The 57671-nt window shown below is 35.7% G+C and carries 55 protein-coding genes and 1 riboswitch (1 of these 56 running past the window's edge); of the genes, 20 read left to right on the top strand and 35 right to left on the bottom strand.

Going from position 1 to position 57671, the window contains the following annotated elements; translation table 11 throughout:
• The 6 genes from ACFE0M_RS17945 to ACFE0M_RS17920 all read right to left on the bottom strand — a co-directional run.
• Nucleotides 1-299, bottom strand: partial view of a homoserine O-acetyltransferase family protein gene (locus ACFE0M_RS17945; RefSeq protein ID WP_434547171.1) — the beginning only. The gene continues 730 nt to the left of window position 1, outside the view; 299 of the gene's 1029 nt are visible here — the first part of the coding sequence; its start codon is at nt 297-299; its stop codon lies beyond the left edge, outside the window.
• Nucleotides 274-1602 carry an O-acetylhomoserine aminocarboxypropyltransferase/cysteine synthase family protein gene (locus ACFE0M_RS17940; protein WP_434547170.1) on the bottom strand — a complete coding sequence of 443 codons (1329 nt, stop codon included), beginning with the start codon at nt 1600-1602 and terminating at the stop codon, nt 274-276. The genes ACFE0M_RS17945 and ACFE0M_RS17940 overlap by 26 nt, the downstream gene beginning before the upstream one ends.
• A gap of 354 nt (nt 1603-1956) precedes the next feature.
• A riboswitch (SAM riboswitch) is annotated at nt 1957-2049 on the bottom strand.
• Between the two features lie 127 nt (nt 2050-2176).
• The gene (locus ACFE0M_RS17935; RefSeq protein ID WP_434547169.1) at nt 2177-2866 is read right to left on the bottom strand and encodes a lysoplasmalogenase; all 690 of its coding nucleotides are present in this window, start codon (nt 2864-2866) and stop codon (nt 2177-2179) included.
• A 100-nt stretch (nt 2867-2966) separates the two neighbouring features.
• Nucleotides 2967-3332, bottom strand: coding sequence for a T9SS type A sorting domain-containing protein (locus ACFE0M_RS17930; protein ID WP_434547168.1), 366 nt, complete (start codon nt 3330-3332; stop codon nt 2967-2969).
• 44 nt (nt 3333-3376) lie between these two features.
• Nucleotides 3377-4867, bottom strand: a complete 1491-nt coding sequence (locus ACFE0M_RS17925; RefSeq protein ID WP_434547167.1) for an NAD(P)H-hydrate dehydratase — start codon at nt 4865-4867, stop codon at nt 3377-3379.
• 129 nt (nt 4868-4996) lie between these two features.
• Entirely contained in the window at nt 4997-5140 is a 144-nt protein-coding gene (locus tag ACFE0M_RS17920; RefSeq protein ID WP_434547166.1) for a DUF2256 domain-containing protein, read from the bottom strand.
• Between the two features lie 158 nt (nt 5141-5298).
• Between ACFE0M_RS17920 and sucD the strand changes: the two genes are divergently transcribed.
• Both sucD and ACFE0M_RS17910 read left to right on the top strand, forming a co-directional pair.
• Nucleotides 5299-6171, top strand: coding sequence for a succinate--CoA ligase subunit alpha (gene sucD / locus ACFE0M_RS17915; RefSeq protein ID WP_434547165.1), 873 nt, complete (start codon nt 5299-5301; stop codon nt 6169-6171).
• A 75-nt stretch (nt 6172-6246) separates the two neighbouring features.
• Nucleotides 6247-6711 carry a DUF1456 family protein gene (locus tag ACFE0M_RS17910; protein WP_434547164.1) on the top strand — a complete coding sequence of 155 codons (465 nt, stop codon included), beginning with the start codon at nt 6247-6249 and terminating at the stop codon, nt 6709-6711.
• A 2-nt stretch (nt 6712-6713) separates the two neighbouring features.
• Here ACFE0M_RS17910 and ACFE0M_RS17905 read toward each other — a convergent pair whose 3' ends face one another.
• The 3 genes from ACFE0M_RS17905 to ACFE0M_RS17895 all read right to left on the bottom strand — a co-directional run bounded on the left by ACFE0M_RS17905 (nt 6714) and on the right by ACFE0M_RS17895 (nt 7743).
• Nucleotides 6714-7193: an OsmC family protein gene (locus ACFE0M_RS17905; RefSeq protein ID WP_434547163.1), complete on the bottom strand. Its 480-nt coding sequence runs from the start codon at nt 7191-7193 to the stop codon at nt 6714-6716.
• A gap of 13 nt (nt 7194-7206) precedes the next feature.
• A complete protein-coding gene (locus ACFE0M_RS17900; RefSeq protein ID WP_375581040.1) occupies nt 7207-7377 on the bottom strand; it encodes a hypothetical protein in 171 nt (56 codons plus the stop codon).
• A gap of 84 nt (nt 7378-7461) precedes the next feature.
• Nucleotides 7462-7743, bottom strand: coding sequence for a YciI-like protein (locus tag ACFE0M_RS17895; RefSeq protein ID WP_434547162.1), 282 nt, complete (start codon nt 7741-7743; stop codon nt 7462-7464).
• A gap of 119 nt (nt 7744-7862) precedes the next feature.
• On the opposite strand from ACFE0M_RS17895, the gene ACFE0M_RS17890 reads away from it, so the two are divergent.
• The 4 genes from ACFE0M_RS17890 to ACFE0M_RS17875 all read left to right on the top strand — a co-directional run bounded on the left by ACFE0M_RS17890 (nt 7863) and on the right by ACFE0M_RS17875 (nt 16171).
• Complete coding sequence (locus ACFE0M_RS17890; protein ID WP_434547174.1) at nt 7863-8426, top strand: YdeI/OmpD-associated family protein; 564 nt, start codon at nt 7863-7865, stop codon at nt 8424-8426.
• Between the two features lie 425 nt (nt 8427-8851).
• Nucleotides 8852-9610: a Ser-Thr-rich GPI-anchored membrane family protein gene (locus tag ACFE0M_RS17885; protein WP_434547161.1), complete on the top strand. Its 759-nt coding sequence runs from the start codon at nt 8852-8854 to the stop codon at nt 9608-9610.
• An 11-nt stretch (nt 9611-9621) separates the two neighbouring features.
• Nucleotides 9622-14967, top strand: coding sequence for a cadherin domain-containing protein (locus tag ACFE0M_RS17880; RefSeq protein WP_434547160.1), 5346 nt, complete (start codon nt 9622-9624; stop codon nt 14965-14967).
• A gap of 4 nt (nt 14968-14971) precedes the next feature.
• A complete protein-coding gene (locus tag ACFE0M_RS17875; protein ID WP_434547159.1) occupies nt 14972-16171 on the top strand; it encodes a caspase family protein in 1200 nt (399 codons plus the stop codon).
• Nucleotides 16172-16364: 193 nt separating this feature from the next.
• Here the strand turns inward: ACFE0M_RS17875 and ACFE0M_RS17870 are convergent, their stop codons facing one another.
• Complete coding sequence (locus ACFE0M_RS17870; protein WP_434547158.1) at nt 16365-18605, bottom strand: FUSC family membrane protein; 2241 nt, start codon at nt 18603-18605, stop codon at nt 16365-16367.
• Between the two features lie 260 nt (nt 18606-18865).
• On the opposite strand from ACFE0M_RS17870, the gene ACFE0M_RS17865 reads away from it, so the two are divergent.
• The 5 genes from ACFE0M_RS17865 to ACFE0M_RS17845 all read left to right on the top strand — a co-directional run bounded on the left by ACFE0M_RS17865 (nt 18866) and on the right by ACFE0M_RS17845 (nt 23035).
• Nucleotides 18866-19783 (top strand): alpha/beta fold hydrolase, encoded by a 918-nt coding sequence (locus ACFE0M_RS17865; RefSeq protein WP_434547157.1) that lies wholly within the window; start codon nt 18866-18868, stop codon nt 19781-19783.
• 1 nt (nt 19784) lies between these two features.
• Nucleotides 19785-20786 carry a hypothetical protein gene (locus ACFE0M_RS17860; RefSeq protein WP_434547156.1) on the top strand — a complete coding sequence of 334 codons (1002 nt, stop codon included), beginning with the start codon at nt 19785-19787 and terminating at the stop codon, nt 20784-20786.
• Nucleotides 20787-20976: 190 nt separating this feature from the next.
• Nucleotides 20977-21456, top strand: a complete 480-nt coding sequence (locus ACFE0M_RS17855; protein ID WP_434547155.1) for a hypothetical protein — start codon at nt 20977-20979, stop codon at nt 21454-21456.
• Nucleotides 21457-21476: 20 nt separating this feature from the next.
• Nucleotides 21477-22613: a sensor histidine kinase gene (locus tag ACFE0M_RS17850; protein WP_434547154.1), complete on the top strand. Its 1137-nt coding sequence runs from the start codon at nt 21477-21479 to the stop codon at nt 22611-22613.
• Complete coding sequence (locus ACFE0M_RS17845; protein ID WP_434547153.1) at nt 22610-23035, top strand: response regulator; 426 nt, start codon at nt 22610-22612, stop codon at nt 23033-23035. The genes ACFE0M_RS17850 and ACFE0M_RS17845 overlap by 4 nt, the downstream gene beginning before the upstream one ends.
• Before the next feature lie 66 nt (nt 23036-23101).
• Here ACFE0M_RS17845 and ACFE0M_RS17840 read toward each other — a convergent pair whose 3' ends face one another.
• The 14 genes from ACFE0M_RS17840 to ACFE0M_RS17775 form a co-directional block, all read right to left on the bottom strand.
• A complete protein-coding gene (locus ACFE0M_RS17840; protein ID WP_434547152.1) occupies nt 23102-23263 on the bottom strand; it encodes an agmatine deiminase family protein in 162 nt (53 codons plus the stop codon).
• Nucleotides 23264-23373: 110 nt separating this feature from the next.
• Complete coding sequence (locus ACFE0M_RS17835; protein ID WP_434547151.1) at nt 23374-24558, bottom strand: DUF1624 domain-containing protein; 1185 nt, start codon at nt 24556-24558, stop codon at nt 23374-23376.
• Nucleotides 24555-25859 carry a DUF418 domain-containing protein gene (locus tag ACFE0M_RS17830; RefSeq protein WP_434547150.1) on the bottom strand — a complete coding sequence of 435 codons (1305 nt, stop codon included), beginning with the start codon at nt 25857-25859 and terminating at the stop codon, nt 24555-24557. The genes ACFE0M_RS17835 and ACFE0M_RS17830 overlap by 4 nt, the downstream gene beginning before the upstream one ends.
• 29 nt (nt 25860-25888) lie before the next feature.
• Entirely contained in the window at nt 25889-27304 is a 1416-nt protein-coding gene (locus tag ACFE0M_RS17825; RefSeq protein WP_434547149.1) for an MBOAT family O-acyltransferase, read from the bottom strand.
• A 2-nt stretch (nt 27305-27306) separates the two neighbouring features.
• Complete coding sequence (locus ACFE0M_RS17820; RefSeq protein ID WP_434547148.1) at nt 27307-28347, bottom strand: hypothetical protein; 1041 nt, start codon at nt 28345-28347, stop codon at nt 27307-27309.
• A gap of 154 nt (nt 28348-28501) precedes the next feature.
• On the bottom strand, nt 28502-29221 hold the full coding sequence (locus ACFE0M_RS17815) for a hypothetical protein (protein WP_434547147.1): 720 nt from the start codon (nt 29219-29221) through the stop codon (nt 28502-28504).
• A 212-nt stretch (nt 29222-29433) separates the two neighbouring features.
• Nucleotides 29434-30768, bottom strand: coding sequence for a YfcC family protein (locus ACFE0M_RS17810; protein WP_434547146.1), 1335 nt, complete (start codon nt 30766-30768; stop codon nt 29434-29436).
• Nucleotides 30769-30912: 144 nt separating this feature from the next.
• Entirely contained in the window at nt 30913-31560 is a 648-nt protein-coding gene (locus tag ACFE0M_RS17805) for a DinB family protein (protein ID WP_434547145.1), read from the bottom strand.
• A 55-nt stretch (nt 31561-31615) separates the two neighbouring features.
• Nucleotides 31616-32935, bottom strand: a complete 1320-nt coding sequence (locus ACFE0M_RS17800; protein WP_434547144.1) for an amidohydrolase — start codon at nt 32933-32935, stop codon at nt 31616-31618.
• Between the two features lie 44 nt (nt 32936-32979).
• Nucleotides 32980-33435: a VOC family protein gene (locus tag ACFE0M_RS17795; RefSeq protein WP_434547143.1), complete on the bottom strand. Its 456-nt coding sequence runs from the start codon at nt 33433-33435 to the stop codon at nt 32980-32982.
• A 155-nt stretch (nt 33436-33590) separates the two neighbouring features.
• On the bottom strand, nt 33591-34808 hold the full coding sequence (locus ACFE0M_RS17790; RefSeq protein ID WP_434547142.1) for an acyltransferase family protein: 1218 nt from the start codon (nt 34806-34808) through the stop codon (nt 33591-33593).
• Between the two features lie 131 nt (nt 34809-34939).
• The gene (locus ACFE0M_RS17785) at nt 34940-35683 is read right to left on the bottom strand and encodes a LytR/AlgR family response regulator transcription factor (RefSeq protein ID WP_434547141.1); all 744 of its coding nucleotides are present in this window, start codon (nt 35681-35683) and stop codon (nt 34940-34942) included.
• Nucleotides 35684-37840, bottom strand: a complete 2157-nt coding sequence (locus tag ACFE0M_RS17780) for a tetratricopeptide repeat-containing sensor histidine kinase (protein WP_434547140.1) — start codon at nt 37838-37840, stop codon at nt 35684-35686.
• 289 nt (nt 37841-38129) lie between these two features.
• Nucleotides 38130-38639, bottom strand: a complete 510-nt coding sequence (locus ACFE0M_RS17775; protein ID WP_434547139.1) for a hypothetical protein — start codon at nt 38637-38639, stop codon at nt 38130-38132.
• A 407-nt stretch (nt 38640-39046) separates the two neighbouring features.
• Here ACFE0M_RS17775 and ACFE0M_RS17770 point away from each other — a divergent pair, with 407 nt between their 5' ends.
• A complete protein-coding gene (locus ACFE0M_RS17770) occupies nt 39047-39397 on the top strand; it encodes a 4Fe-4S binding protein (RefSeq protein ID WP_434547138.1) in 351 nt (116 codons plus the stop codon).
• 61 nt (nt 39398-39458) lie between these two features.
• On the opposite strand, the gene ACFE0M_RS17765 is transcribed toward ACFE0M_RS17770, so the two are convergent.
• The 5 genes from ACFE0M_RS17765 to sppA form a co-directional block, all read right to left on the bottom strand.
• On the bottom strand, nt 39459-41123 hold the full coding sequence (locus ACFE0M_RS17765; RefSeq protein ID WP_434547137.1) for an alpha-amylase family glycosyl hydrolase: 1665 nt from the start codon (nt 41121-41123) through the stop codon (nt 39459-39461).
• A gap of 116 nt (nt 41124-41239) precedes the next feature.
• Complete coding sequence (locus tag ACFE0M_RS17760; protein WP_434547173.1) at nt 41240-42607, bottom strand: transposase; 1368 nt, start codon at nt 42605-42607, stop codon at nt 41240-41242.
• Between the two features lie 65 nt (nt 42608-42672).
• Nucleotides 42673-42867 (bottom strand): hypothetical protein, encoded by a 195-nt coding sequence (locus tag ACFE0M_RS17755; RefSeq protein WP_434547136.1) that lies wholly within the window; start codon nt 42865-42867, stop codon nt 42673-42675.
• A gap of 437 nt (nt 42868-43304) precedes the next feature.
• Nucleotides 43305-44303, bottom strand: a complete 999-nt coding sequence (bioB, locus tag ACFE0M_RS17750; RefSeq protein ID WP_434547135.1) for a biotin synthase BioB — start codon at nt 44301-44303, stop codon at nt 43305-43307.
• Nucleotides 44304-44368: 65 nt separating this feature from the next.
• Entirely contained in the window at nt 44369-46120 is a 1752-nt protein-coding gene (gene sppA / locus ACFE0M_RS17745; protein ID WP_434547134.1) for a signal peptide peptidase SppA, read from the bottom strand.
• Nucleotides 46121-46250: 130 nt separating this feature from the next.
• On the opposite strand from sppA, the gene folK reads away from it, so the two are divergent.
• The 4 genes from folK (at nt 46251) to ACFE0M_RS17725 (ending at nt 48356) form a co-directional block, all read left to right on the top strand.
• Nucleotides 46251-46733, top strand: a complete 483-nt coding sequence (folK, locus tag ACFE0M_RS17740) for a 2-amino-4-hydroxy-6-hydroxymethyldihydropteridine diphosphokinase (RefSeq protein WP_434547133.1) — start codon at nt 46251-46253, stop codon at nt 46731-46733.
• Nucleotides 46734-46808: 75 nt separating this feature from the next.
• The gene (locus tag ACFE0M_RS17735; RefSeq protein WP_434547132.1) at nt 46809-47015 is read left to right on the top strand and encodes a hypothetical protein; all 207 of its coding nucleotides are present in this window, start codon (nt 46809-46811) and stop codon (nt 47013-47015) included.
• A 10-nt stretch (nt 47016-47025) separates the two neighbouring features.
• Nucleotides 47026-47658 (top strand): hypothetical protein, encoded by a 633-nt coding sequence (locus ACFE0M_RS17730; protein WP_434547131.1) that lies wholly within the window; start codon nt 47026-47028, stop codon nt 47656-47658.
• A gap of 98 nt (nt 47659-47756) precedes the next feature.
• On the top strand, nt 47757-48356 hold the full coding sequence (locus tag ACFE0M_RS17725) for an MCP four helix bundle domain-containing protein (RefSeq protein WP_434547130.1): 600 nt from the start codon (nt 47757-47759) through the stop codon (nt 48354-48356).
• A gap of 7 nt (nt 48357-48363) precedes the next feature.
• Here the strand turns inward: ACFE0M_RS17725 and ACFE0M_RS17720 are convergent, their stop codons facing one another.
• The 6 genes from ACFE0M_RS17720 to ACFE0M_RS17695 all read right to left on the bottom strand — a co-directional run bounded on the left by ACFE0M_RS17720 (nt 48364) and on the right by ACFE0M_RS17695 (nt 53625).
• Nucleotides 48364-48837, bottom strand: a complete 474-nt coding sequence (locus ACFE0M_RS17720) for a hypothetical protein (protein WP_434547129.1) — start codon at nt 48835-48837, stop codon at nt 48364-48366.
• Nucleotides 48838-48880: 43 nt separating this feature from the next.
• Nucleotides 48881-49963 (bottom strand): aminotransferase class V-fold PLP-dependent enzyme, encoded by a 1083-nt coding sequence (locus tag ACFE0M_RS17715; RefSeq protein WP_434547128.1) that lies wholly within the window; start codon nt 49961-49963, stop codon nt 48881-48883.
• Nucleotides 49956-51143, bottom strand: coding sequence for an MFS transporter (locus ACFE0M_RS17710; RefSeq protein ID WP_434547127.1), 1188 nt, complete (start codon nt 51141-51143; stop codon nt 49956-49958). The genes ACFE0M_RS17715 and ACFE0M_RS17710 overlap by 8 nt, the downstream gene beginning before the upstream one ends.
• A 131-nt stretch (nt 51144-51274) precedes the next feature.
• Nucleotides 51275-51529 (bottom strand): (2Fe-2S) ferredoxin domain-containing protein, encoded by a 255-nt coding sequence (locus ACFE0M_RS17705; RefSeq protein ID WP_434547126.1) that lies wholly within the window; start codon nt 51527-51529, stop codon nt 51275-51277.
• Nucleotides 51530-51728: 199 nt separating this feature from the next.
• A complete protein-coding gene (locus tag ACFE0M_RS17700) occupies nt 51729-52523 on the bottom strand; it encodes a zinc ribbon domain-containing protein (protein ID WP_434547125.1) in 795 nt (264 codons plus the stop codon).
• A gap of 4 nt (nt 52524-52527) precedes the next feature.
• Complete coding sequence (locus ACFE0M_RS17695; protein WP_434547124.1) at nt 52528-53625, bottom strand: Nif3-like dinuclear metal center hexameric protein; 1098 nt, start codon at nt 53623-53625, stop codon at nt 52528-52530.
• An 83-nt stretch (nt 53626-53708) separates the two neighbouring features.
• Between ACFE0M_RS17695 and lpxK the strand changes: the two genes are divergently transcribed.
• The 4 genes from lpxK to ACFE0M_RS17675 form a co-directional block, all read left to right on the top strand.
• A complete protein-coding gene (gene lpxK / locus ACFE0M_RS17690) occupies nt 53709-54731 on the top strand; it encodes a tetraacyldisaccharide 4'-kinase (protein ID WP_434547123.1) in 1023 nt (340 codons plus the stop codon).
• Between the two features lie 4 nt (nt 54732-54735).
• On the top strand, nt 54736-56604 hold the full coding sequence (locus ACFE0M_RS17685; RefSeq protein ID WP_434547122.1) for a putative porin: 1869 nt from the start codon (nt 54736-54738) through the stop codon (nt 56602-56604).
• 181 nt (nt 56605-56785) lie between these two features.
• Nucleotides 56786-57385 (top strand): tRNA-(ms[2]io[6]A)-hydroxylase, encoded by a 600-nt coding sequence (locus tag ACFE0M_RS17680; protein ID WP_434547121.1) that lies wholly within the window; start codon nt 56786-56788, stop codon nt 57383-57385.
• Between the two features lie 66 nt (nt 57386-57451).
• Nucleotides 57452-57671: hypothetical protein (locus ACFE0M_RS17675; protein WP_434547120.1), on the top strand; the 220-nt coding region annotated here is incomplete at its 3' end.

Raw genomic sequence — 57671 nt, 5'->3', positions numbered from 1 at the left:
TCTCCTGTTTCGGGATTAACTGAATTGGGACCAGTGCTACCATAACAAGAGCCTAACATATTAGCACAAATAACAGAATGCTTTTCCAAATCAATAAAACCTCCATTTTCAACAAAAAGGGAAGCCCACCAGTCCTTAACTGATGCGCTTCCTGTAAAAGCATGGCAAACCCAAACCACCTCTTTATCTTTTGAAATTTCCCCTAAAACTTCATAATAAAGAGAGGCATCCTGCAAGTTTTGCCCACTTTCTAATTGAAAATAATAAGGTAATTTATGCTGTGGCATAGTTTTCTTCATGTATTTTTTGAAATGACTGTGTAAAATCTGCTATGATATCATCAATATGCTCTATGCCTACAGAAACCCTCAATAAGTTTGGAGATATGCCAGCTGACAATTGTTCTTCATCAGATAATTGCTGATGGGTTGTAGCGGATGGCTGAATAATCAAAGTCTTAGCATCTCCCACATTCGCCAAATGGCTGACCAACTTCAGATTGTCAACAAAAGCCTTAGTTTCCTCTTTATCTCCTTTAAGCGTAAAGGATAAAACACCCCCATAGCCATTGTGCAAATATTTTTTTGCTAGTTGGTAATATTTACTGCTTTCCAATCCCGGGTAATTCACTTTTTCAACCAATGGATGTTTCTCAAGCCAGAAAGCTAATTTCAGGGCATTGTCAACAGTTCTTTGGACTCTTAATGAGAGTGTTTCCAATCCTTGCAGCAGCAAGAAGCTATTGAACGGGCTTAAGGCTGGACCAAAATCTCTTAAGCCTTCTACTCTTGCCCTGATGGCATAAGCAATATTGGGCAGTCCCAATGGATTCCCTTCCCCAAAGGTTTCCCAGAAATTCAGTCCATGATAACCTTCAGATGGCTCAGAAAATTGCGGGAATTTTCCATTGCCCCAATTATAGTTACCGGCATCCACTAATACACCACCTACAGAAGTCCCATGTCCACCAATCCATTTAGTGGCAGATTCTACCACCACATTAGCTCCATGCTCAATGGGTCTGAATAAATAACCACCTGCGCCAAAAGTATTATCCACAATTAATGGTAAGTCATACTTTTTGGCTAAACCTGAAATGGCCTCAAAATCAGGGATATTGAAAGTTGGGTTACCAATGGTTTCCAAATAAATGGCTTTTGTATTTTCATCAATTAAAGCTTCGTATGATTCTACTTCCTCCTCAGGCGCAAACCGCGCTTCTATGCCCAATCGTTTGAAGGATACTTTGAATTGATTGTAGGTACCTCCGTATAAAAATTTGGTAGTGATGAAATTATCGCCAGCTTCCAAGATATTATTCAAGGCAATAAATTGTGCCGCTTGTCCTGATGCAACTGAAACCGCTGCAACCCCACCTTCTAAAGCAGCAATTCTTTTCTCAAAAACATCATTGGTTGGATTCATGATTCTTGAATAGATATTACCAAATTCCTTTAAACCAAATAAGTTTGCTCCATGCTCTGAGCTATTAAAAGCATAGCTAGTGGTTTGATATATTGGAACAGCTCTTGAGTTAGTGGTGGGGTCAATTTCCTGACCGGCATGTAATTGTAATGTTTCGAATTTTTGTGTAGTTGACATAATTTTAAAATTTAAGATGTATGATTTTATTAAATAACTATTTGCGTAATAAACCCCATCAACATGAAAGATGGGTGTAATTAAAATTTTAATTAATTGATTTTGAATGGATTGTATTTATTTCCGGATAAGTACTTAGATAGAAAAGTATAGAGCATTCCTATTCAGATTATCGGGAGAAATCCAAAAAGAGTTGGGTTGTTGATTAACAACAACAGCACATGCACATTCGCATGGGAGATAAAAAAATAAGTTTGTGATTAATTGAATTAGTAGCTTGAATTCTAGAATTGAATTCAGTTGACTTTTGATTAGCGATTTGTACGCTTCTACTTGAGTTGTGTGGTGTTTTCATATTTATATTTCCCTCATAGGGCAGGATTTGGCACCTTGAATCAGGTTGCCAGAGGATCATAGAGCCTGTCTCTTACCTCTTCGTTATAAATTGATTTAATATTTCAAATGTAGGAAAAGCTTTTTGAAATAAACAAACTTTGGACAAAATAAAAACGACTTATTTTGAAATTAATTTTTATACAGAATATTGTATGGGAAAAAATCAAAAAACAACTTATTATATTGTTTTATTGGGTGTAGTTTTTTTATGTTTAAGTAATCCATTTACAATAAGCCATTGCGCTATAATGTAAGTGGTCATCACTGCTACTCCAGCATAAGGGATAGTGTGAGAAAAGCGATTGATGGCTAAAACAGAATCGGAAATAGTAAATAAAGCCGCGCCTAATACTACCAACTGAAAACTTTCATCTGTGGTTTGGTTTTTACGAAACCATGCTATCACTATCATTAAGGCGAGGACGACAGCATATAAAGAAATCGGCACTTGGATTACACTATCGATGTAGGGCAAAATCAGATATGCCATAAGGGCTAAATAAGCTAAAACTATAAAAGGAAAAAAAGACCATTTAAAATTCAACTTATCTTTGAATGTAGCTTTCTTATATGCAATTATATAAACAATATGAGCCCCCAGAAAAGCGGAAATTCCAGCAAAAAAGAACATAAAATGCTTAAATGCGAAGAGCAACATGATGTCGCCAATCCAACTGAATGCAAGTGCCAAAGTAACAAAACTTACCCATTTCTCATCTTTTCTATTATCTGATTTGTCCCAAAAATAGATTAGAAGTGCAATCATCAATAGGGGCTTGCAGATTTGATGAAGTATGTCAATCTCAAAAGTCAGCGAGATTATTTCAAGTACTGCAACTATCCAATAAAAATATGCTTTAAAGTTCATCTAACAATGTTTATCGAAAAGTACTTATTATTAATCTATTATAAAAGAGATTTTAATGAAGAAATTAGGTGTAATAAATTACAAACTTGTTTGTAATACTTTATTTCTTTATAAATTTTTTCAGACTTTTCTCTGAATCAATGGTTAGCATCACATAATAGTGACCGCTAGGAATGTTTTGGATATTGATCTTATAGAGACCATCTTTAATTTTTTCATGGGTAATTTTCATTTTATTACCGATGATACTCATAACTTCAATTTTAATGTCTGAAGAAATGGAACGGTCATTTATTTTCAAATAAATGAAATCCTCTGCAGGATTTGGGTAAACCTCTGCTTCGCTTAATACATGTGTGATATTAAAATCTAATGCTTTATCATTAATAGGTTCTTTTCCAGCATTTGCTATGGTTAAGCTGAAACTGACTACTATAATTAGCAATATGTTTTTAAAGAATTTCATCACAATTTTTTTACGGTCATTACCGGTTATGGTTTAAAGTTTATTTAATTTTCAATTAATTTAAATGCATCCTTCAATTTCAAAATCATAGTGGAAGGAGTCATATAATTTTCCCCATCTTCCTTTAAGCTAAGGTCACCTGCAATTCCGTGCAAAAATACTGCCAATTTTGCTGTTTCGTATGAGTTTTTTATTCGTGGTGCTAAACCAGCCAAAATCCCACATAATACATCGCCACTTCCCCCTTTTGCCATTCCTGGGTTTCCAGTAGTGTTGAAACTTATCTTTCCTTGCTCATTACAAACCGCAGAATATTTGCCTTTTAATATTACTACAACTTGATGATGCATACAGAATGACTTTAGTTGCATCAATGCCTCAAAATTATTTGAATATTCTCCTACCAGCCGTTTGAATTCCCCATGATGTGGCGTTAAAATCGTACCTTTAGGTAGCAATTCCAATAATTCCCTGTTTTGTGCCATTATGCTTATTGCGTCAGCATCTAAGACCAGTTGACCATGATAGGATTTTAAAATTTCTCTAAGCAAAGCCACTGTTTTATTTGCGAAACCAACAGCTGGGCCAAAAATCAAGACATCTTGCGTTTCATAATTCAAGTAACTCCCTAATGCATATTCATTTTCATCCTCCAAGATCAAGGCTTCAGGAATTTGAATTTGTATGATTTCGATACAATGAGGACAGGATTGTACGGTAAGTAATCCAATACCCGAATGTAGAGCGCCTTTTGCGGCTAATATTGCAGCGCCCATTCTAGCGTGACCTCCTGCTAAAATACATGCTCTACCTCTATCTCCTTTATGGGCTATGGAATCTACCTTTATGGAGGATTTAATGGTATTTGTAAGCTCATAAATTGAATAATCGCTTATGCAATTGTTAATGAAATCACTAGATAAGCCTATATCCAGTATTTCAAAATGGCCAATATATTTCTGGTTTTCTGCCATCATAAAAGCTAGTTTTGGAACTTGAAAACTTAAAGTATGGTCAGCTTTGAAAATTGCTTCTCCAGGACTAGTTACATCAGCGAAAATTCCAGAGGGTATGTCAACCGCTATTTTAATACCCTCAATATCATTTACTTTAAAAATGTATTCAGCAATTTTTCCTTCAATAGGACGAGAGAGCCCTGAGCCAAAAATAGCATCTATAAAAATATTGTCTTTACCATCATCAAAGTTGAGGCCTGAAGTAATCTCAGCGGTATTATCTTTTTTTAATTTCGAAAGGTTTTTTTCGAAATCCTCTGATCCTTCTTTACCCATTACCAAAACCACTTTCACGGTAAAATTTTGTTCAGACATTAATCTGGCAATTGCTAATCCATCGCCACCATTATTACCTGAGCCTGCCAGAATTATAATTTGATATTGATTTGTAAAATTTTTAATTAGCCAGTTTACGATTTCCTGGCTGGCTCTTTCCATTAAATCTATACTGGTGATAGGTTCATTCTCAATGGTATATTGATCAGCTTCTCTAATTTGTTTTACATTCAAGATCTTCATAGCGCTTAAGATAAGAAATTTGTAAGCAATTTAATTAACCATTCTTTGTCATATTTTTAATTTAAATGAACCAGACAGGTATTATCTCCATCATTAACCGAACTAAGATGGATTAATATCAATTCAATTTTAATACCCTTGATTGGCAATAGTCCTACATTTTTTACTGCAATATTTAACCTGTTCCCAATCTTTCTCCCATTTTTTTCTCCAAAGAAACGGTCTTTTGCAAACAGGGCAAATCTTAGAAGGTAGTTCACCTTTTTTTCTCATTCTAGCCATACTCGATATTTCATTTTTATATTTTCAAAATCAATGTTTTAATAGATTGTTTGAAATACCGTTTGACAACTAATTCCGAAACAAGCATGAAATTACTTTGTGAATGAAGCCTTTTCTTCTATTTTTGCAAAAACTTTAAACAGAGCATAATGAGCGTTTTAGTCAATAAAGATTCTAAAGTAATTGTACAAGGTTTCACAGGTTCAGAAGGAACATTCCATGCTGAGCAAATGATAGAATACGGCACAAATGTAGTGGGGGGTGTAACCCCGGGAAAAGGAGGTCAAAAACATTTAGGTAAACCAGTTTTTAACACGGTTGAAGATGCCGTTAATAAAGCAGGCGCTAATGTGTCCATCATTTTTGTTCCACCGGCATTTGCTGCGGACGCTATTATGGAGGCTGCTGATGCGGGAATTAAAGTGATTATCACCATCACAGAAGGTATTCCTGTTAAAGACATGTTGAAAGCCAAAACTTATATTCAAGATAAAGATGTAACATTAATCGGCCCTAACTGTCCTGGTGTGATTACTCCAGGAGAGGCAAAGGTTGGTATCATGCCTGGATTCGTTTTCAAAAAAGGTAAAATAGGAATTGTTTCAAAATCAGGTACTTTGACTTATGAAGCTGCGGACCAAATTGTGAAAGCAGGTTTGGGAATTTCTACTGCTATCGGTATCGGTGGTGACCCAATCATTGGTACACCTACTAAAGAAGCAGTGAAAATGTTGATGGAAGATGATGAAACAGAGGCTATCGTAATGATAGGTGAGATTGGTGGAAATTATGAAGCTGAGGCTGCTCGTTGGATTAAAGAAAATGGCAATAAAAAACCAGTTGTTGGCTTTATTGCTGGTAAGACAGCTCCAGCAGGAAGAAGAATGGGACATGCTGGCGCCATTATTGGAGGAAAAGATGATACTGCCGAAGCAAAAATGAAAATTATGGATGAATGCGGAATCTTTGTGGTGCAGTCTCCAGCTGACATAGGAGAAACCATGAAAAAAGCATTATCATAATCACAGATATATTAAACTAATTCAAAGGCTGGTTTGGTAGTAAATACTAAGTCAGCCTTTTTTATTTTATATGATATGACTAATAATGATATCTTAAAAAGAATTCGGTATGTTTTTGATTATAGCGATGAAGAAATGATGGCTATTTTCGATAGTGCTGACTATAAAGTTAGCAGGTCATTGGTCACTGATTGGCTTAAAAATGATGATCATGATGAATTTAAAGAAATTTATGATGATCAATTGGCTACTTTCTTAAATGGACTAATTAATACCAAAAGAGGTAAAAGGGAAGGAGAACAACCTAAGCCCGAAAAATTGCTTGACAACAATACCATCTTAAAAAAGCTTAAAATAGCACTCAATTTGAAGACGGAGGATGTTTTGGAAGTTTTTAAGTTAGCTGGAAAACCCATTAGTCCGCATGAGGTTACTGCATTTTTAAGAAATCCCAAACAGCAACAATTCAGACCTTTTTTAGATCAATATTTAAGGAATTTTTTGAATGGTCTCCAATTGAAATATAGAAAAGATAGTTGATCTTATTTTGTTGTTTCTAGCGTTATAATTTTGGGTTTATGCTGAATAGGAAAATTACAGGAATTAGCTATAAAACAAAACTCATGGGCCTTATGATGCAAGGATTTAGCTAATTCAATTTTATCTTTCTCCAAAATTATCACTTTAGGATGTAAATTGACTTTAGTAAACTGGCCACTGCCTTCTGAGCTTAATTTCATCTCAGCTGAAGCTTTATCCTGATAATCAATAACTGTAATTTTGTTCACTGAACAGAAATGCAGATACCACAACATATGGCAAGAGGAGATAGAAGCTAAAAATAAATCTTCAGGATTATAGAGCTCTGCATTGCCTCTAAATGCTGGGTCGGCACTTCCTTTTAAAGTAGGCTTGCCATGAATCATAATATTATAAGACCTTTCGTAAGATGTATAGGATTTTGTTCCTTTTCCTGTGTTACCAGTCCATTTAATTTCGGATTTATAATGGTGGGATTTCATCTAAAAGTAATCTTTAATTCAGGGATTTAGCATTTTTGATACTGTTGAAAAAATCTAAAAGTTCCAGTGCTTTTTCCAAAGCTTCCTCATCCGTTAATCTCCTACTTTTTTTTGAAGTGGATTTTAACTCTTCGAAGCTGTTGTATTTCGTGATTTTAGGTTTATTTAATTTATCTGATTTCATTAACTTCTTGTTTGAAATAATCAATCAATATATATAACACTGAAACTCATAATTTCTATCACAAATATACAGATTATATAATTACTATAATTCTCCCACAACTACCGTCCAAGGTCTAACTTCCCAGCTTTTGATTAGGCCATTTTTAACATATGGATCATTTTTGGCAAAATCCTCCGCTATTTTAGGGCTTTCACCTTTAAAAATCAAAACTGCTCCATCTGCTGGTTCTGCCATTGCACCTGCCATAATTAAATCACCATTTTGATGGGCTGTTTCTGCCATTTTTAAATGCTCAGCACGATAGGGAGCTCTTTTTTCAACATAATTTTCAATGGTTTTATAGAAAAGTAGGTAGTATTTCATATAATAAATTTACTAGTTCAGGATTTCATAAATTTAACTAAAATCTAATCCTATTTTAAGTTTGAATCTTCATTTTTATAATTTTATTAAATTGAATTGCTTTTTAACCTAATTCACTCATTAACAAAAACGAAAAATGGCGAAATGAGCTAGAATTTTTAAGAGCCATCATCAATAAAACTGAGCTGGAGAAAACCAACAAATGGGGCGGGGAAGTATATACCTTGAATAATGGCAATGTATTAATGATAGGGGCATTTAAAAATTATGTAAGCCTATGGTTTTTTAACGGTGTTTTTTTAAATGATTCTTATAAATTTTTGAGTAACGCTCAAGAAGGAAAGACCAAGGCATTACGACACTGGCAATTTACTTCTGTCGATGAAATGGATGAAGAGAAAATCATGGAATACATTCAAGAAGCAATTGAAAATGAAAAGCAGGGGTTGAAATGGAAACCTGAGAAATCCAAACATTTAGAAATTCCGAAAATTTTAGAAATAGCTTTAAATGACGATAGAGAATTCGGAAGTGCTTTTCAGTCCTTGGCTCCATTCAAGCAAAGGGAGTATATTGAATATATCGCTACAGCAAAAAGGGAAGGAACAAAAGTAAGTAGGATAGCCAAAATCAAGTTGATGGTGCTGGCTGGCCTGGGCTTGAATGATAAGTACAGGAAATGACCATGTTATATATTGAGTGGTGTTGAAATTCCTATGTTGATCGGTTGAGGATAATATTGTCTATATGATTCCTTAATCAATATCTTTACCACATTTCTAACTGTTATCCTTAAAAGCCTGAAGCATTTGAAATTATTCTTTTCTCTTAATGTTTTCTACATAATATAGCGAATTCGGTGCGTTTAATAGAGAATTTTTACTTATACTCTTAATTCGATTTTGAAATTGTAGCAGTTTTTTTTAAAAATAAACTATTTTTTTGAACCATTTCGCCTATTAAAAGTGTAATAGCTAGTATACACTAGTATTCTAGATTAGAAAAAACAAAATTAATAATTGAATAATACTAAAAATGATCTAGTATATTTGAGACTTGGTTTAAGATTACTTATTTTTATCAATACTAAAAAGCTTAATTTATCGCGATGTCCACTGTTCCCATTTTGTATAAACGCCTGTTTTTGACTCTATTAGGTGTGGTGTTAGTATTTTCTTTGCAAGCCCAAAGGGTTGAAATCGAAGAGATCTATTTTGAAGATGCTAAAATTCACATTATTTATGAGCTTCTCGACAGTAAAGAGGATCGACCTTACCAACTGAAGCTTTACAGTTCTAAAGATAAATTCATCTCCCCTCTAACCGCAGTTAGTGGTGATGTAGGAGTTGAGATTTATCCTGGGAATGGTAAAGTAATTATTTGGGATCCCTTCGAAGAATATGGACAGGATTTTTCAGAGGAAATCAACCTTGAAATCAGAGGAAGGGTGTATGTACCTTTCGTGAAATTGGATGATTTCAACTATGAATCACTTAAGCGAGGAAAAAGTTATGAAATCACCTGGACAGGGGGCGCTTCTAGCAATATATTGAATATAGCTATATATAAAGGAGATAATAAAGTCTCAGTTTTTCAAAATATTGCTAATGTTGGTCAATATACTTTAGATATCCCTAAGAAAATCGAGGTGGGTAAAAATTATCGATTGCGAATCTCAGATAATAAGAATAAAGATGATGTAGTTTATTCGAAGGAATTTGCCATAAAACGGAAAATACCTTTGGCTTTGCAAATTGCTCCAGTAGCTGTTATTGGTGCCGGTGTTTATTTTTTACTCCCTTATTTGCAATCAGAAGAAGAGAGCGGTTTTGAAGACCCAGAGAATCCAACTACTATTACGAATTGAACATGGATAAGATGAAAAAATATTTACTGTTTACTTTATGCTTCATTTTGTTAAAAGCATTTCCTTTAAGTGCTCAGCTTGAGGGGGGCTTTAAGGATGCAGATGCGAGTAACAAATTACGAGCGATTGATTTCCAGGAGCAATTTATTTCTGATGCAATCGAATATAAGGGTGCAATTCTGGCGTTCGGGAAAGGAACTATTTATCAATACGATCCCACAGATGAGAGTATTCAAATTTTGGTGGAGGGTATTGAGGGGAACTCGGGTGAATTTGTTGGAATATATGAAATAGGTGCAAAGCCAGTCCTAATCTATAATGTGTTCAATGAGAACAGAGATTTTGTTTCTTCTGCCTATACTCCCATTGGTTCATCAAATCATTTTAAGATCGGTAACAAAGGTGAAATTAAATTATTTATACCTGAAGGTCAAGGCTACTATATTGAAGACACTGGAAGCGCCAACATACTTTCGACAGGAGGAATTTTTGAGACGGAATTTAAACAGATTCGAGAAATTTACGCTTTTCCTCAGTTTAAATTTGGTGCTATCACTTCTAAAGTTCTGTTTTTTGTAGACTATAAAACTTCAGATTTAAAAACGCCTATTCTTTATAAAATCAACATGGGGGAAGAGGGTGGCTTAGCTACTCCTAATGGAGTGACGGAGTTGTTTAGCCATGATCTTACTATTTTTAATGATGCCGCTATTTTTGTTAACTCAGCGAAAGATTTGACCTACGCTACAGGGGAGAAAGGAGAAACAGTTAAAGTTATTGAAGCTGGATTGGGTGTGAAAAATCTCTTTACGTTTGGCAATGATTTACTGTGTACTTTCTTTCCAGAAGAGTTGCAATTATTTATTTTTGATTCCAATTTAGAATTTCTTAGGAAAGTCACTTTTGAAAATAATCCTAATTTCTTAAAGGAAGGATTACGGAATGTTATCCCTTTTAATAATGAGTTAGTAGCATTAGAATCACCGCAGAATGGGGTTGCGTTGCTAACTAATAAATTCGATATAATCAATGGTGGTGGTATTCCTGTTTTAGAATATCCGCTAAAAGAGGTATCTCTAAAAGGGAAATTTGCTTTATTCTACACAAGGGGAGTTTCGGAATTAATTGAGGAAATATACATATGGAATTTAGATACAAAGAAAGAAGTTGACTACACGAAATTCGAAGTGCCTGCAATCGGGTATTCCACACATAATGTTAACGCAATCAATTCGGATGGGATCTATCAAAGTGCTTTTTCAAAAGACTTTGGGTTTGAGCTTTATATTAATAATGGATCTGAAAAATTTCAAGTAGCAGAGGAAATTACAAATACTGATTATGAACAAGCTGTCTTGGAAAATCTCAAAATTGAGGAAGTATTTGCTGATTATTCCACTTTTCCTAAAAAGCTTTTCAATTTCAATGGGACGATTTATTCACTATCTCATTTACAAATGCCGAACAGCTTTACTAATGCTGATGCGCAGAATGCAGGCTTTAATACTGCGGTCAGGGATATGAATTTTCTTTATAAACTTAATGAAAGGCCCGGAATCCCATCACCTTCTTCTTTTACTGTGGATGAAAATATGGCAAAAGGCACAGCAATTGGCTCATTATCTGCTACCGACCCTGACGACAGCAATCTAAGTTTTCAACTAGTGAACGGAACGGGTGCTATTGACAATGGCAAAGTCTCTGTGAGTGGCAATCAATTAGTACTGAATGAGGTGCCTGATTTCGAAGCGGATAGTCTTTGGAGTATACTAGCGCAGGTATCGGATGCTCATGGTGATAAAAGGAGCCGTTCGATTACAATTAATATCAATGATGTAAATGATGCCCCAACGGGTTTGAGTTTGACAACTGAGTTTGTCTCTGAAAGTTTGCCTTTAGGAAGTCCTATTGCTGGGATAGAAACAGTAGACGAAGATGCAACTGATACTTTTACTTATTCTTTGTCTGCATCGAATTCTGACCCAGGTGTTGCTGATGCAGATAATGGGTCTTTTACAGTGACTGATTCTGTATTGATCTCCAATACGACATTTGATTCCGCTATAAAGTCTGAATATTTCATCACCTTAAGCGTAAGCGATCAGGGCGGAGAGACTTATCAACAAGCGTTTGTGATTAATATTACAGAAGAAAATGAGGCGCCAACCAATATTTTATTAGATAATAATACAATCGAAGAAAACCTTACTGGAAGAACCTTAGTAGGAACTTTAGATACAGAGGATGCAGATAGCGAAGAGGATAATGATGATACAGATGATGTGGACTTTACTTACGCATTAGTTGCTGGTAGTGGGGATGATGATAATTCCAGTTTTGAAATATCTGCTGATTCTCTTTATGCTATCTCTTCCTTTAATTTTGAGGAAGTTGAAAGTTTAAGTGTTCGCGTTCAAACTAAAGACCCGAAGATGGCTACCTTCAATAAAGCGTTTACTATAAACGTTATAGATGCCAATGATGCACCAGCTGCTATATTATTTAGTAATGATAGTATTGATGAAAATCAGGGTTCAGGAACTGTGGTAGGTACTTTAGACGGTCAAGATCCTGATGCATCCGATGAGTTTGATTTTATTTTTATTGAAGACGATAATTTCCCAGACAATACTGCATTTTCAGTAAATACTAATAATGAATTGGTGCAAGATGTAGAGAATTTCGATTATGAAAGTAAATCGCTCTACGAGATAAAGTTACGTTTAACCGACAAAGGAGGTGAATCCATTGATAGTGTTTTGGCCATCCATATTGGCGATATCAATGATGAGCCAAGTGATATTACGCTATCTGGAACGAGTGTAAATGAAGAAACCAATAATGCAGTTGCTGGTCAATTAAATGTGGTAGATGAAGATGCTACAGATAATCACAGTTTCAGTCTTCCTGCAGACTCTCTTTCAAATCATCGTTTTCAGATTTTAACAGGAGATGAACTAGCGCTGGCTAGTCCTCTCAATTATGAACAGGACGATTTAAGTTATGAAGTATACATTGAAGTGACTGATATTTCAGGTGCAAAATTTGGGAAGGTTTTTGAAATTGACTTACTAGATATTAATGATGCTGTTGATACTCTGGTAATTAAGAGGACGATTATTAAGAGTGGTTTAGCTTTTGAAGAAAAAGTGTCTAACATTGAATTGAGAGATGAAGATTTAGGAGATAATATCTCTAATTTCTATTCGCGAGATGATTATACAATGACCTTAATAGATTCGGAGAATTTCCCAGATAATTCGAATTTTCAGGTCATTTATCAGAATGATGATCAAGTATATGCTCTGGAAGCTGCCACAGATTTAACATTTACAGAAGAGGGCGACAATCTATATCAAATTAACATAGAAGTTCTCAATGGAGAGACGACTTACTCTCAAAGCTTTGAAATTGAGTTGGTTTCAGAATCCACTAATACGCCTCCAACTGAAATTAATATATCTAACGACAGCATAACAAGTGTAGCAACGGTAGGCACAGAAGTAGGTGTGCTGAGTTCGGTTGATGATTCAGGAGATACTCATGTCTATTCACTTATTAGCAATACGTCCAGTAATGATAATGAGCTTTTCAGTATATCATCTGATCGGTTGATCCTAGAAGCTAATCTGAGGGACAGTACAGAGCAGAGTTACATAGTGGCAGTGAAAAGTGAAGACAATGGAGGATTAAGCCTTCAGGAGGAGATAAAGATTTATGTGAAGGAATTTGAAGATTCGACACCTCCATTAATTGCAGGAATAACGGGTGGAGATATTTCAGTGGATGAAAATCAAAGTACTTTTGATTTGAGTGGAAGTGTTACTGATAATGCTTTCCTTGAAAGTGTACAACTAGAGTATGGGCCAGTTACAAGTGTGGAATTTACCAAAAATGATATGATCGAATTAGAGGGAGGCCAATTTACAAGTAATATTCCTGCTGACCAGGGCGATGCTTTTGGTTTAAAGGCAAGAATCGTAGCAGTAGATACTTCAGGTAATAGTGCTGCATCTGATACAGTTTATTTTTACCGTTCTGTTTCTTCTTCTGGGGCCTTAGCAAATCTACCAACTGAGAGAATCGGTGTAGGGAAGACTAGTCGAGATTACAGGATGTTTTCTGTTCCTTATAATCTTCAGTCAGAAAATAGTTCGTTAAGAGATATCTTTGAAACTTCTTTAGGACAGACCTATTCTGAATCGAATTTTAAGGTGTTTCACTGGAACCCGGAGAGGGAAGCTTATGATGAATTTCTTTCTATTGGTAATGTCGAGTCTGGAGAGTCTTATTGGCTTACTACCGTCATAGAAGAGCCTTCAATTAATTTTGGAGCTGGCAATGTATTTCCTTATAAAACTAGCAATAAAGCCAGGTGGAATTTAAAAGCTGGCTGGAACCAAATAGGAAATCCTTATCCTATTAGTATCGACTGGGAGGTTATTCAGGCCAATAATCCTGAAGTGGGAGACTTGTATGTTTTTGATGAAGAGGGATTCGTAACAGCTACAACGCTTGCTCCTCATCAAGGTGCTTTTGTTTTGGTTCAAGAGAATATGAGTGTAGAGGCTGATGTTACTAATAACTCGGCCTTAAGAAGTACTGCAGTGACTGAGAGAAGTGAGTCTTCTGTAGAATTGATCCTCAATTTGGTGCAAGGAGAACTTAGAGCAAAAGGTGGAGTAGCCATGCATGAAACTGCAAAAGATGGTTTGGACAGTTGGGATAAAGCTAATCCTCCTGCATTAGGAGAGCATGTGGAGATCAGTTTCAAACAAATTGAATCTGTGTGGGATAATTACAGATGGGATGTTGTAAAAACCAAAGACTATCATGTTTGGGATTTTACCGTCAACACATCAAAAGAAGATCAATTCAATAGTCTTTCCTGGAATGCAGATGAATTTCTTAACGGCCAGTTTTATTTGGTGGATATGGAAACCTTGCAAAAGATTGACATAACTGAGAAGTCAGAATATCAATTCCGAGGAAAAAAAGCATATCATTTCAAGTTGGTATTTGATCGTTACGCAACCGATCGATTTGATTTAGGTGCATTGTTAATTGGTTCCCCATATCCGAACCCATTTAATTCCAGGTTAAATGTTCCTGTTAATATTTCTGACGTTCAAAATGCCCAAGCAACTATTCAAATATTAGACCTTAGTGGAAGGCTATTAGCAGAGAAGTCATGGACAAGTGAACTGAGAGAGGGTTATCAGTTGTTAAATTTTGATCAGGTTGATCAAACTACACGAGATGGTTCTTCTTTAAGCACTGGAATTTATATATACAAATTAAAAGTTACTCAGCGTAACGGAACCGAGCGGAAGACCGGTAGAATTATAAAGCATTAAGATCATGAAAAATTTAAAAAGATTAAAATACGTTCTTTTTCCCATTCTAGTACTTTTTTACTCGGGTTGTTTACTAGGACAAGGCGTTTCAACGAAGACTGCTGCTATTAAAATTGAGCCAAGTGCTATAGCGGGCGATAAGATGGTAATGCCAAGTATAAGCTGGATAAATCCTAACCTGGAGTACACAAATAGCACTGAAAACAAAGTCGTTTTCAAAGCGAAAGTCAAATCTTCAGATGGTTTGCAATCTGTTTCAATGGAAGCATATGCAAAGAAAAATAATGCAAAGTTAGGTTCAAAACAATATACGATTGAACCTGGACAGAATGAAATGAACTTGGAAGAGGAGCTTTTCTTGCCAGATGGGGAAATTATTTTTAAGGTGACTGCCGTGTCCATTTCGGGAGGAACAATTTCTTCCAAACGATCCATTTTAGTAGGAATGGATGCTGTAAAAGATGCTGTCGCTATCGACAGAAAGGATTATGCTTTAGTATTTGCCACTGACAAGTATGATAATTGGTCCGATTTGGTGAATCCAGTGAATGATGGAAAAACAATTGCAGAGCAGTTGAAGAAGCTTTATGGCTTTCAAGTTGAAGTGGTTGAAAATCCTACCCAAAATGAAGTATTTGAGAAAATTCTAGAGTACAACCGAAAATCTTATAAGCCGCAGGACCAGCTGATGATATTCTTTGCAGGACATGGTCAGTTTGATGAAGATTTTGGAGAGGGATATGTTGTTGCTAAGAATTCTTTAGCAAATGATAAAAGTAAAACATCCTATATTTCTCATGCTCGTTTACGATCAGTAATCAATAATATCCCTTGTGAACATATTTTTTTAGCCATGGACGTGTGTTTTGGAGGGACTTTCGATCCGCGAATTGCAGCAAATCGTGGTTTGCAATCTTTTGAGCAAGATGATAAAGAAATGTTAGCAAGAAAGCTTTCTTATAAAACCCGTAGATATTTAACATCTGGAGGTAAGGAGTATGTTTCTGATGGTATTCCAGGCGAGCACTCTCCCTTTGCAAGGAAAGTATTAGAAGCTTTGAAGGATTTAGGGGGTTCTGACCGTATTTTAACATTGACCGAACTATATACTTATCTAGAAAGATTAAAGCCTGCACCACGTTCAGGAACATTTGGAGACAATGAAGCCTTGAGCGATTTTGTGTTTGTAGGTCAGGAATTTTAAATATCGTATTTAGAGGGGTATTACCTTTCTATTTGGTAATGAGCTCAAAAATAGTTGGTGATTTTTAGACTAGTAGGTAAGGTGAACCTAGTTGATAGCCTGATTCATTTACTAAAATTTTGAGTTAGGTCCCTTCTTATTCATTCACAAGTCTTGATGGCATTAAAGGGTTCCTGAACTATTGTGGCCAGCTCTATTCTTTCTTTAAACTGCTAATGACTTTCTTTAAATTTCCAGAAATGGTAACGAGCCATTTCAGTTGATCGGTTATTAATCTGGTAGCTTGCAAATTCTTTCTGAATTCAGGATCGATTGGTTTATATTCCTCTTTTTCCAATTCTTTGGTTCGAATGGCCACTAAATTTTCAAACTTTTCTTCCAAATGTTGGTAGGCTTCTTCTAATTTTTCTTTTGCGACATTTTCGGTTTTAGCTTTCTTTAGTAAAGATTGCAATGCTTGTCTTAGATTGGTATCCACTGTTTTGATGATAACTTCAAAATCTTCCGAAGCGCTTTCATTTTTATGATTTAAAATATAAGTGCCTAAAGCGGCCATAGCAGTCAAGATAGTGTGATTTAAGCCCACTATTTCATTGATCTTTCCTAAATTATCCTGATGTGATTTAGGTTCTTGACTCATCCGCTGAAAAGCAGCATTTAAGTTTCCCATTTCCAAAAAGGCATCCTTTCTGGCTAATTTGTATTCGGTTAAACCATCTGACTGATGATAGTAGCGATTGATTTCAGCCAAGTATTTCCGGTTGGCTCTTAAGGCTTGTATGATGGTGGTATTGATGCTGTAAGATTCCCAAGCAGGCCAAAGCAATGAACCAGCTGTAAAGGCAATAGAAGCTCCTATAATGGTATCTACGATTCTATACTGAATGACTTCAAAAGCATCGGGGTTAATGAGGGCGTAAATAAAAACAATACTGGTCGTTACAAAAATAGAGGAGGTTCTATAGTTTTTCTGTATAAAACTCAAGGCCAAGGTGAGAGAAAGTATAGAGAGAACTGCATATACATAACTGTTTTGGGTAATTAATACAACTACAGCAGCTATGGCTGCACCAATAAAAGTTCCATATAACCTATGCTTCGATCGTTCTTTGGTTAAAGTATATCCGGGGCGCATAATGACCACTATGGTCAATAATATCCAATAAGTGTTTTGTAAGGAAAAATAGGTTCCTATCCCAAAGCCTAACAACATGGCAATAGTTAACCTAGCGGAGTGCTTAAATATGGGAGATTTAAAGCTGAAATTTTCTTTTAGGATATTCAGGTCGTAATCCTGCTGGGTAATAAACTGCTTGCCTTCTTTATTCTTTAAACCAACTTTGTTTTGATTTTCAAGATCGTGGAAAATTCTTTCCACAGACTGAATTTTCTGTAGCTGACTTTCTTCATAATCCAATAAATTGTGGAGCAATAAAGCACCTTCTCTTGCTTTCGGCAATTTCACTTCTTTCACATAAGCTTGAATGCTTTCCTTACATTTTTCAATCATTGGCTCTAAATCATCCCTAAGTGGTAATTCTTTTCCTTTTTGCATTGCCTCAGCCATTTGTTCCAGCCTGTTGGACAATTGAAACACTAATTCAATAAATGGATGGACAAACTGAATTTGATTTTTAAATAGTTTATTAATTTGTTCGTAATTGGCAGGATTGGCCATGGAAAGCTCTAATATATCAATTAGTTCTATGAAGATTAGCAGTTGCTTTCTTTTGTAGTTAGAGAATCCGGAGCTTTGTCTTTCCGTTAGCAAGAGCTCCCTTAAAGTTTCATGGGTTGTATTGATATTGACTTGCAAATCAAAAAGTTTACTTTTCAACTTAGACCCCTCTTCAGTTGATAAGGCCAGTTTTCCTCTTATTCGAATATATTCTGCGGTTAAGTTTAAGCATTCTGTCAAGCCATTGTTAATCTGACGTTTTTGTAAAAGAGGATGAAAAAGACTGGAAAGTAGTAAATACCAAAGGCCACCAATTCCTATGAACATGGCATTGATAAAGATTTCAGCGCCTATTTGTTGGTGAGCAAAACTTAATACAATAGCCAATAAACCGGCAAATGAAATTAAAGAAGCACGAAAACCATAAACAGAAATATAGGAAATCCCAAAGAGGAGCAATGCCATTACAGGAATCAAAATATAAAAATTGGAAGCTGCATAAGTGATAATGATAGTTGCTAGAGTAGCAATAGCCGTAGCAATCAAAATCCCAATGCTTTTGTGTTTTCGGCTACCCGGAACATCACTACTGGATGTTAAAAACACGCCAATGGAAATACTTAGGAAATAGGGAAGTAGGTCAACTTTTAATCCAACTAAAACTGGTACTACAATGCCAAATGTAACTAAAGCTGATTTGAGAAAATCAGGGCTGTAGAGGAAATTTCGAATTTTCTGAAAGTAGTTTTTTGTCATTAGATGGTAAAGCTTGTTCTATTGTACTCATAAAAGTAAAATCAGTTGAGATTTAGACATGTTTTATCAGTTTTCACTTTATGGTTAAAAAATATACGTATTCTGTTGAGAAGCACTTTAATATTGTTTATTTTTAATAGTGTTTAGATTTTCAAAATTTTATTATGCGGTAATAACCAAGCATTTAATGTTTAATTACTTCATTGGAATTTAATTTATTTTCAGGAATTAACTATTTTTCATTCCATTTCAAGAAGACCATGAAGCTATCAAAAATTATTTTTCAGTTAATTCTCCTGGGTTTTTTGATCAGTCCGATTGCTTTTGCGCAAAGCAATACTTTTGTTTCAAATGGCGGAAAGCTTCATTATGAAATTTTCGGTAAAGGTGAACCAATCCTTATAATTAATGGAGGCCCTGGAATGAACAGTAATGGGTTTGGTGAATTGGCAATGGAGCTGGGTAAAAAGTATCAAGCTATTATTTATGATCAAAGAGGTACCGGAAAGTCCACTTTGGAAGAAATTAATAGCAATACTGTAACTATGGATTTAATGGTTAAAGATATTGAAGCCTTAAGAATACACCTTAAAATTGAAAAATGGACATTACTAGGGCATTCCTTTGGCGGGATATTAGGTTACTACTATGCCTCCAAACATCCTGAAAGAGTAAAGGCCATGATTCAATCTTCTTCAGGAGGCATGGACTTAGCCTTACTTTCTTTAATAGATATCCAAAGTAAGCTAACAGATATGGAATGGGATTCACTTCAATATTATGGAAACAAAATAAACGAAGGGGATACCTCCTATGGAACATTATTAAAGCGAGGAGAATTTATGGCTCCGGCTTATTTGTATAATAGAGAATTTATACCAGTTTTAGCCAAAAGAATGACCCAAGGAAATATGCAACTTAATGCTTTGGTTTGGTCTGATTTAAGAAGAATAAATTACGATACAAAAGAATCTTTGCAATCATTCGAACAACCCGTATTAATCCTTCATGGTAAAAATGATTTATTAGAATCTTCCGTAGCTGAAACAGCTCATAATGTTCTACCTAATTCTCAACTAGAATTGATGGACAAGTGCGCACATTATGGTTGGCTCGATAGGCCAGATGTTTATTTCGATTTGATTTATGATTTTATGGATTCAGTTAAAAATTTATAATATGAAGCTATTTTTTATTTTCTTGATGCTGTTTTCATCCTACATACCTACAAATATTCTCCAATGTGATTTCAAAAATATAGGCATTGGTATTAGGGGTTCAAAACAATTCAAGACAGAAGGTATAAATGTTGGAAATACTGATAAGGAGGCCAGTTTCTATGTCTCTTCTACAAAAGTGAGTTACCCTGAAAAATTGCTAGATGGGGATGAAATGAAATCATCCAATTCAGTTTCGGTTCTTGATTATGTTAAAATAATTGAAGGAAAAGAGGCGGAAGCCTATCATTTCTATGAAAATAACTGGGCGAAATTTCGAAGATATGCCTTAGCCAATGGATTCATTTCCGGTTTTAGGATGATGAGGGCTGAGGGTGATGAATATGATCTTATTTTGGAGACAATGTATGACAATAAGGAACAATTAAATGCAATTGAAGAACACTTTAAAGAATGGTTTAGCCAGAACCCAACTCCTGATTTATTGAATGATTTAAAACCAAATGCCTTTCGACAGAATGTAAAGAATGAAACGGTTTATAATTATGTAAATTTTTCAAAGGTTAATTCTCAAAATCAAAATTGCATTTCCGAAAATCATAGGGCCTTTGATTTTTGGTTAGGCGATTGGGAAGTGTATAATAAAAAGGGCCAGCATATTGGAAGCAATAGTATCGATTTGATTCAGAATAGTTGTGGCATTCAAGAAAACTGGGTTTCAAAAGATAGCGGAGCAGGTACTAGTTATAATTTTTATGATGCAAAAACACAGAAATGGTATCAAAGCTGGATTTCAAATTCAGGAAATGCATTATTGCTAAGTGGAGGATATCATGATGGTAAAATGGAAATGCAGTCACAGCTTATTGAAGGCAAAATAGATAGAATTAAATGGATTCCCCAAGAGGATAATAGTGTTCTTCAGATTTGGGAAATTTCCACTGACAAGGGAGAAACTTGGCAAGAAACTTTCTGGGGAAAGTACATAAAAAATGGGGGATGACCTGACTAGTGTTGAAAATTAGCTAATTTTTATCATTTTAATTATTGTGGCTTTATAATTATTAAATATCTCTTAATCAAGAATTCAGATCATAGAAAAGCCTAGGTTGCTGTAAAATATCCTATTATAATTATTAACTTTTTAATTCCAAGAATTAAAAAGTATATTTAGTTAAGCAACTTAAAGGGATATGGAACAAGTATTAGAATTTTTTAATGAGCTATTTTCGGCCGATGATTGGCCGGCTCGCTGGGTTTGTGGAGAATGGTCATCATTTCATGGGTGGTTATATATTACAAGTGATATTGCCATTTGGTTAGCTTATTTTGTGATTCCGGCTATCATTATTTTCTTTATTCAAAAAAGACATAATCTTCCATTTTTGCCTGTTTTTTGGTTATTCGGGGCATTCATTATATTATGTGGTAGTACACACCTAATTGATGCAATTATGTTTTATTGGCCAGGTTATAGGCTTAGTGCATTATTAAGAGTATTAACTGCACTTGTAAGTCTGGCTACAGCCTTTGTTTTAATTCGGGATTTACCAAAATTGATAGAAGCACGACCTGAAGACAAATTGAAAACTTATAAGCTTGAAAAGCAATTGAAAAATTATGAAGAAGAGATTAAAGCACTGAAACGACAGTTAAATGTCAAAGAGGAATAATGTTTTCTAGCCGTAAATCTATGATGCATTTTCAAAATGCTGGACTGATTTTCATTGCGGCCATGATTACTTCTGTCATTTTTATAATTGATTTAAAAACGGATAGTAGTGTGGCAGTGGCTAGCGTATATACTATAGTTATTTTATATAGTTGGCTTTTACCTGGGAAGTATGCGAGTATTTATACAGCTTTAATCTGCACATTTCTAACGATTCTATCTGTTGTAATATCAGACGAAATGGCTGTTAACCCCAGAGAATTATCCAATATGAATATGGTTATTTCTTTGGTAGTGATATGGATTACTGTAATGCTGGTGTTTATTGCTAGGAGTGGTTTTTCGAGGCTTGAAGGTATTAATAAAAAGCTATCAGATAGTTCTGATATATTACTGGATAAAGTTATTCAATTAGATACTCAGCAAGAGAAGTTATCATCTCAAAAAGTTCAACTTGAAAACCTGAATACTGAGTTAATGAATAAAAACAAGGAGCTTGAACGTTTTACAAGCATTGCAAGTCATGATTTGAGAGAGCCTCTTCGAACTATAGGTAATATGACTCAATTGATATCAAAGAAGTATTATTCACAATTTGATGATCAAGGGAAGAAAATTTTAGAATATGTTAATTCCGCCACTGATAGGATGACTATCATGATCAAAGGCTTACTAGAATTTAGTAGAATAGGTAATAAAAGAGAACTTCAGGAAATCGATTGTCAAGAACTGGTAGAGAATATTTCACTGGATTTCGCCTCTTTTTTAGAGGAAAATAATGGTGAGATTATTATAAGGAAATTACCAAAGGTGAAAGCTAATCCAGTTGAATTACGTATGCTTTTTCAGAATCTAATCAATAATGGGCTGAAATTTAGAAAACCGGAAGTATCGCCAGTGGTTGAGGTATCGGCAAAGGAAATTAACAATCACTTAGAGTTTTGCGTGAAAGATAATGGCATAGGGATAGCCGAGGAAGACTATAGTAAAATATTCTTAATCTTTCAACGTTTAAACCCCACGGAAGAATATGATGGAACAGGCTTAGGATTAGCCTATAGTCGTAAGATTGTAGAGCTATATGACGGAAAGATATGGATTAAATCAAAATTAGGAGTAGGTACCTCATTTTACTTTACCATTGAAAAAATCTTATGACTGATAAAATTGAAAAATTGAATTGCATTTTGCTCATTGACGATGATGAGGCAACAAACTTTTACCATAAAATCATATTGGAAGAAGAAGGAATAGATGTATATATACAATCCGTAAAATCAGCCAAAGAAGGTCTTGACTTTTTACTAAGCAAAGGTGTATATGAAGATTGTCCTAATCCAGGTATTATCTTTTTAGATCTTAATATGCCGGGCATGAGTGGTTGGGATTTTCTCGAAGAATATAATGTGCTATCCAAAGATATACATGATAGAGCTGTAGTAAGCATTCTTACCACTAGCGAAAATCCCGATGACAGGGAAAGGGCAGCCTCTATTCCTATTGTGAAAGATTTTGTACAAAAACCCTTAACACCGAAAGCCTTTTGGAAAGTAGCGAATGAAAATTTCATATTAAATTGAATGTATTTGATATCAAATATTGATCATGTTCATGAATAATCCTTCAATCATACTTTCTACAAGTAATTAATTCAATACCAACATAGGATGATGCATAGTGATGCAGTGCAATCCGCCACCGTCTATATTGACTGCTAAGGTGTCCAATATCACCACTTTTCTGTTAAGAAATAAGTTTTCTAGTATTTCTGTAGCTTTCTCATCCGCTACACTGATTTTCTCTGACATACTTGTTCGCCAGAACTTTTAACCAATGATGACCTTATTGGCGATGATAAAATTGAGATAAGGGTGTGCTTCATTTATTAAAGTTTTATCATTTAATAATACAGTTCAATTTACAAATAACTCAACCACCATTTATCTTTATTATTCGCTTTGTACTGCATGTAGCGTTTACAGAAAGGATAGAGTAGCAGCACGATTCCTATCCAAACTACATAGACTGTTAATAGCGAATATCCATAGGTAGCAAGCTTCCCTGCTCTAAAATTTTCTCCGCTCAGAATCATGTCTTGCCAGTTGCCGCCAAATAGCAAAACACCAATGATAGCAAAAATGTGAATCACGATCATGTGCAAGAAGTAATAGAAAAGCGGTACCCGTCCAAAAACCAAAAAGAAGTCTGTTAATTTATTCTTGCTATTTTCAAAAGCATATAAAAACAACATCGCAGGGCCTAGTGTGATCAATAAGTAGGATAAAGAAGGTGGATATTTTGTTACACTAAAGAATGACAGTATAGTTGTGGTGGTATCTGCTTGAACTGACCAAGGAATCAAATCACCATAAATATTACTCCCTCTTAAAATTAGAAAGGCTGCAAGTGCTCCTAATCCAAGGCTCAATAGCCATTTTTTCCGAAGTGGCGGATTATAATTTTTTTGATAAAAGGTGCCAAATAAATATCCAAGTGTCATCAAGCCAATCCAAGGCAGCAAAGGATATCCGATAGCAATCATCTGACCTGATTCTAAAACAAGTCTTGTTCTTTGATGCAGGGCATACCAAAGGATGGATTGCAAACTTTGGCCTTCCATTATAATACCGTCTAATGCATTATGGCCGATAATCAGAATAATTCCTACAGCCAGGATTACTTTTTTGGGTAGGAAAATAAGAAAAGATAAACAGATCATACTGATACCTATCGCCCAAATCACCTGTAAAATCACGAAGCTATAGGTTAAATCGAAAGTCCAGATCAGGGTATTCACCACTATCTCCAGGAAAATCAGCCAAAGACCACGCGTAAATAAGAATTTAAATAATTCTGGCTTTGCTTTTCTACTTCCATATAGAAAAGCAGAAGTACCTGCTAAAAAGACGAATATGGGAGCGCAAAAATGCGTAATGAAACGGGTGAAGAATAGGACAGGAGTGGTCGTTTCCAAATTGGTTGGATCATTGAAAAAAGACCCATAATAAAAATATACTCTTACATGGTCTAGAGCCATGATGACCATCACAACGCCTCTTAAGATGTCTATAGACTCTATTCTTTTGGATTTAATTAATGTCATGACTGTAGATCTTTTTTAATTCGATGTTTTTTCTGATAGCTCAAATTTCTCCAGATCCATTCCAGAGGTCCAAAATGGAAATATTTTAGCCAGATGGGGCTGATGATCAACTGAAAAATCCAGATGGCAAAAACGATATAGAGTAGCTCATGCCTTGAGAAGGTTCCGAATAAACCAAATCCGGCACCGGTGAATATAAAAAGGGCAAAAACAGAATGCATGACATAATTGGTTAAGGCCATCTTACCCACCGAAGACAGGGCACTTTTCAACCATTTAAGCACAGGAAGTTTGCAGAATAGCATGATCAATCCAACATGCCCTAATGCCGTTGGCACTCGTCCCAAATCATAAGTAATATTGGTTTTAGAGAAACTTAGCATTGAAAAATCCTGATGAACAATGTGCATGGTCTCATAGTAGTTGACACTTAAGCCTATCAAATAACCAATAACTACCATCATTGTGTAAAAGAGATAGGATTTTCCGGCAGACAGAATTTTCAATTTAAAAAGCGCTATGCCAATCAGCATCATACTCAGTACATCCCAAACATCCCAGCGATAAGGATCATGCTGATTATAATCCCGGTTGATAGGCGCCAGAAATGCGACTAGATCAAAATATCCTTTTCTCATACTGCTGTTGAATTTCGCGACAGCTTCAGGACTTCTTTTTGACTGGATTTGATCCCATTTGAGAGAAGCTTCTTTCAATTCGTCTGTGAGCGGTTTACCTTCAGCCTGATATTGATTTACTTGCTCCACATCAGCCATGAATTTTACATCCTTTTTATAATCTATATAACTCCATGCTGAGCCAAATGCCAGTAAAATAATAGAAGATAATATTAGTTTTTTTGGAGACATGTTGCGGAAAGAGTAAACCAAGAACCCCATGAGGGCATAGTTGTACAATATTTCACCTGTCCACAGTAAGATATAACCGTGGATCAAACCAAATATTAACAGCCATAGCAAGCGCCTAAAATAGATGTCTGCTGCTTTTATACCAGCACCCTTTTTTTCTAATCTATCCAATAAAATGTACATCCCTACACCAAATAATAAGGAAAATAAAGCCCTCATTGTCCCCTCAAAAAGCATATTGGTTACCATCCAGGTGTAGAGATCCCAGCCTCTTGAGCCACCAGCTACCGTAGGATCACTGTAAGCATTTGCTAAGCCCATCATATGAATGTTCATTAGCAAAATTCCGAACAGCACAATGCCGCGCATAATATCTAAAGAATGTATGCGGTCGGTGGGTTGAAGTGGAGTTAAGGAGGTTGCAGTAGTCATGATGATTCGTGTATGAGTTGATTCGTTAATTAAAATTGAAAGTAGATGAACTGTTCGCCACCACTTTGAGAGATAGCAATAAGGAAAAACATTAGCGCCCAGAAGACACCTAATATCCATGTAGGTGTTTTTAAGGATACAGCCTTCATTGAGGTATTTCGCATCACCCAATGGCAGCTAAACAGGATCAGGATAAGGCTAAAAACCTTTAAGACGTCAAATGTTGCCAATATTTTTTCACCGTCAGTATTCATGAATAGCATGGATCTAATGATATTTTTGGCGGTGTCAAATTCTCGTGCCCTGAAAAACACCCAGGTAAAATTTACCAGAATATAAGTGAGAAGCGCCAAGAGAATCCCATTGTAGGAGTTGATTTTCAGTTTTATTTTATTCCTTAAGACCCGTTCTATAATAAGGTAACAACCGTGCAAAGCGCCCCAAACCACAAAAGTCCAGGCTGCACCATGCCAAAGACCACCCAAAAGCATTGTAATCATCAGTGCAGAATACATTCTTACAATCCCATGTTTGTTGCCACCTAAAGGAATGTAGAGGTAATCTCTAAGCCAGGATGACAAGGTAATATGCCAACGTTTCCAAAAATCTGAAAACCCAATGGCTGCATAAGGATATCGAAAATTGTCAGGTAGTACAATGCCCAACATGAGCGCGATACCAATAGCGCAGGTAGAATAACCGGCAAAATCAAAAAATATCTGTCCGGAGAAAGCAAGTGTTCCTGCCCATGCATCTACGCTGTGCAAAATAGATTTGGAACCAAAAATATTGTCTGCAGTTTCTGACAAAAGTGTATCTGCTAACACAATCTTGAGAAATAAGCCTATTGTTAGTAAAAACAATCCCCAGAAAAACTGATTAAGGCTGGCTTTTTTCTCTTCATAAAACTGGGTGATCAAATCCTGCGCCCGAACGATTGGCCCAGCAACTAACTGAGGAAAGAAGGTTACATACAAGGCAAAATCCAAAAAGGTTTTAGCCCTTTCCGTACGTTTTAAATACATGTCAATAGTGTAAGACATCGTTTGGAACGTATAGAAGGAAATTCCCATTGGCAGAATGATGTCCATAGGTTGAGCTTGATACCCGTAACCATATGAATTAACGACATTGGTAAAATTATCGAGCAGGAAATCTCTGTATTTAAAGAATGCCAGAAAGCCAAGGTTTACGCCCATGCTCAATAGCAGCCATAATTTACGCTTGCCTTGGTTTTCCTCTGTAGAAAGTTTGTTTCCTGCAACCCAATCCACCACAGTAGAGATCCATAAGAGGATGACCAGAGGAGGGTTCCATAATCCATAGAATATATAACTTGAGAAAAGCAAGATACGCTTTCGGTTAGTCCAACTGAATACTCCTGAATAATAAAGTGCTAAGACGATTATCAAGAATACAACGAAACTCAAGGAATTGAATAACATGCTTAGTTGGTTTTAGTGTTGGATATTATACCATCGGCCTTCATTATTTTTACTAATTCAGCAGTAAAATATCTAGCGTCCGGAGCTGATAAATGGGACCATTCCGGACATGTTAAATCCTTAAGTGGTTCGTAGTCCATGTAGTGATAGGCTTTTGCTTGAGACTTCTCGACAAGATATTCCCAAAATTCAGTTCGCGGCAGAAACTGATCTTCTCCCTCTTTTAACCAGCCGCTTGAAGGACATCTCAATAGGATAAGCTGACCACCACGTTTCATAAATTTTTCGGCATCAGCCAGAAAAAAGCTGGTAGTAGCTTCTTTATCCGGCAGGTTTTTATTGCTCTCAATAAAAAATTTCCATGCTTTTTGAACAGTACCGGCAAAAGCAGTATCAGTTGCTGTTCGCTCACTCATTGGATTATTCCGGTCCTCATCGATGTAAGCAAAGGCATAGAAAGGTGGAAATGGTGGTTTACCGGTTCTATTGCCCAGGTCTATCGTATTGAGCAAAGACTTTAAATCAATATCATCTGTCCAACCTTCTTCACTTGTGGATACCATGACTAAGTTTTTTTGAAGAGGTAATGACAGCCAGTGGTTTAGTAGCTGGGCGTAAGTTCTGTCATTATAATAGTCTATGCGGGACTGAGACCGTTTCCAGGGGCTAGCTTCAGGGATGGTTGTAGAAAAAAATAAACCAGGTGTAACGCCTACAACGACAGTCCCTTTAAAATCGGTGTTATGTACAATATCATGAAAAACTGGAATTGGAGAAGCTCCTGCATTGGCTAATTGTATGGGTTTTATGCCTGTTTCCTGTTTCCATTCATTCAGGTCAATATCAAATAATACGCGAGAGGAGCCCGTCAGTATTACATCATTTTCAGAGGCAGTTTCTACTTTAGCACGTTGTATAGCCCACAGGTTTTTGTCGTCATCCAGATCAGGAATTTTGCCTTGTGCTCTCCAATATAACTCCCACGCCAATAGGCATGTGACACTAATGGTTAAGGCAATAATGAATGATTGCTTTAAGTTCATTTTTTTCCTAAAGTTAAATTAGTCTGGTAAAAATTATCAAAGGACTCAACACATTTTCTTATAAAAATATGAGATCAGCATTTGCTGAGAAACCCTTGATATTGGAAATAGAAAAAGGGGTTGATTCGCATCAACACCCTCTTAACCTGCTAACCTAATTACTTAATTCTGACTCTAGTGTGTATGTATATGACCAAGTATTCCATACAGTTGAATACCATTTTTTCACCATTTCATCAGATTTTTCTTGACCTACGGCATCTGTGTAGATTTTCCGAGGACTATCTCGTGAAATATCCAAGTCTGCATACTTTTTAAAAGGCATTGATACAAAATAGTCTGCTGTTCTTGGTCCTCCTAATTGAGAGTCATACCACATACCTCGCGGTGTACCTTCTTTATCTTTGATAGCTTTACCAACTTCGTTTATAACTTCTTCGAAGATATTGCCATTACTTACATTGTAAAAAGTTACTCTTACATATTTAGCGTCATCGGGAAATGTTCTACTAATATCAGGCATTCTTTGGGCAACAGAGTTGTCTGCTTTTTCAATATGGGGTATAATCAAGTTTAGCGCAGTCACATAGCAGGCTTTTCCTTTTTCATCCACTTTATCCATTTCTGCCCAATTAGGCATATTTCCAGTCATAACATATACAGTTCCTTCTCCCTGGTCTCTTTGCCACATATTCCAATTATTTTCTCCTTCATTTTCCAGGTAGCACTCTTTCCATTTTTTTACACCTTCTCTGAATTGTGCATTATGTCCTGGTTTGATAGTAAATTCAGTCATATTTAATAGTGTCCCTTTATTCTCCTGGGCAACTAGCATATTGCTGCTTATAATGGCAACAATAAATGTGGTGAGCATAATTTTAATTGTTTTCATAACATTTTTAGTTTAGTTAATTAATGATTGTGATTTATACTATCTAATTAACTGATATTCAATATGTAATAAAACCGATCAAGGACGAAGCCCCTGATTTACTGTCCGAAGGTGCTGGTTTTCTGTCCGAAGGAAAATTTAGTCGTAACTGGAATTAGGACCTATCTATGCTACTTCTTGCCTTGTTATCAGCTTTATTCATATCCGATTTGTACCGCTATTAAAATTGCAAGAGCAGCAATTCCCAAGATTAAAAAGGTAGGTTTTATGATAAACTTTACCCAATGATTGTATTTAATTCCTGCAAGGGCTAATACAGCCATTAAAGCACCATTTGTGGGTACAATTAAATCCAGTGTGATAGCTCCGTACTGATAAGCAAGAACGCATACTTGTCGTGAAAGGCCAATCAAATCAGCCAGGGGTGTTAAAATTGGCATCGTTAAAATAGCCTGTCCTGAGTAGCTTGGTATTGGAAAATGAAGAATGGCTTGCGATACCATCATAAGAACAGCAGAAATGGAAGGTGAAATATTCTTTAAAGGAGAAAAAAGTCCGTACACAATAGTGTCAACAATGAATCCCTCACTCAAAATAATTGAAATACTATTTGCAAGACCAATAATTATACAAGCAAAAACCATTTCTTTAAAACCATTAACATATAGCTCAGTAGTCTTATTGAAACCAAAATTTGCAATTAATCCACATATTAAACCTAAAGCAAAAAAGCAGGCAGACATTTCAATAAAACCCCAGTTAAGCACTATCAATCCATAGGTAACGATAGCAAATGTAAGCGCAAGTAATGCCAAAATTATTTTGTTTCTGGTCGTTAGTCCTGTTATCTCTAGTTCCAGTTTAACTTTTTCCACACGATTTTTCCTCGCATAGTAAAGGACGATTAAGGTCCAAACTATAGCGGCAATAAGCAGAAATACAAATCTGTAGGCTGTGCCTGATAGTAATTCGAGTTCGGCTTCTTTCTGAGCAATTACCACTCCAAAGGGATTTAAAGGGCTGAAGGCAGCACCAACAACTGCTGATCCATAGCTTGCTGTTACAATTGTTGATGAATTGTAGCCAAGGGTCCGTCCAAATAATAGTAAAATAGGGGTCAAGGCTATAATTTCTTCTTGTAATCCAATGGTAAATCCGGCAGTTAAGAACAATAAGATGATAATTGCTAATGCAAATAGCTCTTTTCCTTTCAGCAATGTGATGAGTTGATTCAACCCCTGATTAAGTGCTCCCGTCTTTTCAATTAAGTAGAAACATCCACCGAGCAATAGAATTAATGTGATTAAATCAGCTCGTCCCGCAATACCCTTGGGTATGGCAAGGAGCGCACTGAAAGCTGAGAGATGTGGTGCTTCTTTTTGTTCATATGAATTGGGTACCACATTGTTTCGATTATTTACAATATCAAATTCTCGCTGATAGTTTCCCTTAGGAATGATAAAAGTTAATACCCATGCAAAAAGTATTGCAGAAAGTATGATGACGAATGCGTTCGGGAATTTATTCATATAGTTTTAATTGCTGGCGAGAAGCAAGAATGAGTGTGCCCCCAGTCGCAAAAACAATTGATGTTGCTGTTTCTCATTGTCAAATCAAAAAGTTTAGTTCGCCTATTTATTTGCAGTTGAATAAGACACTATTCTTCTCTGCAACTATGCTTGAAATCTTTGAATTATAAACTTCATTTGTCCGCGATGATTCGATTCATGTTCGCAAACATGAAACCACTTGCAATAATTGTTAGTTGGTTCATTATTGAAAAATGGTTCGGATTTCATTATCCATTCATCATCTCTTTTTGCAAATTCCTTTTTTGTTACTTCTCTAACTTCTTTAAGCTTTGATAAATAATAATCAATATCATTTCCTATTATTTGTTTACGTCCTTCTTCTCCAAGGCCGCTTGGCACATCCCATTCTTTTTTTATTTCCTCACTCCAGGTGCCCCATTCCATTTCTTCAAAAGTGTTTAACTGATAATATTTTTCAGTGGCAGCAAGATGTAGAAGCATAGCGCCAATGGAATTTGATTGATCATCTATTTGAAAATCTAATTGTTCAATAGATAAGTCTTTCACAGTAGCAATTACCCATTCACGCATCATGGTCATGGTAGAAAGTAGCGTCCCAATTTGAGGAGAATAACCTTTTTGAGGTCCAATTAAGTAAATGCTTTCTGCAGATTGAGTTGAACTGGGTTGAGAAAAACTCATCAGTGGTGTTGAGACGAGTCCTGCAGTTAGAAGAGTAGATACTTTAATGAATTTTCTTCTGCCAATATTTTTTTCTTCGTTTTTCATATTCTTAATTTTAGGTTGCATAGATATTTTTGCTAAATATTGTTTTATTTTACTTCTACTTTCCCATTTCCATATAATCCACTACCAAATTGACCATTGCATTAATGCCAGTAACAAAGCCGCTTTCATCAAGAAAAAATTCAGGGGTATGATGGGGAGCAGAAGCTTCCGGATCCGTACCTTTTGGTAAGCCGCCAATGTTAAAATACAGGCCTGGTACTTCGTTGGCGAAAAATGAAAAATCCTCTGCTCCAGTCTCTGCTGGCACCAAAATAACATTTGATTCACCCGCTGCTTTCTTTAAAGTAGGGAGCATTTTGGCAGTTAGTTCTACGTTATTGAAGGTAACAGGGTAATGTGATGAATAGGGTAGCTCAATTATGGCTTCAGCACCATTTGCTTCTGCAGTTTTGGTCACTATTTGACGTATGCGTTCAAATATGAGTTTCTCGTCAGATTCACTTAAAGTGCGTACTGTACCAAGCATCTCTACTTGCTCAGGAATGATATTGGAACGATTTCCACCATGGATTGCACCGATAGTAACAACCGCTGCATTTCTGGTGATATTTACATTTCGACTGATGATAGTTTGAAGATTATTAATGATTTGGGCCGATGTGACCACGGGATCCACAGATGCCCAGGGTTCAGCACCATGTGAAGATTTTCCTTTTACCGTTATCTTCATATCAGCCACTCCAGCAAACATGCCTCCTGGACGGTAGGTGATTGTTCCTGCCTCAACTTGGGCAATAACATGCAATCCAAAAATAACATCCACTTTTGGGTTGTCTAATGCTCCTTCTTTTACCATGAGTTCGGCACCGCCTTCTTCTCCCTTAGGAGCACCTTCTTCGGCAGGTTGAAAAATAAATTTTACGGTTCCCTTTAGCTCATTTTTCATGCCTGTTAAAATTTCAGCAACTCCCATTAGAATTGCTACATGCGCATCGTGACCACAAGCATGCATCACTCCGGTTTCATTGCCGTCATATATGGTTTTCACTTTAGAAGCAAAAGGAACAGGGGTCCGCTCTGTTACTGGTAATGCATCCATATCTGCTCGTAAAGCTACAACTGGACCTGGAAAATTACCTTTTAGAATACCAATGACGCCAGTAATGCCAACCTCTGTTTTTACCTCCATGCCCAAAGACTCTAAATGTTTGGCAACCATAGCTGCCGTTCGAAATTCCCGATTACCCAATTCGGGATTTTGATGAATATCCCTTCGCCAGTCTATCACCTTCTGTTCTATTTTGTCGGCTTTTTTGGCAATGAGTTCACTATAATTGCTTTTTTGGGCAAGCAGTTGGCCGCTACAAAGGCTTATCAGTGTGATAAGTGCTATTGCTGTATTTTTGATGTTCATTGTTAATCGTAATGTTTATATGTAAGGATTTTTTGGTTATTTAATTATTGATTGATGCTATTCACTTCTATCCAATAGCCATCCGGGTCTTGCAAGAAAACTTGTTCTATTCCATCAGGTCTTACATTAATTTTATTTTTGTTTCCAGGGAAATCTGAGTATTCAATATTCATTGCTTTCAGGTTCTTAACAAATTCATCAAAATTGGCAGTTGAAAAAGCAAGATGGATGGCCTTATTGGTCTTAATTTCATCTTTTAAAAGTGAGATTAGGTGTAATTCTTTTCCATCGCCCATTGAAATCCATTTTACGTCTTTTGCCTCCGGGGGTAAGGGAATGATTTCTAAATTAAGAACGTCTGTGTAAAATGTAGCGGATACATTTACATCTTTAACTGAGAGTGCAGTATGATTAAAGGAAAGAGTATAATCCTTCTTTTCTTGACCAAAGGCAACATTTGAAATCTGAAGGAAAATCAGAATAATTAGTGCTTTTTTCATGAGTTAATTTTGGTTTATGGGTCTTGTTTTATTTTCGTATAGCAAGTGGCTGATGATAATGAAGCTGTTATATTATGTTTATGATGCAATGTTCCTTTGCTCTGATCTTATATTATTCACAGTTTCTTAAAAGCTGAAACCTTCATATAGTAGCCTCAATTGTCATCAGTTACTAAAGTCATATTGGGCATCACCGGCTTTTCCAAAGGCTTTATATCACCAAGTTTCCTGGAATACTTCCTTCCGTTCAGAAACTCTCCAACAAAAGTGCTTCTTACGAGAAAGTGATAGGTGAAAAAGCAAATAAAGGTGGTAGCGGAAGCAACTATGGCGAATTTGAGCAAGGCAGGAATTGCCCAGCCTGCCAATAGTCCTGGCAAAAATGCAGTTAAAGGTAAGTGGAGTAAATATACCCAATAGGCTGAATCCGAAATGTAGCGCCCTATTGCCGAGTGCTTACTGAAATATCTCAAAAACAAACCTGTGAAACCAAAAATAAAGAGCCAACAAGTCACCGATCTGATCCCTGCTGTTAGGGCATTGGAGAATTCTGTCCTATCCGCTAAAAAATAGAGGGTAAAGATTCCCAGACTTAGGAACGTAAACAGCCTATCATACTGCATGAAAGATGATAACAAATGCTTTGATTTAAAGAGTATCCAGCCAGTTAAATAGAAGAAGAAGTAAAAGCTAAAAGTACCACTATCAGGCACAAAACTCAAAGAGGTGGCCACCCAGTAAGAATCCATGGCGATCAATATCAAAAAAGTGATGAGTGAAAAGAAAACTAGCTTCAAGAGCGGTTTTCTGATAATTTTCTCGAAAACCATCTTAATAATGTTAGTAACTGAGGGTAGGTTTTGAAATAGCTTTCCCAATCCAAATGAAGCAACAGAAAACATAATCAGGTAATATAAAAACCAAAGATGCATAGTGCGTTGTGGGATCAGATTAAATGGGTTTTCGAAAAAACTAGAGAAGGTATAATTATAAGTAAGACCGAAGATCTGTTGTGAGTAAGAAAAACCTAGCATTACCAATGGCCACAGTAAGAAGACAAAAAGGATAAATGGGAATACTATTCGTTTCACCCTATTTATGATCATTTTATTGGGTGATCGCTCATAAAATAATAATGCAGCAAAAAAACCAGCCACCAACATGAAAATAGGCATTCTGAAATTATGAATAGTATAGCCCAACCATTTAAGCAATTCGTTCCCTGACTCTGGATCTTTTAAAGGCCAACCAGGACCGGGTTCTCCACCACTATAAGTATTGGCAGTGTGTAAAACGATCCCCAGTATCATCATAATGGCTCTGAGTGAATCCAGAGAATGAAGTCTTTCTGTTTTTTGATTTACAGCTGTCATATTGATAGTGGATTAGTTTAAATGCTTAGTAAACATTTGCTAATCAACTGACTATCAAATTGAAATCAAATCGATCAAGGACGAATGCCCTGATTTACTGTCCGAAGGTGCTGGTTTTCTGTCCGAAGGAATTAAATAGCTTGTATACGCTTCAGCAATTCTTCCCTTTGCGCTTTTGTAACGGGAAGAGCTTTGTTTCCAATCACTACATGAGTTGCAGCTATCTCTTTAATTTGAGATAGATTGATAATGTACGAACGGTGAGTTCTTAGAAAATGCTTAGCGGGGAGTTTTTCATCCATTTCTTTAAGAGACATGACCACTAAATACTCTTTGCTATTGGAAAATATTCGACAATAATTCCGTTCCGCTTCAATGTAGAGGATGTCTTTGATATCTACCTTTACCATTGAATTTAAATGTCTTACAAAAATGCAGTCGCTTAATATGAAAGAACTGTTATTTTGAGCTTCAGTATCAGTATTATTTCTGATTTTTGAATCAAGTTGGTTGATTGTTAATTCAATTGTACGTTGCAAATCTAGTTTTTTGAAAGGCTTTGATATGAAACCGTAGGGTTTTGTTTCTTTAGCTCGATTAAAATGGGCCTCATCTGTATTGGCCGTCAAATAAATAATCGGAATATTATGTTTTTTTTGCATTTCTAGAGCAGTTTCTATACCATCTAGCTCTCCTTTTAGATTTATATCCAGAAGTATTATGTCAGGAGTATTTTCATCTATATGCTGAAGTGCTTCCTCTCCTCTAGGAATGATACCAGTAACCTCGTACCCTAATTCATTTAATTGTAAGGAGATATTGGCTCCAATAAGCATTTCATCTTCCACAATTAATATTTTAAATTTCTCGCTCATTTACGCACTTTTCTTTAGGAGGAAATCAAATTCAATATGGGTACCTTGATCGTTATGCTCTTGCATTTTCCCATTAAGCTGTTCGGTTAATAATTTCACTAATTGCGAACCGAAGCCAGTACCTTGGAGGGCTATACCTAAGACTTTGCCCACTCCGTTGTCTTTTACTTTCAATTTTAAATTGTCCTCATTTTTTTCTAAACTGATGTAAATGGTGCCTTGTTCATTTTTAGGGAAAGCGTATTTTAAAGCATTGGTCAACAGCTCGTTTACAATAAGCCCAATGGGAACAGCTGTATCCACATCTAGCTCTAAGTTTTCCATGGCACACTCGATCTTCACTTTTTCCTCTGCATTAAAGGTGTCCAAAATACCTTCACTAAGATTTAGAAAGTAATCCTTCATTTCTATACTTCCTAGATTTGTTCCCTGATATAATTTTTGATGAATAATGCCCATAGATTGAACCCGATTTTGACTGGCCATCATGGCCTCTTTAGTGGCAGGGTCATCTATCTGAGCAGACTGTAATGAAATTAAACTTTTGACCAGTTCCAGATTGTTTTTTACGCGATGATGTATTTCTTTGAGCAGCAGTTCGTTTTCAGCATTACGTTTATCAAGCAATATATTTTTATCTGCCAACTCTCCATTTAATGCTTCTAGTTTCTGGTTACTTTTTTGTTTAAGCCTAAAATTGCGGTACAGTAATCCGATTAATAATGCACCAATAATTATCGTGCATATGTAGATGGTTTGCTTTTGCTGATTAGCTGCGAGCTCTTTATCTTGATTTAGCACATTCAGCTGCAGTTCACTTTCACGAAGGCTTCTTTTGTTTCGTTCTACTTCTATGACATTGTTAGCCTCAGAATACTCAATGTAGTGTTCCAACGCTTTTTTGAAATCGCCCATTAGCTCATATAGACCGTATAATTTCCAAATAAAATAGGCCGTATTTGATTTTGTATTGATTTCTATGGAGGAATTCCTCGCTTGTTCATAATAGCTTATGGCTTCGTCATATCTTCCTTCTGCCTTGGCAATATCTCCTAAACGGGAATGCGCAAATTGATAAACATCAATAGTACGTAAATTATTCTCCTGCATCAATTTGATGGTTTTATATAAGTATGGTTTGGCCTGTTCGTATTTTTCCTTATCGATAAGGTTGCTGCCCATGGCATAGTAATACCAGCTATGATGAAAGGGATTAGTGATCTGAGGTAATAGCTCTTCTATTTTATACAAATAATAGTTGCTTGAATCAGGTTTTAAAATATCTTCGAAATGGTATGATAAAAGTTTATAGCTCAGGATTAGCGCCTCATTTTTCCCCGGATAATCTGATTTTTCATAACCCATCATACTCTCCTTTAAATATTGAACTCCAAATTCTTCTTCTTCGGGTAAACCATATTGATAATAAAATCTGCCCTTATTATTCAATACCTTAAGCTGAATTTCAGGTCGGGGGTCATCTTTGAGTAAATCCATAGCTTTTTCAAAAAGCTCAAGTCCAGGTTTTGGTTCTCCTCTTATAATCTTTATCAAAGCCCAATTGATCAATAAGTCATACCCTAAGACCTTGTCTTTCTTATTTTCCAGGATTTTCTCGTAATAAGACCAACCGATAGGTGCCAGCGAATCCACCACAATAAAATTATGGGATCTGTTGGCTCTATCCGTTATATCAAGATAAAGCTCAGCCAAACGTTTATATTGTAATGGCTGGCTGTTTTGGAGTAGGAGAGCAGCCATGTCAAAATAAAATACAGTACTGTCGCGGTTAAAATGGGGCATTTCTTTAAACCATAGGGCCTTATCCTGATAGGCTCTACTCAAAGCAGAAACTTGATCTGATGAAAGATTTTGGTTAATAATAGTCTTCTTTAATTGCTGTAAACTTTCAATCTTTTTTTGATGAAGAGGCTCATCTCGATCTAATAATTCAATACCCTTATTGATATAATAAAGAGAACTATCTTTATTATAATGATCCATGCTTCCATACCATAAAGCTTTTTGTGAATTCTTGTTACTTTTTTCAAGGGCATCTGTTGCACTATCTTTTATCTCCACACTTTGTGAATATATGTTGACATGCAAAAGCAAAGTAGTACCCCATATGAAAGAATTAATATAGCCCTTGATCATCACTTTGCTTGTTAAATTGATGGGGAGAGTCTTTTATTTTAAGTAAATTTAAATATATAATATTTTCTTAGAAAAATACATTTAAATTCTATATAAATTGCATATAAAGCATATAAAATTCAGTATTTTAATTAAATCATTAACTTCAAGTTTGTGGCTTCTTGTTTCTATAATTGCAACACAAGTTTATATCTACTTCAATTAAATCTACATAGTGGCTATTTGGGCTATTTCTAAAGAATTTTTAACATTGTCTGGCGATTAATTCTTAATAGAATGATGGGCAATATTAGTGGTCCTTTAAAAAGTTCTGTACTAAGGGGTTCTGTTCAGATTCCATTTGAGCTGTCCAACTATCGATATACCATCTGTCATTTTCATAATGAAGTTGAATGCTATTCAGCCCTCTAATATCTGAAGGGATTTCTGGATCAGTCCTGATTTCAAAAGCGCTCCATACCTGAGCTATATTACCATATTTGCTAACTATTCGTTTTAGTTCATGTTCATAAAAGTCTTCTCTTGGCTTAAGACCCATGGGAATGTATTCAACTTCAAGTGAATGAAAGTCTGCTTTGCCATTATCATCCAATCTTATGATTACGGCCTTGACTGAATGCAGAAATTTATCTCTTTCAAATTGCCAAGGATCATCACTAGAGCCAGAAATAACCTCATAATAAGCATTAATAATAGCGTCTATTGATTTTACATCTTTTCCATATTGTTCATCAAGTGTTTGACTCAAAACTTTAGTGCTAAACATGAGGCTAGCTAGTATAAATATTAAGCTCTTCATTTTCAAAATTTAAGAGTTATTATGACAGTTTTATTTATATTTCATGGATACTAAACAAAGTAAATCTTTGTACAATTGACTTTGATTCTGATAAAAAAAAGCTCTTTAATGCATTTGTACAAAAAAGGCTAGTATGTTTGGTCTTTACTATTAATTAAGCAAAGGATAATTATAGTGAAATATATTTATTAAAACTATTCCAAGATTTTATTATCATAAATATATCTCTGTCACAAAGAATGAAGAGGTGTTTTAGTCAAATAGAAATTATGAATTCAATATAGAACTTATTTAAATAAGTATATTCTCTAATTTATTTCTGTTAAACTATTGTCCGTTCAAACTTATTCTTTGTAATTTTGTTGTTATACTAACTAAATTAGCGAAAAGCTTAAATTTTTTCAGTTATGGCAATAATGATCACAGACGAATGTATTAACTGCGGTGCTTGCGAACCAGAGTGCCCTAATACAGCAATATATGAAGGTGGAGTAGAATGGAATTGGGCAGGAGGGACTTCCCTTTCTGGAAAAGCCAAATTAATAGACGGAACAGAAGTGGATGCAGAAGAAATGCAAGAGCCCGTTTCTGATGAATTCTATTATATCGTAACCGGAAAATGTACGGAATGTACTGGTTTCCATGAAGAGCCGCAATGTGCCGCAGTTTGTCCGGTGGATTGCTGCGTGGATGACCCCGACAATGAAGAATCAGATGGGGAGTTAATGGCCAAAAAAGAATGGATGCATCAGGAGTAAAAACTTTCTGATTTTAAAATATTTAAACCCGCAAGATTCAAGATCTAGCGGGTTTTATTTTTTATACCCCTTCTAAAAGCAATATCCTACTATCTTTTTCGAATATTAATTTCCCGTCTTTAACAGTTGCAGTTTCGCCAGTATAGAAGTTCTTTACTTCTCGATTTTCATCAAAAACGTTTTCAACGGCTACTTCTTTGATGTCTCCATTCATTACCACCATCACCTTATCTTCATACTCATTTTGCTTTAATGTTCTGCTAAAGGTGTAAGGTGCATCTGATAATTTTTGATGTGTGCCTGCTCCGATAGAAGGATGGTTTTTTCTAAACTGTCCCAATTTTTGCCAATGATTATGGATTTCCTTTATGCTGTAGCCATCTCTTTTGGCATCCGCTTCTAGTTCATCCCAGTTCATTAAGGAGCGTAATTTGGCATCACCCTCTGCATCAGCATTAAGCAGACGAGCCGTTTCATCTCCATAATAAATTTGTGCAGCTCCTGGCGTAAGCATTAAATAATTAGCTGTATTAAAAACATTGGTTCTATCCGCATCAAAAGGATTGCCATCATCGTGGGAAGAAAGGTAATTTAAAACTGATTTGTTTTTCAATTCTCCTTCATTTAATAGGCTGTCATAAGTGGCAAATACCTGATCTGGATGTTTGTCTTTCAGCTCCCATTTCAAAGAGAAATTGATCATACTATGAAAGCCTTCATCAAAGAAATTGACCGCAGTATCACCATCATAAGTATAATTTAAGCCATCATAAATAGAGTAATTATAAATTTCTCCCACCATATAGAAATCTAAATCATCTAGTTTTTCTTCAGGATTTTCATTTTTCCAATCTCTTAAAGCTTTTAAAGCTTCTGCATATAATTCTCCCCATATTCCGGCTTCCGTATGCTTTACAGTATCTACTCTAAATCCATCCACTCCAAATTCTCTGATGTAATCGGTAATCCATTTTATCAAGTAGTATTTTGGTGCTCTTGGGTAACCAGTGCGTTCAAAGAATTCGTCTAATTCAGCTAATTCTTTTTCCAGTCTGCCTTCTTTTTCCCATTTGTCTAATAAATGCTGAGGAAGCTCCAATTCTTCTTCAGATTCAGTTAAAATATCGGGCAGATTGTCCACCAAAGTACATTTAACCGTACTTTCCCAATCTTGGTAGGTGCAATTCGGGCCAGTTCTCACCCAGCCATCCCAAAGTGGATCTTGATCCGTAACAGGGCCTGTATGGTTCATAACTACATCTAAAAGAATTCTGATTCCATTTTCATGTGCGGTTTTCACTAATTCGGCTAGATCCTCCATACTTCCAAAGTTCGGGTCTAAAGCGGTCCAGTCCTTGGTCCAATAGCCATGAAAACCATAAGTTTTTCCTGTGCCTTCATCTACTGAACCATGAATTTGTTCTACCAATGGATTAACCCAGATAGCATTAACCCCTAAATCATTAAAATAGCCATCCTTTATTTTTTGAGTGATGCCTTTAATGTCTCCACCCATAAAGCTCCTTAATGTAGCACCATCTTGTGTTCTTCCAAAATTATAGTCATTATCAGGATTGCCATTATTAAAGCGATCAGCTAAAAGGAAGTAAACGGTGGCATTCTCCCACATAAAAGGAGCTTCTTTTTTAGTGGTTGTTTTTTGTTCCTTTGGTGAGTTGCAAGCAAAAATTAAAAATATAAAAAGTAGTAATGATGTGGTTTTCATTGTTATAGTAATTTAATAAAAAAATCGAAGGATTGAAATTGCTAATAAAAATTGATTTTGGCAATTATTATGGTACTTTGATTAATTGAAACTTTGTTTCAATTGCTTGAGTTTGGCTATTTACGACTGTACATTAGAGCGCTTAGGGCGGGATTGGGTCTAATTTTACGACTTTGCATATTTAGCTGAAGATTCACGAAGTCGGAGAAATTGATTTCTGCGCTTTTAGCGCACATTTGTGAACGGCAATTATTTATAATGTCCCCTGTGGTTTTTTTGGTTTTGGCTTTGACGGGATACCATTTAGCCCTTGGTAAACTTAAATTTTCCATTGCCTTGCTGGCATGGTAGTCTGCCAATTGGATCATGGAATAAACGGCCGTTACAAAAGCCGGTACTTTTTCCACTGCCGTGGAGTTCCTCACCTGTGCCTGGCCGCAACCAAGCAGTGTTTTCTCTTCTCTAAAGTTCACCTCGATACCCCACCGCCATAGATAGGCCTGCAACAGTTCCCCAATATCCAAAAAGGGATCGGTGCATATTAAATAGGCAGGTTGGCGGTAGAGCATTTTAGAGTTTTTGGTCAGGCGATAGCCCAAGGGACGTATGACCACTAATTGGAGATTTTTAGTACTTGATTTTCTCCACCTGATATCTTTGACCACTTTAACATTAAAACAATGTATTTTTCCGGTGGCAAATGCCCTGACCTCTTGCCAGAGATATTCTTTTGATTGACGTATTTCTTCAGGGGTTGGAAGCGGTTGGCCGTAGACCCTGTTTCTGCCAGCCCCTTTATTTAATTCCGGTAGTTTGTTGAGTTTGGCGTCTTTTCTGATCCTGCCAATCAGTGTTGTTCTTTCCGGTAAGCCCTTCAAGACAGTTTCATTTGAATAACTGCCGTCAACGCTCATGATTAATGGTCTGTCTTGGGCTCCTTCTCTGTCCAGATTTTCCCTGAGCAAGGCAATCCTCTTGCTGCCTTGCACACTAAGCTTTGCTATTTTTTGCTTCTCCTTATATTCTTTCCATGCTGGATCAGCATCTTTCTTCTTGGGTTTTTGAACAGTGGGGGAATGAAAAAAATCAACGGGTATGCTTCTGTTGGCACAGGGCATAGAGCCTTCAGGAAGAGAAAGGGATATCTGGATAAATCGCTGCGCCCAGATAAAGTTGGTATGGAACGGAGGCCCCAAAGGGTCCCGCTTCCAAGAAGTACCCGCTACCTTCTTTCCTGTTTTCTTGAGAAGGGTATCGTCCATGTGAGCGTAAATAGGGGTGTTGCCACTGTTGGGCTGATAGTCCAACACTTTCTTTCTAACCACTTCAAAAATTTTGGATAACTCCATTCTCTGTTCGTAGAAAAGCCTGTATTCCGCACTCCAATCCTCAAAAATCTTACCACAGGAAGTCAATAGCCCTGACACGGTCCTCCTGCCAAGGCAATTGATCAGGCCGACCGCTAAATCTTTGACCCTGAGCATGGTTCTGTTCTGTTTAAAGGCATCACTGCATTCCAGAAACATATCTTCAAATACATTAAAGGTGGTTATAGTTTTTTTTTCTCCTCTTCCACCGATTTGCTTTTTCTCCTTAGTATCATGTTCTTTTTGTCCTCTATTACCCACTCGACAATCTCGCCCTTATCAAATTCCATTGCCTGGGCGACAGCGGCAGGAAAATTGATATACCACTGCTCGCTTTTCTGCCTTTTTATCAATTGTATCTTTGTTGGAAACCCCATGATTAAAATCTAGTTATATAACTAGATATAAAAAACATAAAAAAATGTCTCAAAAACAAATCTTTGAGACATTTTTATGAAAATCTAGTTAAAAGCCAAAGTCAAGTAATTGAAACTTTGTTTCAATTGGACAAGATACCTGCCTCCCGACTTTCAGTATGGGACAATTTACGCAGGAATGCCGTTCTAATGATTTTTTGTGCTATAATTATATTAAGGAAAACCTGTTTTTCTTGCAAACCGAATAATTAAAATACTATATAAAATCCGTGCGTCATTCCTTTGAAGAAAGGAATCTATTGATTTTAATCTCTGATTAAAATCTCAAAACTAAATGAAAAGTTAGCGCGAGCTTCCCAGCTCGTGCTCAAAACAGAAAAGGGCAGCCAATAGCCACCCTTTCATTATTAATTCTCTAATTATTAATTCTTAATCAACTAGCTCGGTATTTGCTGAAATTCAACAGCCGGCTCTCCGTTTTTGAAAGCTTTCCTTGGCTTTAAATTCAAAGTCTGGAATAACTCCGCATCTTCATTCACTTCCGGATTAGGAGTGGTCAATAATTTATCACCAGCGAAAATAGAATTTGCTCCTGCCATAAAGCATAAAGCTTGCTCTTCTTGATTCATTCTTACCCTTCCGGCAGATAATCTTACCATAGCTTTTGGCATGGTGATTCTTGCTGTTGCTATCATTCTTACCATTTCCCAAACAGAAACTTTAGGCTGTTTTTCCAAAGGTGTTCCAGGTACAGGAACTAATGCGTTCACAGGCACTGATTCCGGGTGTTCTTCCATTGTTGCTAAAGTGTGCAACATGCCTACTCTGTCTTCATGTTGTTCACCTAATCCGATTATTCCACCTGAGCAAACAGAGATTTTTGCTTTTCTCACATTGCCTATGGTATCCAATCTGTCATCATATGTTCTAGTACTGATGATATCATCATAATGCTCTTCGGATGTATCTAAGTTGTGATTATAAGCGTAAAGCCCTGCTTCTTTCAATTTCTGAGCTTGAGATTCTGTCAACATACCTAAAGTACAGCATACTTCCATATCCAACTCATTGATGCCTTTAACCATGTCCAGCACCCTGTCGAAATCACGATTATCTCTTACTTCTCTCCAAGCCGCACCCATACAGAACCTTGTGCTACCATTTTCTTTTGCAATTCTAGCACTTTCCAGTACTTGCTCTGTTGGTAATAATTTATGAACTTTTACATCCGTATGATAGCGAGCTGCCTGAGGGCAATAAGCGCAATCCTCTGGGCAACCCCCTGTTTTAACACTTAATAATGTACAAACCTGAACCTCAGATGGATCATTGAACTCTCTGTGAACGGTAGCCGCCTGATAAATAAGTTCTAAAATCGGTTGATTATATATTTTTTCTATTTCTTCCTTAGTCCAGTCGTTCCTTATTTCTGTCATTTTAGTTTTTTATTTTGTGATCAGCCAAGCTGAAATTTTAACTATAATGTAAAAAAAGGGGCAAATTATTTGATTTCCAAATCAAATGGCATTCTTGTTTGCAATCCTTTGTTTTCCATTACATATTCCAACTCTTCCACATAATGGGCCATTTCACCATAAGTATATTTTTTATGAAGAATTTTAGCAGAAGAACCCATTTCATTTAACACTTGTTGGAAAAATGGTTTTTTCTCTGGATAAAATACTTTCATATAATCTCCATCGGCAAGCCCGGCTGATTGCGCTGCAATATTTACGGCATCATCGAAACCTCCTAGAACGTCCACTAAACCATTATCTTTAGCTTCAATTCCAGACCAAACTCTTCCTGAGGCAACATTCAATAATTCTTCTATTGACATATTTCTACCTTCAGCTGCTTTTGAGGTGAAATCTTCATATCCTCTTTCTACTGACTTTTGAATAATCTGCTTTTCAGCATCATTTAAAGTTCTGCTTACGGTATATAAATCCGAGTATTCTCCTGTGCTTACTCTGTCAAAAGTAATACCCAATTTTGTATCCATGAATTTAGATAAGTCTGGAATGATGGCGAATATTCCAATAGAACCTGTAATGGTATTGGGCTGAGCTACTATGGTATCACATGCCATGGCCATATAATATCCACCAGAGGCTGCCACGCTTGACATAGAAGCGATAACTGGCTTCACTTCTTTGGCCAACTTGACTTCTCTCCACATGACATCAGAGGCTAATGCACTTCCGCCAGGACTATTGATTCTCAATACAATGGCCTTGATTTTATCATCTAATCTCGCTTTTCTGATTTCTTTTGCAAATTTGTCAGAACCAATACTTCCATCTCCACCTTTTCCAGAAACGATATTCCCTTCAGCAACTATTACAGCAATTCTGTTGGTGTTATATTTATCAGCTACAAAAGATTTACTATATTTTTTTACTGAAGCTACTGGAATTTTCGCACCTTCTTCAAGTCCTGCGATTTCTCTCATTTTGGTTAAAACTTCATCATAATAACCTAACTGAGAGACCAATTTATAATTAAGTGCATCTTCAGTGGTTCTAACTTTTAATTGATCGGAGATGGCTCTTAACTCTGTAGCATCAATTCCTCTTGCTTCTGCAATATTTTTAATAAAGACACCGTAAACAGAATTTAAAAGAACACTGATCTGTTCTCTGCTTGCATCACTCATATCTTTTCTGATGAATGGTTCTACAGCGCTTTTGAATGTCCCTACTCTAAATATTTGAGGTTCTATATTTAATTTTTCAAATGTTCCTTTGAAGAAAGTTACTTCAGAAGTAAGACCACTCATATCCAACATGCCTGCTGGATTTAAAACAATATTATCAGCAACCGAAGCCACGTAATAGCCTGTTTCGGAATAAGCTTCAGCATAAGCTAAAATTGGCTTTCCTGATTCTTTGAAATCGATTAGTGCATTTCTGATTTCTTCAATTTGCGCAAATCCAGCCATCACAAATGGGGCGTCTAAATAGATACCTTTTATTTTATCATCGGTTTTAGCATGTTCGATAGATTCTAAAATATCCATCAAACTAATGGGGGTAGGTTCATTGGTAAGCGCCTGACTAAATTCAGCAAACGGATCGTCCGAAGTCATTTCAACGATTGGACGGTTTAGCTTAATTTCCAAAAATGAGTTTTCAGAAATTTTCACCTCACTATCCTGGGAGGCTATTCCGGCAAAAATTAAAAAGAAGCCTACAAAAAAAATGATTAATGCGAGTAAGCTGGCAAAGAAGATTTTAAAGAAACTTTTCATAATAATAAAGATTGATAATCAATTAAATTTTAATGTTATTCTAATTCAAGTATAATTGTAAACAATTTACAAATAAGCTATAAAATAATTTGATATAAAAGTATAATTCTATTGAAGGCTAAACTTAATTATGGAAGGGATATTCTTGCTACTTGGGAGCAATCTGGGAAATAGGGCAGCGGTATTAAATAAAGCAATTGAAGCATTAAAAATTCATAAGATTCAGCTTGTTAATAAATCCTCAGTTTATGAAACTGCCGCATGGGGCAAGACCGATCAACAAGCGTTTTTGAATCAGGTTGTGGAAGTGAAAACCGATTACAATCCTGCGGAATTATTGAGTGTAATATTAGATATTGAACTTGAATTAGGGAGAGTTCGAAAGGTGAAATGGGGCGAGCGTTTAATTGATATTGATATTTTGTATTTTAATGATCAAGTAATTAAAGAAGACGAATTGGAAATCCCACATCCAGGTATTCCTTCGAGAAGATTTACTTTAATCCCATTAGTGGAAATTTGCCCACAATTTATACATCCTATAAAACAAGTCAACCAAAAAGAATTATTGAATAATTGCAAGGATAATTTAAAGGTTTCCATTTATAAATAATTTTAATTCCTTTTTAAATGATATAAATGTTAAATTATTCCTAAATTATGTTCATAATTAAAATTTTTTAAAACTATGAAAAAATACATTTATTTAATCGCTACGGCATTCTTTTTGACTTTAGTGGCTTGTGGTGGTACTGAATCAAAGCAAGAATCTGAGGTTTCGGATGTGCAAAAAGAAGAAAAAATTGCGGATGAGGTGGTGAAATCATCTGAAAAAGTAAAAACAGAGGCGGAAGAAACAGAAAAAGAGGTTGATGAATTATTAAAGGATATTTAAAATTTAGGTTATGAAAAATATAATGAATACAGGATTTATCATGGTTTTGGCCTTATTATTAACATTTGGGTTTCAAAATGATGTTTTAAGCCAAGGAAAATCCCAAGAGAAAAAAGAGCAAAAAGAAGCAAGAGGAAAATCCTCTGAAAAAATGCAAGAGAAAAGAGGCCATAAAGCAGATTCAGCAAAAAGTCATGCAAAAATGAAAGCTGGTCAAAAGGATAGTGCTCGTAAGTCAATGAGTAAAAAAGAGATGAATGAAGGTCATGAAGGAAAGCATTTTGGAGAGGGAAAAGGAGATATGCATGGCAAAGAGTTTGGTCATATTCGGTCGGAAGAAGCCAAACAAAAAATGACAAAAACCCATGACAATATGCAAAAAGCAGAAGCTGCTATCAAGCGTTCAGAAGAAAAAATAGCTCAAGCAAAAGAAAGATTATTAAAAGCTAAAAAGGAGGCAAGTCTATCCGAGGAAGAGATTGCTGAAAAAGAAGAAAAGATTAAAGAGGCAGAAGAAAAAGTGGCTGAAGCAAAGGAACGCCTTAAAGCTCAGCATAATGAAGTTCACAATAAAATGATGGAAACTAAAAAGGCAAATAATAAAAAACTTAAAGAAGCTGAAGAAGTTGAAATAGAAGAATAATTTATTGACATATCAAATATTTAAAGGCTGTCATAAAATTAGTAAGGCAGCCTTTTTTTATATCTATACTTATTTATATTATTACATAAAAAATCTCAATGGAACTGTTCGATAAAATAAAGTGGATATTAGGTATTTTGTTAGTTTTCACGCTAGTTATAACTACTAATTTGGTAGATAAGAGTAATTTTTCACGCATGAATGAGGCTGTTGAATCAATTTATGAAGACAGGCTGGTTGTTAAAGATTTAATTCTCAAAATTTCAAATGATATCCACCAAAAGGAGATTGCGGCCATAAAAGCGGACGAGAGTTTTTATATTAATCAAAATGAACAATTAAATAATGAAATTGACGGTCATCTTTTAAGTTATGCCCAAACTAAATTAACCAATAAAGAAGAACAGTTTTTAAATGATTTGAAAAAGAATTTATCTGAGTTAAAAAATAAGGAAAAGGAGTTTGTAGAATCTAATTACACTCAAGATTCTGTACTCCTTCCACTTTTTCAAATTGTGAAAAGAGACCTTCAAAATTTGGCTGAGATTCAACTAAGAGAAGGCAGCAGGCAATTTGAAAAAAGCCAAAGGGCAATGGATACCGTAAACTTATTTACGCAAATTGAAATTTATATTATGATTTTCTTAGCTATCGTCATTCAAATCATCATTATTTATACCCCTAAAAAAGAAAATTAATCTATCATTAAAATGTCATCAATAATCCTATTCCAGAAGGTGTAAAAGTTAAATTGAATTCAGCTTTATATTGTCTATTTCCCATAAGTTCTCTAGAATTGTAAAGCTCAATTGCCTTATCTGCTTTTCTATTGGCCAACTGCTTTAATGGAACAGCAATTGCTATCAAACTAACTCCAGTAATAAGTAGAGGCACTGTGATTTCGGGAGAAGGATCAAAAAAGGTAGGCATAAATGCACCAGCTCCAAACCCAGCTATTATTGATGAAGTAAATGCCCACCTTCTAGATGATTTCATCATTTTATGGGATGCTTCGAATGGTTTCATTTTTTTTAAAACCTGCCTTTCCGAGACTTCCTGACCTAAAATGAAATATCGATTTTGAACGAGATTTCCTTTTCTTTCTATTAAAGGCGCATCATTTTGACTAAATCCTATTTGAGATATAAGAAAAAAACATAAGACTAATATTTTCTTCATTGGTTGATAGTTTTAATAATTGCAATAAATATAAAGTAAAAATCTAAACTCTAAAAGTTTCAATTAAATCCACTAACATTTCAGTTTGTTCCTTTGAATGTGTTGGGAAATTAGCAATCCTTATTTGCTCTTTTTTATAGCCACCATAACCAGTGCCAATATGGATTTTTTTCTGTTTTAGATGATCTATCAGTAAATTACTCTCGAAATCGCACCTAATCACTTTTACAGTTTTGGAACGATGCTTTTCATTTTCCACAAAATGATGAAGTTGTGGGTGAGCTTCAATAACCTGATTGAGAATGGCAGATTTATAATCAATTTCTCTCCTGATAGCTAATATCCCTTTTTCCAGCATATCAGAGGCTACTTTTGCTAAAGTGTAAACCCCTAGGATATTAGGTGTTTCAGCAGTTTGAAAAACCCCGGCTTTTTCTACCATATCCGGCAAACGATGATAAGAGCCAATAACTTGGCCTGAAGCTTCTAATGATTTTGCTTTTTCCAAGCATCTGTTATTCACAATCCAGATACCAAGACCCGCGGGCAAGCCAAAAGCTTTTTGCACAGAGAAATAAAGCGTATCAATATTCCTAAAATCAATTGGGATTACAGGAACTCCTGATACCCCATCTATAGCAATTAATTTATCAGGATATTTCTCTCTTAAAGCATTGATGGTTTCTAGAGGAAAAGTGGTTCCACATGCTGATTCGTTCAAACAAAGGGTAATGATTTCAGCGCTTTTCGGTACATCTATTGCATCAAAATCTGGGACAGTTCCATCTTCCACTACCAATTCATGGGCAGTTCTGCCTAGCTGAGTAGAAATCTTGGCAAAACGCTGAGAGAAAGCGCCCATACTTACATGGTAGCTTTCATTTTTAACACAATTTTCAATTATCCGTTCCCAAGCTTCATTGGCTGAAGAGGTGATCAAAACATGATAATCTTCAGGTATATCCATAAGTTTGCGCAGATTTTCTTGACACTCTTTATAAATATCCTTGAATTGTTGACCTCTATGAGAGGTACTGCACACCCCTTTTTTTAAAGCGGTTTTAATATGTTCTTCAGCCGTAAAATATAAGGCTGAGGGTCCTGGAGTAAAGAAGTATTCAAACATTGGCAGTTTCTATACTTATTTTGGTTTTTTTATTATAATCAGATAAAGTTATCCCAAAAAATAAAATAGCTGGAATTAGCATACCGATAGCGCAAAATAAGTACATCTGAGATAGCGAAAAAATTTCTGCTATGTTTCCTAAGAAAAAAGCACCAATTCCTATCCCTAAATCAATGGAAGAGAAGAAAGTACTGGTGGCAACCCCTCTTTTTTCAGGTTTCACCATATTGATGACCATTGTTTGTAATGTTGGCATCACTATTCCATTTCCCAATCCCAGAACGAATGCCGCTACAAGAAAACCTGGTTCAGCCGTACTTTGTGATAAAAGTACTAATCCTGAAATGGTACCAACAAAACTTAGCCCCATCACAAATGCAGGGCCTTTTCTGTCCATCATTTTACCGGTTGTTGGTCTAATAATACTAACACCAATGGCGTAAATCAAGAAAAACATTCCAGTGCTTTCAATAGAAAGTTCTTTGGCAAAAAGTGTAATGAAAGACATGATTCCTGCAAAAGGAAAAGCCAATAGCAACATCACCATAGAAACTTTCAAAACTTTGGGTTCAAATACATTCTCCCAGCTTAATTTATTTTTTCTATTGCTGATTTTAGGATGATTCACAAAAAAAGACATAATGACTGCCAATGAACACAATACCCCTGAAGTGATAAATAAAACCTGGTAACTGCCTGTTTCTTTTAATATTTGCAAGCCTATGAGTGGACCGATAGCCATGCTCAAGGTCATGGATAAACCAAAGATTCCGATTCCTTCTCCTCTTCTGCTGTTAGGTACCAGGTCAGAGGTAATCGTGCCACCGCCAGTAGTTACTATCCCCCAAAAACCTCCATTTATCAGTCTTAAGAAAAGAAGGAAAATAAATGATTCTGCCAGCCCATAGGTCGCCATTACTATAGCATAGCAAAACATGGAGAATAGGAATAATTTTCTTCTACCATATTTATCAAAAGCATAACCACTTAATGGTCTTACTATTAAGGCCGACAAAGCATAAATACCAATAATGTAGCCTACTTTATCAGCATTTTCACCCAAAACCTCCGTCACAAAAGTAGGTAAAGTAGGTAGTAAAAAGTAAAATGACACCGCCATTAATAAATAGCTAAAGCAATGTAAGAGAAAATCTTTAGTGTATAAGGGAGCTTTTGTCATGATATTGTAGGTAAATATAATTTATGTTGCTACATAGAAATAAATAAAGTTAACTGCTAGCTGTTCCGCTAAGTTTCTGTTTTCTACTTAAATGTTAAATAAATTTCAATTTGTTAAAAGCTATTATGACTTTAAGCATTTAATTCTCCTAAGATATCAGCAACATCTTTTGGCTTGCAATCATGTAATAATTTTCCGTTCACTACTAGATTGGGTCCCATTTTGCAATAATCCATACATTTGGTTTTTACCAATCTCACATTTTTGAGTTTATCGGTCTTAATAACTTTCTTCAATTCTGTTTTCAGCTCTTCACAGCCATTTTTCTTGCAATCTTTTCCAGTGCAAATGAAGAGATGGTGGTTTGAATTATGAGAGGGTTTCAATTAGTAAGTGATTTAATGTTTTTTAATGATTATACCCAATTTTATATAGCGTAAAAATCTAATCTTAGTTTAGCTATTCTCAAATATGGAAATATTATTTCAGTTATAATTAATAAAGTTGGACTAAAAAGAAAGGATAAAAAAAGCCCATCAAAATCAAATTTGACAGGCTTTTGTAATTTTAGCTCATTACCGAAAATTACTTCTCTGCTTTTTTCTTTGCAGTGGTTTTTCTGGTAGTACGTTTCTTTTTTGGCTTCTCTTCCACGATTTCATCCTCAACATCAGTTAGGATTCTTCCGCAGTGCTCACAAACGATTAATTTTTTTCTATCTCTAATGTCGGCTTGTCTTTGAGGAGGAACCGTGTTGAAACATCCTCCGCAAGCACCTCTTTTAACAGGGACTACAGCTAAACCGTTTCGAACGTTTCCTCTTAATCTCTCATAAGAAGCCACTAATCTAGCTTCGATTTTCTTTAAAGCCTTTTCTCTGTCTTTCTCAAGTTTTTCAACCTCTTCGGTAGTTTCAGACTCTATGTTTTTCAATTCGGATTTTTTGCTTTCCAAATCTTTTACTCGGTCTTCATGCAAAGCCTTTGTTTCCTCAATGCCTTTTTCCTTTTCTTCGATTTTGGCTTGAGCTTCTTTTATTTTCTTCTCGTGGATTTGAATATCCAGTTGCTGTAATTCCACCTCTTTGGTAATAGCATCATATTCACGGTTGTTTCTAACGCTCATTTGTTGCTCACCATATTTGGCAATCAGCTTCTCAGATTCCTTGATACCTTGTTTTGCGGCTTCAATATCATCTCTGATGGCTTGAACGCTATCATCAAATTTCTGAATACGGGTTTCATAGCCTGCAATCTCATCTTCTAAATCAGCTACCTCGTCAGGTAGGGCTCCCCTCACTTTTTTAATATCGTCTAATTTTGAATCAATTCCCTGTAATTTTTTCAGGGCATCGAGTTTTTGTGCTACAGTACTTTCCATGCAGTTAATAATATTTTATCGGATTCGTGACAGTCTGTCCTAAATGGAGTGCAATATTAGCAAAATTTTCTTTCAAAATTGCATAAAATATCTCATTTGTAAAACGTTCGCTCTCATAATGCCCTATGTCGGCTATAATCAGCCTTTCTTCAGCATCAAAAAATTCGTGATATTTAATGTCGGATGAGATATAAATGTCTGCTTGCTTATTTTTTGCTTGCGAAATCAGGAATGATCCAGCACCTCCGCATATTGCAACCTTTTTAATTTTACGGTTTATTGCCTTAGTATGTTTTATAACTTCTAGACCCATTTTGTCTTTCATGTAATCAAAGAAATCTTTGGGCTCCATCGGTTCTGATATTTCTCCGATCATTCCAGATCCTAAATCATCATAAGTATTTTCCAATTGATGTAAATAATAGGCTACCTCTTCATAAGGATGAGCTTTTTTCATAGCACTTAAAATTTTGTTTTTTAAGTGTATGGGGAAAATCACCTCTATCTTGTGTTCATCAACCGTTTCCAATTCACCGGATTTTCCAATGCTTGGGTTTGCTTTGTCCGATGGCAGAAAACTTCCTTTTCCGGCAGTTTCAAAAGCGCAATCTTTATATTCACCAATTTGGCCAGCACCCGCTTGATGTAAAGCTTTTTTTAATTCAACACTGTTTTCTTGGGGAACAAAAACGCTCAGTTTACCTAAAAATCCATTTTTTGGACTTAGAATTTCAGTATTGATAAGCCCTAATTTTTCAGATATCTTAGCATTCACCCCAGTTCTGATATTGTCTAAATTAGTATGCGATGCATAAATGGCGATATCATTTTTAATAGCTTTAATTACAGTTCTTTCCACATAATTACTTCCGGTAAGTTTCTTCAAACCTTTGAAAATAATAGGGTGATGAGCCACTATCAACTCGCAATTTTTTGAAATGGCTTCTTCTACCACCTCTTCGGTTACGTCCAGCGATATTAAGACATTGCTCACATTTTTAGACGCATCTCCTATGATCAAACCCGCATTATCATAAGATTCTTGATACGCTAGAGGTGCAATGCTTTCCAAATGTTGGACGATATCCTTTATTTTGCTCATATTTGTTTTTATTTCAATTCGGTCAAAGTTAAAAAGTTTTACAGCCCTTGCAAGTCTTTAAAAATAAGTATTGGCAATTTTTTATGTCACCTTTCAGTATTTTGTACAAATGGGTGATGCAATTTCGAAATCACTTATACGATGTAGAGTATAAGCCTGTTTTTCGATTTGATACTAATGTGATTTCGGTGGGCAATCTTTCCATGGGAGGGACTGGAAAAACCCCTTTTGTGGAATATCTTTTGAGATATTTGATTGACAAGGGTTTTGATAATAAAATCTCCACGCTGTCCAGGGGCTATGGCCGAAAAACCAAAGGTTTTAGAATAGCTCAAGAACAAGATGATCCGAAATCAATTGGTGATGAACCTTTCCAGCTTTACCAAAAATTTAAAAATAAAGCGAATATTAGCGTAGGGGAGGATAGGGTTTTGGCAATCCCCAGTATTTTATATGAATATCCGGAAAATGAAGTGATTATTTTGGATGATGCCTTTCAACATAGAAGTGTAAAGCCCGATTTATCAATATTGCTTACCAGTTTTAATGCTCTTTTTTACAAAGATTATGTTTTGCCATCAGGAACCTTAAGAGAGGCAAGGCACGAAGCTAATAGAGCAGATGTGGTGGTAGTGACCAAATGTCCAAGTGATTTACCTAAGGAGAAACAGGAAGAAATTAAAAGGGAAATTAAGGTCTATAGCCATAAGGCATTGTTTTTTACCTCTATAAAATACGAAAAGCCGTTGGCATCAAAGGAAGACCAGAAACTACATGAGAAAATCATTTTGGTAACAGGAATAGCACATTCCAATAATTTCAAAGAATATTTAATTCAAGAAGGATTTATTATTAAAAAGCATTTTGACTTTGCAGACCATCATCATTTCACCCCAAAAGAAATAAAGGAAATTGAAAAGGTGGCGCATGATGAAGAGGCAAATATCCTTACTACCGAAAAAGATTGGGTTAGATTAATATCAATGCCTGAATTATCTAAATCTTTTCAAACTAAGCTTTTTTATATTCCCATCATGGTACAGTTTTTGGATGATGAAAAATCTTTTCACCAAATCTTGGAAGATTCTATACTTAGTACTAAATAAATCCATGACTTTAGTTAATTTTGCGACTGTTTTGAAGAAAATTTTCCTAATCATATCGATTTTTTGTTGTGGAATGGCCCCTGTTTTTGCTCAGGTAACCGATGATTCCACTAAAAATGTGTATGGAGCAAAAACCACACTCTTCACTACAGAAGAAAACATCAAAAATAATATTGAGTCCTATCAGATTATAGATACAAGCTTGAATAATACCCATAATTGGAATCCTGTAAATATTTCAGATTATTATTATCAAAATTTGGGTACAATAGGCACGGCCATGCGACCGGTTTTTTATGAAGCACCCGATGTGATTGGTAAAAGAAGTGGATTTAATGTTTACGATCCTTACATTAAAACCCCCGATAAGTTTAAATATTTTGATACAAAATCTCCATTTACTCAAATGAGGTCAGTATTTGGTGGTAATTACAGAGCATTTATTGGAATCGATTTTTCTAGGAATGTTAATGAAAATTGGAATGTTGGATTTAGTTTTAGAAGATGGACCATAGATAAACAAATTGGGCCATTGCAAAGTAGAGGAGATTTGAATGTACTAAGCCATTCTTATGATTTCCAAACAGATTATCGCTCTCCTGATAGGAAATATCATGTGATGTTTAATTTTGCCCGAACTTTCCATAAGGTAAATGAAACAGGAGGCATCAAGGATACATCAGAGGTAATAGTTTATGAGGAGTTATTTGATTATGATGATGAGGACATTAACTTAAGAAATGCACAGGGGGGAGAATTAAGACAGCAATATCATCTTTATCAGCAATATAAATGGAAAAAGATCCTGCAGTTCTATCATGTTTTTGATCGGACTAACCGGATGAATACTTTTATAAATTCCGATCCTTCAGCAGAAACAGATGTGAATTATTTTGATAGATTTCTGGTAAGAACAGACTCAACAGTGGATTTAAGCCGATTTGTTTTTTATCAAAATGAGGTTGGTTTTAAAGGTGTTATCGGTGATGCATTTTATCGGTTTTATGCAAAAAGAAAGGATATAAGATATACGGGAAAATATCTGACCACTGTAAATCCACTGTTAGAGAATTATGCAGGTGGTTATTTTCGTTTTGCCCCAAAAGAAAATTGGCAATTAAAAGCAAATGCGGAATATGAATTAAATGGAAACTATCGGCTGGATGCTAGCCTGAAAGTTCCTTTTTTAACTGTTAGTGCTTCAAGTATGCAGTTTGCATCACCTTTCTTTTATGAACAGCATTTGGGAAACCATGACTATTGGCAAAACGATTTTGGAAGTGAACAAGTGCAACAACTGAGCGGAAAATTAGACATCAAATGGAAAGATTATTTTAGAATTCAGCCAAAACTGGATTTGAAATTAGTCAGCAATCATATGTATTTCGATACTTTAGCAATGCCCCAGCAAGCCTCTGGAACAGCAACACTGCTACATCCTGGAATTGAGGCCAAAGCAAAATACCGAGCATTTAATCTTGATGGGAATTACATCTATACTTTAAAGGAAGGAGTTGATGCAGATTTATTCCGGATTCCAGAACATTTTTTGACATTGGATTTGTATTATCATAAAGTATTTGAAGGTAAACTAGAAGCACGCATCGGCTTAGAAGGCCATTATAAATCAACCTACTTTGCGGATGATTATGATCCCGTGACCCAACAATTCCACTTGCAAAATTATTTTGAGGTGCCAGGTTATATGTTTGTCGATTTGTATGCCACCGCAAAAATCAATACTGTTCAGATATTTATAAAATTCAGGCATTTGAACCAAGATATAACTGCTGGAGGATATTTCACAACACCTTATTACACGGGTCAGGAAAGAATACTTGACTTTGGGGTTACTTGGTCATTCTTTGACTAGTATTGTGTTAATCATGAAACTACGGTCTGACGCATTCTATGAATACTGATAATGAAGTTGAATTATAAACCTTAAATCAAATTTATTGTAAAGTTTTTTTACTGAGGCGTCTGACCGTTTTGAGAATGATCATACATCAAATTTAACTTAACTTTGTATATAAATCCTTGATAATCTGAAAATGGAAAAAGAAAAATTCACATTAGGATTAGAATTACCCAGCGACCCACGTTGGGTCAATATAGCAGAAAAGAATATTGAAGATATACTGGTTGACCATGCTTACTGTGAACAGAAAGCAGCCAGTTCTTGCATGAGCTTGATTATCAATTTTCCTGAGATGGACGAAATGGTGAAAGTAATGACACCTGTGGTGGCAGAGGAATGGTCACATTTTGAAAGGGTTTTAGAACAATTGGATAAAAGAGGCTTTAAATTGGGCTTCCAAAGAAAGGATGAATATGTATCTCAACTAATGAAGTTGGAAATCAAAGGAGGAAGCAGAAAATTTCAGTTGATGGAAAAGCTGTTGATCAATGCCCTAATAGAAGCCAGAAGTTGTGAAAGGTTTAAGCAGTTGCATTTACATATTCAAGATGAGGAATTGAAGAAATTCTATTATGAATTGATGGTTTCCGAAGCAGGCCATTATAAAAACTTCTTAAAACTAGCAGAAGTTTATCAGCCTAAGGAACAGGTGCGAAAAAGATGGGCGGAATTATTAGAGGCTGAAGCAAAAATCATGAAGAATTTGGAAGTTAGGGAGGATAGATTGCACTAGACTATTTAAGGAGATCTTGAAAAGCACCACAAATCCCTCATGCCAAAAAAATTTTGATCTGAGGGAGTGGGTAGGAGGACAAACCTGTCTGCCGGCAGGCAGGAATGCGAGCCTGCTTGTGCAGACAAGCCAGACGAGGATGTGAGTTGTCCGCTGGCTAGCCATAGCCGTCAGTTTAGTGGTTTAAGTGATTGTTTACCAGTAATTTATAATAAGGGTGTAAATCCCCCTTGGGATCTTTCTTCCTATTGTTCATATCTGTATTTGTATTTGTTCGTTAAAAAAA

The sequence above is a fragment of the Marivirga sp. genome, assembly GCF_051117495.1.
In the GTDB taxonomy this organism is placed as follows: Bacteria; Bacteroidota; Bacteroidia; order Cytophagales; family Cyclobacteriaceae; genus Marivirga.
Note: the sequence above shows the minus strand (reverse complement) of the source record. Positions and strands in the feature narration are given on the sequence as shown.

Excerpts from the sequence above, each read along its gene's own strand:
- ACFE0M_RS17775 (WP_434547139.1), bottom strand. The coding sequence starts at position 38,639 with ATGAAGAGCTTAATATTTATACTAGCTAGCCTCATGTTTAGCACTAAA.
- ACFE0M_RS17840 (WP_434547152.1), bottom strand. The coding sequence starts at position 23,263 with ATGTCAGAGAAAATCAGTGTAGCGGATGAGAAAGCTACAGAAATACTA.
- ACFE0M_RS17850 (WP_434547154.1), top strand. The coding sequence starts at position 21,477 with ATGATGCATTTTCAAAATGCTGGACTGATTTTCATTGCGGCCATGATT.
- ACFE0M_RS17920 (WP_434547166.1), bottom strand. The coding sequence starts at position 5,140 with ATGAGAAAAAAAGGTGAACTACCTTCTAAGATTTGCCCTGTTTGCAAA.
- ACFE0M_RS17940 (WP_434547170.1), bottom strand. The coding sequence starts at position 1,602 with ATGTCAACTACACAAAAATTCGAAACATTACAATTACATGCCGGTCAG.
- ACFE0M_RS17685 (WP_434547122.1), top strand. The coding sequence starts at position 54,736 with ATGACTTTAGTTAATTTTGCGACTGTTTTGAAGAAAATTTTCCTAATC.
- ACFE0M_RS17805 (WP_434547145.1), bottom strand. The coding sequence starts at position 31,560 with ATGAAAAACGAAGAAAAAAATATTGGCAGAAGAAAATTCATTAAAGTA.
- ACFE0M_RS17780 (WP_434547140.1), bottom strand. The coding sequence starts at position 37,840 with ATGATCAAGGGCTATATTAATTCTTTCATATGGGGTACTACTTTGCTT.
- ACFE0M_RS17900 (WP_375581040.1), bottom strand. The coding sequence starts at position 7,377 with ATGAAATCAGATAAATTAAATAAACCTAAAATCACGAAATACAACAGC.
- ACFE0M_RS17895 (WP_434547162.1), bottom strand. The coding sequence starts at position 7,743 with ATGAAATACTACCTACTTTTCTATAAAACCATTGAAAATTATGTTGAA.
- ACFE0M_RS17880 (WP_434547160.1), top strand. The coding sequence starts at position 9,622 with ATGAAAAAATATTTACTGTTTACTTTATGCTTCATTTTGTTAAAAGCA.
- ACFE0M_RS17870 (WP_434547158.1), bottom strand. The coding sequence starts at position 18,605 with ATGACAAAAAACTACTTTCAGAAAATTCGAAATTTCCTCTACAGCCCT.
- ACFE0M_RS17925 (WP_434547167.1), bottom strand. The coding sequence starts at position 4,867 with ATGAAGATCTTGAATGTAAAACAAATTAGAGAAGCTGATCAATATACC.
- ACFE0M_RS17700 (WP_434547125.1), bottom strand. The coding sequence starts at position 52,523 with ATGGAAAGTACTGTAGCACAAAAACTCGATGCCCTGAAAAAATTACAG.
- ACFE0M_RS17905 (WP_434547163.1), bottom strand. The coding sequence starts at position 7,193 with ATGAAATCCCACCATTATAAATCCGAAATTAAATGGACTGGTAACACA.
- ACFE0M_RS17910 (WP_434547164.1), top strand. The coding sequence starts at position 6,247 with ATGACTAATAATGATATCTTAAAAAGAATTCGGTATGTTTTTGATTAT.
- ACFE0M_RS17875 (WP_434547159.1), top strand. The coding sequence starts at position 14,972 with ATGAAAAATTTAAAAAGATTAAAATACGTTCTTTTTCCCATTCTAGTA.
- ACFE0M_RS17720 (WP_434547129.1), bottom strand. The coding sequence starts at position 48,837 with ATGAAGAAAATATTAGTCTTATGTTTTTTTCTTATATCTCAAATAGGA.
- ACFE0M_RS17710 (WP_434547127.1), bottom strand. The coding sequence starts at position 51,143 with ATGACAAAAGCTCCCTTATACACTAAAGATTTTCTCTTACATTGCTTT.
- ACFE0M_RS17860 (WP_434547156.1), top strand. The coding sequence starts at position 19,785 with ATGAAGCTATTTTTTATTTTCTTGATGCTGTTTTCATCCTACATACCT.
- ACFE0M_RS17755 (WP_434547136.1), bottom strand. The coding sequence starts at position 42,867 with ATGGGGTTTCCAACAAAGATACAATTGATAAAAAGGCAGAAAAGCGAG.
- ACFE0M_RS17830 (WP_434547150.1), bottom strand. The coding sequence starts at position 25,859 with ATGACTACTGCAACCTCCTTAACTCCACTTCAACCCACCGACCGCATA.
- ACFE0M_RS17835 (WP_434547151.1), bottom strand. The coding sequence starts at position 24,558 with ATGACATTAATTAAATCCAAAAGAATAGAGTCTATAGACATCTTAAGA.
- ACFE0M_RS17760 (WP_434547173.1), bottom strand. The coding sequence starts at position 42,607 with ATGCTCAGGGTCAAAGATTTAGCGGTCGGCCTGATCAATTGCCTTGGC.
- bioB (WP_434547135.1), bottom strand. The coding sequence starts at position 44,303 with ATGACAGAAATAAGGAACGACTGGACTAAGGAAGAAATAGAAAAAATA.
- ACFE0M_RS17855 (WP_434547155.1), top strand. The coding sequence starts at position 20,977 with ATGGAACAAGTATTAGAATTTTTTAATGAGCTATTTTCGGCCGATGAT.
- ACFE0M_RS17825 (WP_434547149.1), bottom strand. The coding sequence starts at position 27,304 with ATGTTATTCAATTCCTTGAGTTTCGTTGTATTCTTGATAATCGTCTTA.
- ACFE0M_RS17820 (WP_434547148.1), bottom strand. The coding sequence starts at position 28,347 with ATGAACTTAAAGCAATCATTCATTATTGCCTTAACCATTAGTGTCACA.
- sucD (WP_434547165.1), top strand. The coding sequence starts at position 5,299 with ATGAGCGTTTTAGTCAATAAAGATTCTAAAGTAATTGTACAAGGTTTC.
- ACFE0M_RS17725 (WP_434547130.1), top strand. The coding sequence starts at position 47,757 with ATGGAACTGTTCGATAAAATAAAGTGGATATTAGGTATTTTGTTAGTT.
- ACFE0M_RS17680 (WP_434547121.1), top strand. The coding sequence starts at position 56,786 with ATGGAAAAAGAAAAATTCACATTAGGATTAGAATTACCCAGCGACCCA.
- ACFE0M_RS17865 (WP_434547157.1), top strand. The coding sequence starts at position 18,866 with ATGAAGCTATCAAAAATTATTTTTCAGTTAATTCTCCTGGGTTTTTTG.
- ACFE0M_RS17815 (WP_434547147.1), bottom strand. The coding sequence starts at position 29,221 with ATGCTCACCACATTTATTGTTGCCATTATAAGCAGCAATATGCTAGTT.
- sppA (WP_434547134.1), bottom strand. The coding sequence starts at position 46,120 with ATGAAAAGTTTCTTTAAAATCTTCTTTGCCAGCTTACTCGCATTAATC.
- ACFE0M_RS17800 (WP_434547144.1), bottom strand. The coding sequence starts at position 32,935 with ATGAACATCAAAAATACAGCAATAGCACTTATCACACTGATAAGCCTT.
- ACFE0M_RS17790 (WP_434547142.1), bottom strand. The coding sequence starts at position 34,808 with ATGACAGCTGTAAATCAAAAAACAGAAAGACTTCATTCTCTGGATTCA.
- ACFE0M_RS17885 (WP_434547161.1), top strand. The coding sequence starts at position 8,852 with ATGTCCACTGTTCCCATTTTGTATAAACGCCTGTTTTTGACTCTATTA.
- ACFE0M_RS17935 (WP_434547169.1), bottom strand. The coding sequence starts at position 2,866 with ATGAACTTTAAAGCATATTTTTATTGGATAGTTGCAGTACTTGAAATA.
- ACFE0M_RS17735 (WP_434547132.1), top strand. The coding sequence starts at position 46,809 with ATGAAAAAATACATTTATTTAATCGCTACGGCATTCTTTTTGACTTTA.
- ACFE0M_RS17770 (WP_434547138.1), top strand. The coding sequence starts at position 39,047 with ATGGCAATAATGATCACAGACGAATGTATTAACTGCGGTGCTTGCGAA.
- ACFE0M_RS17845 (WP_434547153.1), top strand. The coding sequence starts at position 22,610 with ATGACTGATAAAATTGAAAAATTGAATTGCATTTTGCTCATTGACGAT.
- ACFE0M_RS17785 (WP_434547141.1), bottom strand. The coding sequence starts at position 35,683 with ATGAGCGAGAAATTTAAAATATTAATTGTGGAAGATGAAATGCTTATT.
- ACFE0M_RS17715 (WP_434547128.1), bottom strand. The coding sequence starts at position 49,963 with ATGTTTGAATACTTCTTTACTCCAGGACCCTCAGCCTTATATTTTACG.
- ACFE0M_RS17765 (WP_434547137.1), bottom strand. The coding sequence starts at position 41,123 with ATGAAAACCACATCATTACTACTTTTTATATTTTTAATTTTTGCTTGC.
- ACFE0M_RS17795 (WP_434547143.1), bottom strand. The coding sequence starts at position 33,435 with ATGAAAAAAGCACTAATTATTCTGATTTTCCTTCAGATTTCAAATGTT.
- lpxK (WP_434547123.1), top strand. The coding sequence starts at position 53,709 with ATGTCACCTTTCAGTATTTTGTACAAATGGGTGATGCAATTTCGAAAT.
- folK (WP_434547133.1), top strand. The coding sequence starts at position 46,251 with ATGGAAGGGATATTCTTGCTACTTGGGAGCAATCTGGGAAATAGGGCA.
- ACFE0M_RS17730 (WP_434547131.1), top strand. The coding sequence starts at position 47,026 with ATGAAAAATATAATGAATACAGGATTTATCATGGTTTTGGCCTTATTA.
- ACFE0M_RS17695 (WP_434547124.1), bottom strand. The coding sequence starts at position 53,625 with ATGAGCAAAATAAAGGATATCGTCCAACATTTGGAAAGCATTGCACCT.
- ACFE0M_RS17930 (WP_434547168.1), bottom strand. The coding sequence starts at position 3,332 with ATGAAATTCTTTAAAAACATATTGCTAATTATAGTAGTCAGTTTCAGC.
- ACFE0M_RS17810 (WP_434547146.1), bottom strand. The coding sequence starts at position 30,768 with ATGAATAAATTCCCGAACGCATTCGTCATCATACTTTCTGCAATACTT.